The 56,342-nt window shown below is 40.8% G+C and carries 63 protein-coding genes, 1 tRNA gene and 1 pseudogene (1 of these 65 running past the window's edge); 24 read left to right on the plus strand and 41 right to left on the minus strand.

All coding sequences use genetic code 11. The features are described from left to right. Positions 1-178: 178 nt before the first annotated feature. Positions 179-1,150, minus strand: a complete 972-nt coding sequence (locus D5F11_RS19465; RefSeq protein ID WP_120117795.1) for a nucleotidyltransferase-like protein — start codon at positions 1,148-1,150, stop codon at positions 179-181. A gap of 47 nt (positions 1,151-1,197) precedes the next feature. Between D5F11_RS19465 and D5F11_RS19470 the strand changes: the two genes are divergently transcribed. Beyond that, on the plus strand, positions 1,198-1,548 hold the full coding sequence (locus D5F11_RS19470; RefSeq protein ID WP_120117794.1) for a YgzB family protein: 351 nt from the start codon (positions 1,198-1,200) through the stop codon (positions 1,546-1,548). 30 nt (positions 1,549-1,578) lie between these two features. Here D5F11_RS19470 and perR read toward each other — a convergent pair whose 3' ends face one another. The 4 genes from perR to D5F11_RS19490 form a co-directional block, all read right to left on the minus strand. Then, the gene (gene perR, locus D5F11_RS19475; protein WP_120117793.1) at positions 1,579-2,016 is read right to left on the minus strand and encodes a peroxide-responsive transcriptional repressor PerR; all 438 of its coding nucleotides are present in this window, start codon (positions 2,014-2,016) and stop codon (positions 1,579-1,581) included. A gap of 96 nt (positions 2,017-2,112) precedes the next feature. Next, on the minus strand, positions 2,113-2,661 hold the full coding sequence (locus D5F11_RS19480) for a cob(I)yrinic acid a,c-diamide adenosyltransferase (protein ID WP_120117792.1): 549 nt from the start codon (positions 2,659-2,661) through the stop codon (positions 2,113-2,115). A gap of 523 nt (positions 2,662-3,184) precedes the next feature. Beyond that, a complete protein-coding gene (gene bcp / locus D5F11_RS19485; protein WP_120117791.1) occupies positions 3,185-3,658 on the minus strand; it encodes a thioredoxin-dependent thiol peroxidase in 474 nt (157 codons plus the stop codon). 75 nt (positions 3,659-3,733) lie between these two features. Next, entirely contained in the window at positions 3,734-4,153 is a 420-nt protein-coding gene (locus D5F11_RS19490; protein WP_120117790.1) for an ion channel, read from the minus strand. Positions 4,154-4,310: 157 nt separating this feature from the next. Here D5F11_RS19490 and D5F11_RS19495 point away from each other — a divergent pair, with 157 nt between their 5' ends. Together D5F11_RS19495 and D5F11_RS19500 are read left to right on the plus strand one after the other, a co-directional pair. After that, on the plus strand, positions 4,311-5,600 hold the full coding sequence (locus D5F11_RS19495) for a glutamate-1-semialdehyde 2,1-aminomutase (protein WP_120117789.1): 1,290 nt from the start codon (positions 4,311-4,313) through the stop codon (positions 5,598-5,600). Between the two features lie 39 nt (positions 5,601-5,639). Continuing rightward, on the plus strand, positions 5,640-6,710 hold the full coding sequence (locus D5F11_RS19500) for an FUSC family protein (protein WP_120117788.1): 1,071 nt from the start codon (positions 5,640-5,642) through the stop codon (positions 6,708-6,710). An 853-nt stretch (positions 6,711-7,563) separates the two neighbouring features. On the opposite strand, the gene D5F11_RS19505 is transcribed toward D5F11_RS19500, so the two are convergent. From D5F11_RS19505 to mutY, 5 genes are all read right to left on the minus strand, one after another. Then, a complete protein-coding gene (locus D5F11_RS19505) occupies positions 7,564-9,309 on the minus strand; it encodes an ABC transporter ATP-binding protein (protein WP_120117787.1) in 1,746 nt (581 codons plus the stop codon). Positions 9,310-9,370: 61 nt separating this feature from the next. Further along, positions 9,371-9,901, minus strand: coding sequence for a nucleoside tri-diphosphate phosphatase (gene ntdP / locus D5F11_RS19510; protein WP_120117786.1), 531 nt, complete (start codon positions 9,899-9,901; stop codon positions 9,371-9,373). 257 nt (positions 9,902-10,158) lie between these two features. Continuing rightward, a complete protein-coding gene (locus D5F11_RS19515) occupies positions 10,159-10,365 on the minus strand; it encodes a gamma-type small acid-soluble spore protein (protein WP_120117785.1) in 207 nt (68 codons plus the stop codon). A gap of 172 nt (positions 10,366-10,537) precedes the next feature. Beyond that, the gene (gene fabL, locus D5F11_RS19520; RefSeq protein WP_120117784.1) at positions 10,538-11,287 is read right to left on the minus strand and encodes an enoyl-[acyl-carrier-protein] reductase FabL; all 750 of its coding nucleotides are present in this window, start codon (positions 11,285-11,287) and stop codon (positions 10,538-10,540) included. Between the two features lie 61 nt (positions 11,288-11,348). Next, complete coding sequence (mutY, locus tag D5F11_RS19525) at positions 11,349-12,467, minus strand: A/G-specific adenine glycosylase (protein WP_120117783.1); 1,119 nt, start codon at positions 12,465-12,467, stop codon at positions 11,349-11,351. Positions 12,468-12,602: 135 nt separating this feature from the next. Here mutY and D5F11_RS19530 point away from each other — a divergent pair, with 135 nt between their 5' ends. Beyond that, complete coding sequence (locus D5F11_RS19530; RefSeq protein ID WP_120117782.1) at positions 12,603-13,583, plus strand: metal-dependent hydrolase; 981 nt, start codon at positions 12,603-12,605, stop codon at positions 13,581-13,583. A 302-nt stretch (positions 13,584-13,885) separates the two neighbouring features. On the opposite strand, the gene D5F11_RS19535 is transcribed toward D5F11_RS19530, so the two are convergent. Beyond that, the gene (locus D5F11_RS19535; RefSeq protein WP_120117781.1) at positions 13,886-14,155 is read right to left on the minus strand and encodes a YfhJ family protein; all 270 of its coding nucleotides are present in this window, start codon (positions 14,153-14,155) and stop codon (positions 13,886-13,888) included. 92 nt (positions 14,156-14,247) lie between these two features. Between D5F11_RS19535 and D5F11_RS19540 the strand changes: the two genes are divergently transcribed. Continuing rightward, entirely contained in the window at positions 14,248-14,418 is a 171-nt protein-coding gene (locus D5F11_RS19540; protein WP_120117780.1) for a small, acid-soluble spore protein K, read from the plus strand. Between the two features lie 40 nt (positions 14,419-14,458). After that, on the plus strand, positions 14,459-14,596 hold the full coding sequence (locus D5F11_RS19545; protein ID WP_120117799.1) for a YpzG family protein: 138 nt from the start codon (positions 14,459-14,461) through the stop codon (positions 14,594-14,596). A 60-nt stretch (positions 14,597-14,656) separates the two neighbouring features. Here the strand turns inward: D5F11_RS19545 and D5F11_RS19550 are convergent, their stop codons facing one another. Together D5F11_RS19550 and recX are read right to left on the minus strand one after the other, a co-directional pair. Beyond that, positions 14,657-14,971 (minus strand): YfhH family protein, encoded by a 315-nt coding sequence (locus D5F11_RS19550; protein ID WP_120117779.1) that lies wholly within the window; start codon positions 14,969-14,971, stop codon positions 14,657-14,659. Between the two features lie 15 nt (positions 14,972-14,986). Then, positions 14,987-15,790 carry a recombination regulator RecX gene (gene recX, locus D5F11_RS19555; RefSeq protein ID WP_120117778.1) on the minus strand — a complete coding sequence of 268 codons (804 nt, stop codon included), beginning with the start codon at positions 15,788-15,790 and terminating at the stop codon, positions 14,987-14,989. 118 nt (positions 15,791-15,908) lie between these two features. Here recX and D5F11_RS19560 point away from each other — a divergent pair, with 118 nt between their 5' ends. Together D5F11_RS19560 and D5F11_RS19565 are read left to right on the plus strand one after the other, a co-directional pair. Further along, positions 15,909-16,031, plus strand: a complete 123-nt coding sequence (locus D5F11_RS19560; protein WP_120117777.1) for a YfhE family protein — start codon at positions 15,909-15,911, stop codon at positions 16,029-16,031. An 85-nt stretch (positions 16,032-16,116) separates the two neighbouring features. Next, positions 16,117-16,296, plus strand: coding sequence for a YfhD family protein (locus D5F11_RS19565; RefSeq protein WP_120117776.1), 180 nt, complete (start codon positions 16,117-16,119; stop codon positions 16,294-16,296). 292 nt (positions 16,297-16,588) lie between these two features. Here the strand turns inward: D5F11_RS19565 and D5F11_RS19570 are convergent, their stop codons facing one another. From D5F11_RS19570 to D5F11_RS26750, 8 genes are all read right to left on the minus strand, one after another. Next, positions 16,589-17,452 carry a DNA-3-methyladenine glycosylase family protein gene (locus tag D5F11_RS19570; protein ID WP_120117775.1) on the minus strand — a complete coding sequence of 288 codons (864 nt, stop codon included), beginning with the start codon at positions 17,450-17,452 and terminating at the stop codon, positions 16,589-16,591. Between the two features lie 479 nt (positions 17,453-17,931). Next, positions 17,932-18,729 carry a delta-lactam-biosynthetic de-N-acetylase gene (gene pdaA / locus D5F11_RS19575; protein ID WP_120117774.1) on the minus strand — a complete coding sequence of 266 codons (798 nt, stop codon included), beginning with the start codon at positions 18,727-18,729 and terminating at the stop codon, positions 17,932-17,934. Positions 18,730-18,890: 161 nt separating this feature from the next. Continuing rightward, positions 18,891-19,694 carry a YfkD famly protein gene (locus D5F11_RS19580; RefSeq protein WP_120117773.1) on the minus strand — a complete coding sequence of 268 codons (804 nt, stop codon included), beginning with the start codon at positions 19,692-19,694 and terminating at the stop codon, positions 18,891-18,893. 81 nt (positions 19,695-19,775) lie between these two features. Then, positions 19,776-20,849: a calcium/proton exchanger gene (gene cax / locus D5F11_RS19585; protein WP_120117772.1), complete on the minus strand. Its 1,074-nt coding sequence runs from the start codon at positions 20,847-20,849 to the stop codon at positions 19,776-19,778. 28 nt (positions 20,850-20,877) lie between these two features. Next, entirely contained in the window at positions 20,878-21,264 is a 387-nt protein-coding gene (locus D5F11_RS19590) for an OsmC family protein (RefSeq protein WP_120117771.1), read from the minus strand. 127 nt (positions 21,265-21,391) lie between these two features. Then, positions 21,392-21,556, minus strand: coding sequence for a hypothetical protein (locus tag D5F11_RS26745; RefSeq protein WP_185830798.1), 165 nt, complete (start codon positions 21,554-21,556; stop codon positions 21,392-21,394). Further along, the gene (locus tag D5F11_RS19595) at positions 21,546-22,400 is read right to left on the minus strand and encodes a YihY/virulence factor BrkB family protein (protein ID WP_120117798.1); all 855 of its coding nucleotides are present in this window, start codon (positions 22,398-22,400) and stop codon (positions 21,546-21,548) included. Before D5F11_RS19595 ends, D5F11_RS26745 begins: the two co-directional genes overlap by 11 nt. Positions 22,401-22,443: 43 nt before the next feature. Beyond that, positions 22,444-22,596: a hypothetical protein gene (locus D5F11_RS26750; RefSeq protein WP_185830799.1), complete on the minus strand. Its 153-nt coding sequence runs from the start codon at positions 22,594-22,596 to the stop codon at positions 22,444-22,446. A gap of 176 nt (positions 22,597-22,772) precedes the next feature. Between D5F11_RS26750 and D5F11_RS19600 the strand changes: the two genes are divergently transcribed. The 3 genes from D5F11_RS19600 (at position 22,773) to D5F11_RS19610 (ending at position 25,772) form a co-directional block, all read left to right on the plus strand. Further along, a complete protein-coding gene (locus D5F11_RS19600; protein ID WP_120117770.1) occupies positions 22,773-24,134 on the plus strand; it encodes an alanine/glycine:cation symporter family protein in 1,362 nt (453 codons plus the stop codon). Positions 24,135-24,229: 95 nt separating this feature from the next. Further along, positions 24,230-24,463: a DUF1128 domain-containing protein gene (locus D5F11_RS19605; protein WP_425470867.1), complete on the plus strand. Its 234-nt coding sequence runs from the start codon at positions 24,230-24,232 to the stop codon at positions 24,461-24,463. A 136-nt stretch (positions 24,464-24,599) separates the two neighbouring features. Beyond that, the gene (locus D5F11_RS19610) at positions 24,600-25,772 is read left to right on the plus strand and encodes a pyridoxal phosphate-dependent aminotransferase (RefSeq protein ID WP_120117797.1); all 1,173 of its coding nucleotides are present in this window, start codon (positions 24,600-24,602) and stop codon (positions 25,770-25,772) included. 304 nt (positions 25,773-26,076) lie between these two features. Here D5F11_RS19610 and motB read toward each other — a convergent pair whose 3' ends face one another. The 5 genes from motB to D5F11_RS19635 form a co-directional block, all read right to left on the minus strand. Then, positions 26,077-26,844 carry a flagellar motor protein MotB gene (gene motB, locus D5F11_RS19615; RefSeq protein WP_120117767.1) on the minus strand — a complete coding sequence of 256 codons (768 nt, stop codon included), beginning with the start codon at positions 26,842-26,844 and terminating at the stop codon, positions 26,077-26,079. Continuing rightward, positions 26,831-27,631 (minus strand): flagellar motor stator protein MotA, encoded by an 801-nt coding sequence (gene motA, locus D5F11_RS19620; protein ID WP_120117766.1) that lies wholly within the window; start codon positions 27,629-27,631, stop codon positions 26,831-26,833. Before motA ends, motB begins: the two co-directional genes overlap by 14 nt. 133 nt (positions 27,632-27,764) lie before the next feature. Then, positions 27,765-28,142 (minus strand): DnaJ family domain-containing protein, encoded by a 378-nt coding sequence (locus D5F11_RS19625; RefSeq protein ID WP_120117765.1) that lies wholly within the window; start codon positions 28,140-28,142, stop codon positions 27,765-27,767. A 36-nt stretch (positions 28,143-28,178) separates the two neighbouring features. Then, entirely contained in the window at positions 28,179-28,388 is a 210-nt protein-coding gene (locus D5F11_RS19630; protein WP_126646635.1) for a hypothetical protein, read from the minus strand. A 446-nt stretch (positions 28,389-28,834) separates the two neighbouring features. Next, entirely contained in the window at positions 28,835-29,479 is a 645-nt protein-coding gene (locus tag D5F11_RS19635; protein ID WP_120117764.1) for a YczE/YyaS/YitT family protein, read from the minus strand. Positions 29,480-29,591: 112 nt separating this feature from the next. Here D5F11_RS19635 and D5F11_RS19640 point away from each other — a divergent pair, with 112 nt between their 5' ends. Genes D5F11_RS19640 through D5F11_RS19650 form a run of 3 tightly spaced genes read left to right on the plus strand, consistent with a single transcriptional unit; the run spans position 29,592 to position 31,228 of the window. Further along, complete coding sequence (locus tag D5F11_RS19640) at positions 29,592-30,044, plus strand: MarR family winged helix-turn-helix transcriptional regulator (RefSeq protein ID WP_120117763.1); 453 nt, start codon at positions 29,592-29,594, stop codon at positions 30,042-30,044. 25 nt (positions 30,045-30,069) lie between these two features. After that, positions 30,070-30,588, plus strand: a complete 519-nt coding sequence (paiA, locus tag D5F11_RS19645; RefSeq protein WP_120117762.1) for a spermidine/spermine N(1)-acetyltransferase — start codon at positions 30,070-30,072, stop codon at positions 30,586-30,588. A 22-nt stretch (positions 30,589-30,610) separates the two neighbouring features. Beyond that, complete coding sequence (locus tag D5F11_RS19650; RefSeq protein ID WP_120117761.1) at positions 30,611-31,228, plus strand: FMN-binding negative transcriptional regulator; 618 nt, start codon at positions 30,611-30,613, stop codon at positions 31,226-31,228. A gap of 836 nt (positions 31,229-32,064) precedes the next feature. On the opposite strand, the pseudogene D5F11_RS28210 reads toward D5F11_RS19650, so the two are convergent. Then, a pseudogene (locus D5F11_RS28210) lies at positions 32,065-32,346 on the minus strand (N-acetylmuramoyl-L-alanine amidase); the annotation flags it as partial. A gap of 314 nt (positions 32,347-32,660) precedes the next feature. Between D5F11_RS28210 and D5F11_RS19660 the strand changes: the two are divergent. Next, the gene (locus D5F11_RS19660; protein ID WP_120117759.1) at positions 32,661-33,614 is read left to right on the plus strand and encodes a metal ABC transporter solute-binding protein, Zn/Mn family; all 954 of its coding nucleotides are present in this window, start codon (positions 32,661-32,663) and stop codon (positions 33,612-33,614) included. A gap of 81 nt (positions 33,615-33,695) precedes the next feature. Here the strand turns inward: D5F11_RS19660 and hmpA are convergent, their stop codons facing one another. Next, positions 33,696-34,916, minus strand: a complete 1,221-nt coding sequence (gene hmpA / locus D5F11_RS19665; RefSeq protein WP_120117758.1) for an NO-inducible flavohemoprotein — start codon at positions 34,914-34,916, stop codon at positions 33,696-33,698. 232 nt (positions 34,917-35,148) lie between these two features. Here hmpA and D5F11_RS19670 point away from each other — a divergent pair, with 232 nt between their 5' ends. Continuing rightward, a complete protein-coding gene (locus D5F11_RS19670) occupies positions 35,149-35,589 on the plus strand; it encodes an Rrf2 family transcriptional regulator (RefSeq protein WP_120117757.1) in 441 nt (146 codons plus the stop codon). Between the two features lie 69 nt (positions 35,590-35,658). Continuing rightward, a complete protein-coding gene (locus D5F11_RS19675; RefSeq protein ID WP_120117756.1) occupies positions 35,659-36,891 on the plus strand; it encodes an aminopeptidase in 1,233 nt (410 codons plus the stop codon). Between the two features lie 57 nt (positions 36,892-36,948). Here D5F11_RS19675 and D5F11_RS19680 read toward each other — a convergent pair whose 3' ends face one another. Then, a complete protein-coding gene (locus tag D5F11_RS19680) occupies positions 36,949-37,194 on the minus strand; it encodes a hypothetical protein (protein ID WP_120117755.1) in 246 nt (81 codons plus the stop codon). 182 nt (positions 37,195-37,376) lie between these two features. Between D5F11_RS19680 and D5F11_RS19685 the strand changes: the two genes are divergently transcribed. After that, positions 37,377-37,892 carry an acyl-CoA thioesterase gene (locus tag D5F11_RS19685; protein WP_120117754.1) on the plus strand — a complete coding sequence of 172 codons (516 nt, stop codon included), beginning with the start codon at positions 37,377-37,379 and terminating at the stop codon, positions 37,890-37,892. Between the two features lie 233 nt (positions 37,893-38,125). After that, entirely contained in the window at positions 38,126-39,133 is a 1,008-nt protein-coding gene (gene mreBH, locus D5F11_RS19690) for a rod-share determining protein MreBH (RefSeq protein ID WP_120117753.1), read from the plus strand. A 713-nt stretch (positions 39,134-39,846) separates the two neighbouring features. On the opposite strand, the gene D5F11_RS19695 is transcribed toward mreBH, so the two are convergent. The 3 genes from D5F11_RS19695 to queF form a co-directional block, all read right to left on the minus strand. Then, the gene (locus tag D5F11_RS19695) at positions 39,847-41,397 is read right to left on the minus strand and encodes a flotillin lipid rafts scaffold protein FloT (protein WP_120117752.1); all 1,551 of its coding nucleotides are present in this window, start codon (positions 41,395-41,397) and stop codon (positions 39,847-39,849) included. Between the two features lie 17 nt (positions 41,398-41,414). Next, positions 41,415-41,945: an NfeD family protein gene (locus tag D5F11_RS19700; protein WP_120117751.1), complete on the minus strand. Its 531-nt coding sequence runs from the start codon at positions 41,943-41,945 to the stop codon at positions 41,415-41,417. Between the two features lie 458 nt (positions 41,946-42,403). Beyond that, positions 42,404-42,901, minus strand: a complete 498-nt coding sequence (gene queF, locus D5F11_RS19705; RefSeq protein ID WP_120117750.1) for a preQ(1) synthase — start codon at positions 42,899-42,901, stop codon at positions 42,404-42,406. 647 nt (positions 42,902-43,548) lie between these two features. On the opposite strand from queF, the gene D5F11_RS19710 reads away from it, so the two are divergent. Further along, entirely contained in the window at positions 43,549-44,124 is a 576-nt protein-coding gene (locus tag D5F11_RS19710) for a beta-class carbonic anhydrase (RefSeq protein ID WP_120117749.1), read from the plus strand. A 341-nt stretch (positions 44,125-44,465) separates the two neighbouring features. Here D5F11_RS19710 and D5F11_RS19715 read toward each other — a convergent pair whose 3' ends face one another. The 3 genes from D5F11_RS19715 to D5F11_RS19720 are packed head-to-tail and all read right to left on the minus strand — an operon-like array spanning position 44,466 to position 46,856. Beyond that, on the minus strand, positions 44,466-45,662 hold the full coding sequence (locus D5F11_RS19715) for an iron-containing alcohol dehydrogenase (RefSeq protein WP_120117748.1): 1,197 nt from the start codon (positions 45,660-45,662) through the stop codon (positions 44,466-44,468). 58 nt (positions 45,663-45,720) lie between these two features. Beyond that, positions 45,721-46,086, minus strand: coding sequence for a helix-turn-helix domain-containing protein (locus tag D5F11_RS27550; protein ID WP_484385944.1), 366 nt, complete (start codon positions 46,084-46,086; stop codon positions 45,721-45,723). 23 nt (positions 46,087-46,109) lie between these two features. Continuing rightward, positions 46,110-46,856: a CBS domain-containing protein gene (locus tag D5F11_RS19720; RefSeq protein ID WP_245998263.1), complete on the minus strand. Its 747-nt coding sequence runs from the start codon at positions 46,854-46,856 to the stop codon at positions 46,110-46,112. Positions 46,857-47,073: 217 nt separating this feature from the next. Here D5F11_RS19720 and D5F11_RS19725 point away from each other — a divergent pair, with 217 nt between their 5' ends. The 3 genes from D5F11_RS19725 (at position 47,074) to map (ending at position 50,139) form a co-directional block, all read left to right on the plus strand. Further along, positions 47,074-48,243 carry an iron-containing alcohol dehydrogenase gene (locus tag D5F11_RS19725; protein WP_120117747.1) on the plus strand — a complete coding sequence of 390 codons (1,170 nt, stop codon included), beginning with the start codon at positions 47,074-47,076 and terminating at the stop codon, positions 48,241-48,243. A 922-nt stretch (positions 48,244-49,165) separates the two neighbouring features. Continuing rightward, positions 49,166-49,238 (plus strand) — tRNA-Arg (locus D5F11_RS19730). A 160-nt stretch (positions 49,239-49,398) separates the two neighbouring features. After that, on the plus strand, positions 49,399-50,139 hold the full coding sequence (gene map / locus D5F11_RS19735) for a type I methionyl aminopeptidase (RefSeq protein WP_120117746.1): 741 nt from the start codon (positions 49,399-49,401) through the stop codon (positions 50,137-50,139). A gap of 649 nt (positions 50,140-50,788) precedes the next feature. On the opposite strand, the gene D5F11_RS26755 is transcribed toward map, so the two are convergent. The 3 genes from D5F11_RS26755 to D5F11_RS19745 all read right to left on the minus strand — a co-directional run bounded on the left by D5F11_RS26755 (position 50,789) and on the right by D5F11_RS19745 (position 51,889). Beyond that, positions 50,789-50,956, minus strand: coding sequence for a hypothetical protein (locus D5F11_RS26755; RefSeq protein WP_185830800.1), 168 nt, complete (start codon positions 50,954-50,956; stop codon positions 50,789-50,791). Between the two features lie 264 nt (positions 50,957-51,220). Continuing rightward, entirely contained in the window at positions 51,221-51,547 is a 327-nt protein-coding gene (locus tag D5F11_RS19740) for a hypothetical protein (RefSeq protein ID WP_120117745.1), read from the minus strand. A gap of 141 nt (positions 51,548-51,688) precedes the next feature. Further along, a complete protein-coding gene (locus D5F11_RS19745) occupies positions 51,689-51,889 on the minus strand; it encodes a hypothetical protein (protein ID WP_120117744.1) in 201 nt (66 codons plus the stop codon). A 374-nt stretch (positions 51,890-52,263) separates the two neighbouring features. Here D5F11_RS19745 and D5F11_RS19750 point away from each other — a divergent pair, with 374 nt between their 5' ends. Further along, positions 52,264-52,746: a polysaccharide deacetylase family protein gene (locus D5F11_RS19750; protein WP_245998265.1), complete on the plus strand. Its 483-nt coding sequence runs from the start codon at positions 52,264-52,266 to the stop codon at positions 52,744-52,746. Between the two features lie 560 nt (positions 52,747-53,306). Here D5F11_RS19750 and dsdA read toward each other — a convergent pair. The 3 genes from dsdA to D5F11_RS19765 form a co-directional block, all read right to left on the minus strand. After that, positions 53,307-54,644, minus strand: a complete 1,338-nt coding sequence (gene dsdA, locus D5F11_RS19755; protein ID WP_120117743.1) for a D-serine ammonia-lyase — start codon at positions 54,642-54,644, stop codon at positions 53,307-53,309. 398 nt (positions 54,645-55,042) lie between these two features. Beyond that, positions 55,043-55,909 (minus strand): Cof-type HAD-IIB family hydrolase, encoded by an 867-nt coding sequence (locus tag D5F11_RS19760; RefSeq protein WP_120117742.1) that lies wholly within the window; start codon positions 55,907-55,909, stop codon positions 55,043-55,045. A gap of 36 nt (positions 55,910-55,945) precedes the next feature. Beyond that, on the minus strand, positions 55,946-56,342 hold the 3' portion of the coding sequence (locus D5F11_RS19765; RefSeq protein WP_120117741.1) for a DeoR/GlpR family DNA-binding transcription regulator. Its footprint extends 386 nt past the window's final position; only the last 397 of its 783 coding nucleotides appear in the window; the start codon falls outside the window, past its right edge — the gene reads right to left on this strand; it ends in the stop codon at positions 55,946-55,948.

Raw genomic sequence — 56,342 nt, forward strand, 5'->3', positions numbered from 1 at the left:
CGTTTCGTTCAGTTTTCAAAGATCAAACTTGCTTTTGTTTTTCGTTGCTCTCTTGAGCGACTTTTTAATATTAACACAAGTTATTCCCTTATGTCAACATGTTTTTTATTTTTTATTCATCGCTTAAAAGCTAACTTCTTGGCGACGACTACTAATATAGCAAACAATATAAATCATGTCAACATGTTTTTTTCACTTGATAATAACGTTCATAAATTCCATTGAATGCTGACTCCACTTGAATAGGAATAATCAATTCTTTTTCTATTAGATATTCTAACAGCGTTCCCAAACTGGAGCCATACAATTTAATTTGAGGATGATGCGAAATCATTTCATAGTTCCAGATTTCATGTTCGTTCATAAGTTCTAAGATGTGCTCAGAGCCTTTTAATGTTTTCGAGTAAATAAAAAAACTGCTCGCCAAAAATAAAAGTTCCAGTCTCTTCTCAATAGGCTCTTCGCTTTTTATGAGCTCCTCGAAAAGCTTCAAAATTTCCGGTTCGTTTTTTTTGATCTGTTTCCAGAGTGCTGTCTCCGCCTCAATTCCTTTTTCCATGAGCGCAAATCTTGCAAGGTCGTGCAATGAATTCACGAGCAGATCGTAAGCATCTAAATAATGTCCATCCTCGAATAGATTCTTTCCAAGACTAAATGATTGAATCAATTCAGCAAACTTCATGCCCATTCTCATTTTATGATCGCACGCGACTGTCTCTTTTTTTATACTTTCCATATAATGATCCCGTTCAAACAATACTTCACTTCCAGTTAGCAGTTGGAATGCATTTGCCTCCGAAAGCATTCTTTTTCGGAACAGACTTTCATCAACCATAAAAAGACCGATTCGCATTCCCTGTACATAAAAATGTCTGGACTGTTCAGAACTTTCCTGATCAGTTACCACTGCATAAATTATTACATCAAACAAATCTTTACCCGTCAACAGTTCTTTTGTTCGGTCAATCAACAAAACAGCTACCGTATTTGGCCGAGAAGCACAGTGATTCACTAATGGCCGAATAAAATCTTCCATTTCCATTCCTCCAAAAGAAGTGAAATGAGTTTGCTGCTGTCTATCATTTATTATTTCTATTTCGACAGTATCAATTGTTTTTCCTTCTTCTATAAATTGTTGGTTTCCCGACATGCTTTCTTCTGGGTTTGTGGTATAGTTTATTTTTGGGAGGGCTTTGAATGGCAAAAAAATATTCAAATAAGATCAATAAGATTCGTACGTTTGCGTTAAGTCTCGTATTCGTCGGATTCATCATTATGTATGTAGGTATTTTCTTTCAAAAACAACCAATCCTCATGACATTGTTTATGATATTGGGGCTGCTGTCAATCGTTGGAAGCACTGTTGTTTATTTTTGGATTGGCATGCTTTCTACAAAGGCATTGCAGGTCGTGTGCCCGAATTGCGGAAAGCCTACAAAAATACTTGGACGCGTGGACATGTGCATGCACTGTAATGAACCTCTGACTGTGGATCCGGAGCTCGAGGGAAAAGAATTCGATGAAAGTTATAATAAGAAGAAAAAATAAAAAAATCGCCTAAAAATAAAGGCGATTTTTTTAATGTGTTTTTTTCTGACTGCACTCAGGACAGACACCGTAGATTTCCATACGATGATGTCCAACGGAAAATCCCGTCATGTGAGCTGCCAATTGCTCAACTTCGTCGAGTCCCGGATAGTGAAAGTCAACGATTTTCCCGCACTCTTCGCAAATAATATGGTAATGATCGGACGTCACAAAATCAAAACGACTCGAAGCATCTCCATATGTTAGTTCCTTTACCAGCCCGACTTCACGGAAAACGCGCAAATTGTTGTAAACTGTTGCGACACTCATATTCGGGAATTTGCTTTCTAGAGATTTATAAATATCATCAGCAGTCGGGTGTGACATTGACTGGATTAAATATTCTAAAATCGCATGACGCTGAGGTGTAATCCGGACTCCAGTTTTTTTCAACGTATCAATCGCTTCTTTTAATTGTTCATCTAACATCGCCATGCACCTCTTTTCTTATAAAAAATTCATTCTCACTTTATAATCCTTATAAATAGTGTACTAGTAGCAGAGGCTTTTTGTCAATGGCTTCCCCTAGTTTTCATGCAAAGTATGTTCCAGAACCCCAAGTTTTGTATTAACGTAGCGGGCCGCGACGAAAAGGAGATCCGATAGTCGATTCAAGTATGAGAGAACCAGCGGATTTACATTGCCGACGGCCACAGCACATCTTTCTGCTCTTCTAACGATCGTCCTCGCAGTGTGAAAAGCAGCCCCCGCTGGATGTCCGCCTGGTAAAATAAAATTTTTTAACGGCGGAAGGTCCTGATCCCAGGTGTCGATGATTTTTTCAAGATCTTTTATATCCTCTTCTGACAGCTTCCACTTCACTTCTTTTCCTTCGGGAGTCGCCAATTCAGCTCCGACATGAAACAGTACAGTCTGAATACGATGAAATGCTTTCTTCACCTCTATTATTTCCATTTCCTGCTCGTTTAATAAAAAACTCAATGCTTGCCCGATAGCTGAATTAGCTTCATCGCATGTCCCATAAGCCTCCACACGCAAATCGTTTTTGGGAATCCGGGTTCCATATACCAAAGAAGTCATTCCTTTGTCACCCGTTTTCGTATAAATTTTCATTCAAATCCCTCCATCCAATTTCAATCCATCAAGCGGGGGTCTGACCCCTTCTCTGTATTAATCATATTTTAACAGCTTTATTCAAATTTATGGTTAAAAATAAAAAAGGACCGCTTTCGCGATCCAATATGTCTATATTAACTGAGGAGGTATGCCCTGTACTATAAGCTATGTATTTCTTAAAATTTGGAATGGACAAAAGCCGGAAACAAACAAAAAATAGGCTTTTTTCTTCACAAGGCGCGGCTGCTTGTCTATTTGACGTACTGACTGAGAGATACCGAAACGCCTTTGTAGGTGCAGACAAATAGGCCAATCGCCGAGTCGGAGCTAATCCTGAAGCACTCCTGCAAGATTACAGAAAAGAAAGTTCTGGTGCTAATTCTTGACGAGCATCGAGGGAGTCGTCTTTTCCTTGTGTCACCTAACTCAGACCTATACATTGAAACGGAAGCAACATTAATGCATCATTATTATTTTTCCAACAAAAAAACGATCCGACAGGGATCGTTTCTGAAAAATATTAGGAAAGATTTTCTTTTATGTACTGCAATGCTTCCTCAGCATGGCCTTTTGCCGTTACTTTTCTCCACTCTTTGACCATAGTTCCTTCCTTGTCAATGATAAAAGTGGAACGCTCGATGCCCATATATTCTTTACCGAAGTTTTTCTTCAATTTCCAAACCTCATAAAGCTCGGCCACTTCATGGTCTGTGTCTGCCAATAGCAAAAACGGTAAGCCATGCTTCTTGATAAATTTATCGTGGCTTTCGAGTGGATCCGGGCTAACTCCTAAAACTACAGCATCCAAGTCGGAAAAATCCTCATGCATGTCCCTGAAATCACATGCCTGTACTGTGCAGCCTGGAGTCATATCCTTAGGATAGAAATAAAGAAGGACATTCTTTTTACCTCGATAGTCGGATAATGCGACTTCTTCTCCATTGCTTGCTGGCAGCTTGAAATCTGGTGCCATTTCTTTTTCTTTTACTGTCATGAAATCCGCCTCCTTTAAATATGATCTTGTATTAGCGTACATAAATTCAGGCGGAAATTCAAATTTTGACATAGTCTACTTTCTTGGGGAGGGATCTATGTCGATAAAGGTTCGCACAACAAAAGCTGCGGGAATCGTATAACCGAGCAAAGCCTCGATAATAGCTAGAAATCGTCCGATGCCGACAGGGGCAACGTCGCCAAACCCGACAGAAAATAGAGTGACGGCACTCAGATAAACAGAAGTTCCGAATTTGGCAAAGAAACCGACGCCTGCACTCTCTCTCATCTCGACATCATTAAACACATACAAACCTTTCATATCTAGCATCAAATAAAGTATACCGAATCCGATCATAATCACTGCATATGTAATGCCGAGAAAAACAAAATTTTCAAAGGAAACTTCTTTATATTTGAAACGGGCGGGAAAAAATAAGAGCCTTAAAGCCATAAAAATGCATATCAACACTCCAAAAAACAAAAAATACCACACTCGCCGCCACCGCCCTTTTCTCTTGTCCCTGATTCAATATACGTGGATTTTAATACTTCTATGCGAGCAATCTCAGCCCCGGACCTGTGAATTGCACTATAATAATCGGCATAATACAATAAAAGTTAGTATTTTACATCAAATGGAGGAAGAACTAATGATTTTTACAAAATCAGAAGCCATACATAAGGAAGCACTAACCCATATCGTAGGTGGTGTAAACAGCCCATCCCGCTCTTACAAAGCGGTCGGCGGCGGAGCACCCGTAGCCATTAAAAGGGCGGAAGGCGCCTACATGTATGATGTTGATGGGAATCCCTACATTGATTACTTAGCTGCTTATGGACCGATCATCACAGGACATGCCCATCCACATGTTACTGAAGCAATTAAAGTCGCTGCAGAAACAGGGGTATTGTACGGAACTGCAACACCACATGAAGTGAAATTTGCAAAAATGCTCAAAGATGCGATTCCGTCGATGGATAAAGTCCGTTTTGTCAATTCCGGCACGGAAGCGGTCATGTCCACCATCAGGGTTGCGCGTGCGTATACTGGCCGGGATAAAATATTAAAATTTGCCGGCTGCTACCATGGTCATTTCGACCTTGTCCTTGTGGCAGCAGGCTCCGGCCCTTCTCAGCTTGGAATGCCTGATTCTGCAGGAGTAACAAAAAGCACTGCTCAAGAGGTTATTACGGTTCCTTTCAATCATATAGAAGACTTTGAAAAAGCGATGGATCAATGGGGAGGTGAAATTGCTGCTGTACTCGTCGAACCAATTGTAGGAAATTTTGGCATGGTAGAACCTCAACCCGGATTTCTTGAAAAAGTGAACGAAGTGGCTCATAATTACGGGGCGCTTGTCATTTATGACGAGGTTATCACTGGATTCCGCTTTATGTATGGAGGCGCACAAAATTTACTGGGCGTTACACCTGATTTGACAGCTCTTGGTAAAATCATCGGTGGAGGCTTACCAATCGGTGCATACGGCGGAAAACAGGAAATTATGGAAGGCGTTGCTCCTCTCGGCCCAGCATATCAAGCGGGGACAATGGCCGGAAATCCTGCTTCTATGCTTGCGGGAATTGCCTGCCTCGAAGTTTTACAGAAAGACGGAATTTATGAAGAATTAGACCGTCTTGGGGCAATACTTGAACAAGGAATTTCACAAGCAGCAGAAAAATACAACATTCCTATTACAATCAACCGTATTAAAGGTGCCTTGTCCATTTATTTCACGAAAGAAAAAGTAACCCATTATGAACAAGCAGAAGCAACAGATGGGGAATTGTTCGCCAAATTCTTCAAACTGCTTCTTCATGAAGGAATCAACATTGCCCCTTCTAAGTATGAAGCCTGGTTTCTGACTACTGCCCATACAGAGGAAGACGTGAATAAAACGATTTCCGCTGTGGAGAAAGCTTTTAAAAACATGAAATAAGGGAAATTCGTTCCCAAAGTATAGAAAGGAATTATTTATATGAAGCTTGGTGCCCGAATGCTAAAAACGGGAATTGCTATCACGTTGGCACTTTATATTACACAGCTTCTGAATCTGCCTTCGCCGATTTTTTCAGCCATTGCTGCCATCTTTGCCATCCAACCGACGATATACCGTTCCTATTTGTCCGTCGTTGAGCATGTGCAAGGAAACATCATCGGTGCTCTATTAGCCATTACATTTCACCTGCTATTCGGCAGCCACATACTGATTGTCGGATTAACGGCAATCATAGCGATTGTCATCATGGTGAAGCTGAAGCTCGAAAGTTCCATCAGGCTGGCGCTTGTTACCATTATAGTGATCATGGAAGCACCTGCCGAACAGTTTTTATACTTTGCCTCGCTGCGCACATTTGGCATATTTATCGGAATCCTTTCGGCCTTTGCGGTGAACTTAATCTTTCTACCACCTAAATATGAAACTAAACTGTTCCAAAGTATTTCGGATGTCACCGAGGATATTATAAAGTGGATCCGGTTGACAACAAGATTTGCCTCTGAGGATCAGTTATTACAGAAAGATATCGGCAGCATAAAAAAAAGGATCACCCAGGTCAATCAGCTCTATTCCATGTATGAAGAAGAGCGGCGTTATTTTAAAAAGTCAGACCTTGCAAAGCTTCGGAAGTTAGTCATTTACAGGCAAATGATTCAGGTAACCCAAAAAAGCTTTGATATTTTGAAGCTTCAGCGAAAGTATGAAAACATTTTGCATAAACTTCCGGAACACCTGCAGACAGAAACACGGGAGAGGCTCGATTCCCTTTTGAGTTATCATGAACAACTGCTATTAAAGTATTTAGGGAAAGTCCGGCAGGAGGCTGAACTCGATGATACTCTTTATGGGGAGACCGATAGAGACCGCCTGCGTGATTTATTTCTAAACGAAATTCGCAAAAGCGACCCGGAGGATGTGTTCCAACCCTATCATTTAATGCGAATTCTGTCCGCCATTATTGAATACGAAGAGCAGTTGGAGCAGCTTGACAAATTAATCGGAGCCTTTCAAACATACCACGAGAATGAAAGCCAAGTGGATATCGGATAAGAGCACAAGCATAAGTGTCTGTTTATCGTACGTACAGACTGAGTTGAAATTCGAAAAATGCCTGGCTTAGCCCCAACAAGTATAAGACAATTCAGAGGTGTTCTTCAGCCATCCTAGGAAAGTGGCTCATGACTTTGAAGGGTTAGTCATTGTAAAACGAGATAAAAAAATGCAAGAGCACCTGTTTATCGGCGTAAAGCTAGGCGAGTGCTGAAGAAGGCGTCGTTTGCTTCAGCAGTGATTTGGCATAATCCTTGGGCCGATGGTATTCGGCAGGCTCAGAGCGGCGACTTCCTGTCGCTTCGCTTGCACTAGCACATCCCTGTGCGTCGCAGGCTCAGAGCGGCGACTTCCTGTCGCTTCGCGCGCACTTGGACGACCTGTCCGTCGGCTGGCTCAAAACGCGACTTTCTGTCTCTCGCTTGCACTAACACATCCCTGTGCGTCGCAGGCTCAGAACGCGACGTCCTGCCGCTTCGCTTGCACTAACACATCCCTGTGCGTCGCAGGCTCAGAACGCGACGTCCTGCCGCTTCGCTTGCACTAACACATCCCTGTGCGTCGCAGGCTCAGAACGCGACGTCCTGTCGCTTCGCTTGCACTAGCACATCCCTGTGCGTCGCAGGCTCAGAACGCGACGTCCTGTCGCTTCGCTTGCACTAGCACATCCCTGTGCGTCGGAGTTGGACATAGCATTTAGTAAAAATATGTACAGCTTAGGTATTTTATCATTTCCCATATATAACAAGAAACAGCCTCGGAAAAAGATCCGCGGCTGTTTTTTACTTCGGTAGTATTTTTTTATCTTCTTTTGTTCCAAGAGTATCTCCCTACGTAAGGCTTTTACTTTTTCCTAATCTAATTGCTGCACTTGGAAAAGGTTATAATAATGCCCTTTTTTCTCCATTAATTCCTGATGTGTCCCGACTTCCAGAATTTCTCCATGTTCAATGAGTACAATTCTGTTAGCATGTGTAATCGTTGAGAGCCTGTGAGCGATAATAAATGTTGTCCGATTTTTCGCCAGTTCGTCCAGCGCTTCCTGTATAAGGTGTTCACTCTCCAAATCAAGAGCAGACGTAGCCTCATCCAAAATCAAGATGGGCGGATTTTTCAAAAAGACCCTCGCAATGGCAACACGCTGTTTTTGACCTCCGGACAACTTGACGCCTCTTTCTCCGACAGTGGTTTCATATCCTTTCGGCAATCCCATAATGAAATCATGGGCGTTTGCCGCTTTGGCAGCACGAATCACTTCTTCTTCTGAGCCGTTCGGCTTTCCAAGTAAAATATTCTCCTTAACAGAATCACTGAATAAAATATTATCCTGCAGCACCATACCTATTTTATCCCGAAGACTTCTGACCTTGAATTTCCGGATATCCGTGCCATCAAGCAGAACTGCTCCTTCTGATACGTCATAAAACCTGGGAATCAAGCTTACAAGGGATGACTTTCCTCCACCGCTCATTCCGACAAGAGCAATTGTCTCTCCTTCTTTTACATCGAGGTTGATGTTTTTCAAAACTGGCTTTTCGTCTTTATCATAAGCGAATGTCACGTGATCGAATCGAATATTCCCATTCACTTCTTTTACTTCAATGGCATCCGGTGCATCATCAATATCGTACTTTTCATCCGCCAACTCAAACACCCTGTCCATTGAAGCGATTGATTGTGTAAGAGTTGTGGATGAGTTGACAAGTCGGCGAAGCGGGTTATAAAGACGCTCGACATACCCCATGAACGCGACCATCGTCCCGATGGTCAAATTCCCATGGATAACCTGGTAAGCCGCATAGGTAATGACGATAAGCGGCGCAATATCTGTGATCGTGTTAACAACAGCGAAAGCCTTCGCTGTCCAGCTTGTATGTTTAATCGCCTTTTGCAAAAACCTTGAGTTGTTCTTGTCAAATTGTGCTTGCTCATGGTCTTCAATCGCAAAGCTTTTGATTACCGGCATTCCCTGAACACGCTCGTGCAGATAACTTTGGACTCCCGCGAGCGCCTGTGACCTCTCCCGCGTAAGTCTTCGTAAATTCCCGAAAAAATATTTGACTGAAATCATATATAAGGGAAAGACTGCCAATGATACAAAAGTAAGCGGAACGTCCAATGTTAACATGATTCCAATAGCAATGACGACTGTAGCAGCATCAAGCCATAAATTCATCAATCCCGTGATAACAAAATCTTTCGTTGACTCGACATCGTTGATGACCCTTGATATAACTTCCCCTGCACGTGTATTGGAATAAAACTTGAAGCTCAGCTTTTGAATATGCGTAAAAAGCCGGTCACGGATATCGTATAAAACTTTACTTGCCGTCCATTGGGCAAAATATTGCCTGTAATATTCAATCGGCGGACGAATAACCGCAAAAATAATAAGCATGATGATCATGGTAATGATTAATTTATGAGTTTTTTCATCAGCGCTCATATCACTGACGGAAATAATATCATCAATCACATATTTCATTAAAAAAGGAATAAGCAGCGGAATGGCGAACTTGATAATGCCGATCAACAATGTTCCAATAATTCTCCAACGATATGGCTTTACAAACGCCATATATCTTTTAATAACCCCCATGCGGCTCCTCCCTTATTGTGCAAAAAATAAAACCTGTTGAAAATACGCCAACAGGAATATCTTAGTTTAGATATGTGAGGTAACGGTCGTACCAAATATCGATGAATTCTGCAGAAAAAGGACCTTTGCGCTGTCTGATCCAGCGAACCAGTTTGTCAACATTTTTCTTTAAAATATGATCGATAACGTCCGGATATCCCATAAGTTTACGGTTCTGTTCATATTCATCTTCATCCAGAAGCGTAAATGTCATGTCCGGGAAGACTTTGACATCAAGGTCATAATCTATATACTTCAATGCCCCCTTGTCATAAACATAGGGAGAACCCAGATTACAATAATAATAAATGCCGTTATCTCTAATCATTGCGATAATATTGAACCAGAGATCCGCATGAAAATAACAAATGGCAGGTTCTCTCGTTATCCATGTTCTTCCGTCCGATTCTGTTACTGGTGTCCGGTCATTTCCCCCAATAATTAAGTGATTTGTAGCTTTCAGAACTTTTGTTTCTGCCCATATCCGGTGGATATTTCCATTATGTTTATAACTCTGTATTTGGATATTGGTTCCTTCCGTGGGTATGTCCATCGTCTCCCCTACTTTCTAAGAAAAGCAGAAGCGCCCCGATTTCAACTTGACTGATACCTGCTTTTAAAAAATGGCTGCAGTCCTTTTTAAAAGCCGGGCTGACTGCTATATTTCAAATGGTTTGTATATATAAAGAATTGATAATGTTTATTATAACGGTTCCGACACTTTTTTAAAACCGAAGCCCATCGCGAACGTGTTAAAAACAGGAGGCCGCTCTTTAAAGAAGAGCGGCCTCCTGTTTTTTATATGTTCCGTTACTGATTACCGGATTGTCCGGCGTTTTGCCCTTTGCGAGCTTCGGCTTGCTGGTTTTTCTGTCTTACATGCTGTGCGTCTGTTTCACTAGCAAATTCGGTACCGAATTGGCCTTGTGCTCCTGCTGATTGGCCTTGAGCTGATTGAGCATTTTGCTGCCTTACTTTTTGTATGTTTGTTTCAGATTGGTTCTGCTTTTTAGCCACAGTTCTCACCTCCACATAACTTAGAGTATCCAGAGATGAAACTAGTTATCCAATCTTTTTTGAAATTATTTTTACTTACTTGTACTTGAAGTTGCGAGATGCTTTTAAACACATGAGCAGCACAGAAACAAGCAAAAGAAGAGGTTTAATTGGTGACTTTTGGAACTTCCCCTTACACTAAAATGGAGCGACCTCCATCGACGATGATTGTTTGTCCTCTGATCATGGAAGCATCTTCCGACACTAAAAACATAACGGTTTTGACAATGTCATCAATTTCAACCATACGGCCTGCCGGGGTGTTTTTGCGTGCGTCTTCCAACAGTTCTTCACGGTTCGGAAAATGCTTTAATGCATCAGTATCAATGGCGCCACCGGAAACAGCGTTGACCACAATATTTTTTGAAGACAATTCCACTGCCAAATACCTTGTCAATGCCTCAACTGCCGCTTTGGATACACCAACCGTTGTATAGTTTTCCAAATAGCGGATTGAACCTAGTGAGCTTAAACTGACAATTTTTCCCCCACCATTTTTCTCCATCAATTTTGCCGCCTCCTGTGCGCAGAAGAGCAGTGCTTTGCTGTTGATGTTCATTGTCCAATCCCAATGAGATTCTTCAAGCTCCATCGCAGGACGCAATACACCGGATGCAGCATTATTGATCAAAACATCAAGTCTTCCGAATTCTTCATCTATTTGCTGGAACATCAATTTGATTTTTTCAACATTGCCGACGTTTGCTCTTACAAGAAAAGCTTTTCTCCCAAGTTTCTCGATTTCTTCCACCGTCTCGAGGGCTGCTTTTTTGCTCCTTGCATAATTGACGACGATATCATATCCTTTTTCTGCCAGAGCCAACGCGGCTGCTTTTCCAACCCCGCGACTGCTGCCTGTTACGAGTGCTACTTTGTTGCTCATATGTATCCACCTTTCGATTTATCTCTAACTTATTTTACATTGGAATCTGTCCCATGCAAAGTTACTGGGTCTGTTCCTTATAAGCCTGCCATATTTTTTGATGGGAAACCGGAAACGCAAACTCCTCCAGTTCTTCTTCCGTCACAAATCGCAGGCTTTCATGTTCGTCGATATTCCCACTTTTAAGCCTGGCTCTATGGGCATCAATTTTCCAAGTCAAATGCGTAAAGACATGCTGAACCTCTGTAAAAGCTTCATGTTCAATGACAGCATCGATGGAATATTCTGTGGATAAAAAGTCCTGCAAAATTTCCCAGCTATCAAGAAGTGGAACGACCTTCAAGTTTGGAAATTCCCATAAATTGGCCAAAAGTCCTTTTTCAGACCGTTTGTTGATCAAAATTTTTCCTTCTTCATTTTTCAAGACAACAGAAAGAAGATCTTCATGCCTTGTACTTTTCTTACGTGTTTTTACAGGCAATTCATCCTGAACACCTTTCGCAAAAGCCTCGCAATGCTCCCTGACAGGACACAACAAGCAAGCGGGAGATGTTGGGGTGCAAATTAAAGCTCCCAGTTCCATTAAAGCTTGATTAAAGTAAGACGGGTTATCGTGATACATTAATCCTTCCCCGGCCATTTCAAAAGTTTTTCTGGATGCCGGCTTGGCAATATCATCTGTGATCAACAATATCCTTGACAAGACCCTCATCACATTTCCATCAACAGCAGGAATAGGCTTTCCATAAGCGATACTGAGTACTGCGCCTGCTGTATATGGTCCCACTCCTTTAAGCTTTGAAATCTCCTCTTTGGAATCAGGAACTTTTCCGCCATAATCTACCACGACTTCTTTGACCGCTGTATGCAAGTTACGGACTCGTGAGTAGTAGCCAAGCCCCTCCCAAATTTTTAAAATTTCCTCTTCGTCGGCATTCGCAAATGCTTCGATGGTTGGAAACTTTTCCAAAAAGCGGTTATAATATGGGATAACAGTATCAACTCTAGTTTGTTGCAACATGACTTCGGAAACCCACACTCTATATGGATCATTGTTTTTTCTCCACGGAAGGTCGCGCTGCTCCTCTTGAAACCAATGGACCAGGTCGATTTGAAATGCTTCTATATTTATTCGATCGATCTTATCTTGAATCTTTTGTTTCGTGCTGCTATTTTTCACAGGTTACTCATCCTTTTTAGCGGAAATAATTAGTAATAAGATTAATTCATATTTCATCTATCTATTGCAATTCATGCATAGGTAAAATATGATCAAAAGAGAAGGCAAGAATCCCTTCACAGAGGAGGATCCAGATTGGACACAGCTACTCACGTAGTGATGGGATTTGCAATTGGCGGGCTGGCCACACTTGACCCAGTTGTGGCAGAAACTACTGTTAATACTCAGAGTGTGCTCGTTGCTGCAATCATCGGCTCGCAAATTCCTGATATCGACACATTTTTAAAACTCAAAAATAACGCCGTGTATATACGGAATCATAGGGGAATCACCCATTCCCTTCCAGCGGTATTACTTTGGTCAATTCTTGTTGCGTTTTTTGTTAATTTGATTTTTCCGGGATCAAGCTTGACCCATCTGTGGATTTGGTCGCTTGTTGCCGTTTCATTACATGTTTTCGTAGATATTTTCAACGCGTACGGAACCCAAGCACTTCGCCCGCTCTCTTCAAAATGGGTAGCTTTTGGAATGATCAACACATTCGACCCATATATATTCGGCATCCATATAATAGGGATTGTCATTTGGTTGTTTGGAGGCAACCCTGGAGTTACTTTTCTTGTTATGTATGTGATCATTGCACTTTATTATGTCCTTCGTTATATCATGCAGCAAATGGTGAAGTCAGCAGTACTAAAAACAGTTCCTGATGCAGACAAAATCATCATCGCTTCCACTATGTACTTCAATCAGTGGCGGATTGCCGTAACAACAAAGGACCATTTCTATGTAGGAAGGGCCTATAGAAGATCTGTAACCATCTTCGACAAGTTCAAGCGGATTCCGGTTCCCGATACGGATTTGATTCAGGCTGCCAAGAAAGATAAAAATATTTCCGCCTTTCTTTCCTTCTCACCAGTTTATCGTTGGGAGGTCAAGAAATATGATGACTACACCGAAGTTCGGTTTATTGATCTCAGATACCGCAGCAACGGACATTACCCATTTGTCGCCATCGTCAAGCTAACGGATGATTTGGAGGTCATCACTTCATATACAGGCTGGGTATACAGTGAGGAAAAGTTAAGAAAAAAACTACGTGTTGCTACGGATTGATTTATAAAGACAATGGCTCCTGTTCTTTGACCTCAGACCGAAAACGAGTTGGTCAGACGAGGCTCCTTGCTAGGTTAGGACCTAGCAAGGGTGCCTCAAGAGGGTAAGGACAAGGAGTCTCATGCAAAGGTAACAAACACAGAAGAAGGTGTAGCCAGCTTTCAAAAATGACTCGCTAATCCTTAACGTCTTGCTTCGTTTGCATTTGCATATCCTGTCCATCAAAACTAACTTATCAATATTTATATAAAATGGAATGTTCTTTTTTACAGTGTTGAAAAATTTTTTTCAACACTGTTTTTTTAATGGAGTATGTCTTCCTCGTCATTTAGCATATGAGCATATTTGGGGTTCAGCGCGGCAAAGTCATGCAATTTGTCCCCATATTGAGCCACCCATGTTCTAACAACTTTTTCAGCGACTGCTTTTCCTTGATACTCTCTCCCCGCCTTGGCATATGTCGTTTCGAAATCCTCCCATAACAATTCCACCCATGTCCTTGCTCTCCCATAGGATAATTTGGAATTCTTTTCCATCAACAGACTGGTTAATCTTTCATAGTAATCATTCATGAAACTCGCTCCTTTTTCCAGTCGTATTTTTCAAATCTCAAGTCAAAATAACAGTATGCGGCATTTTTCCGCATATATTGGAGGCGATGATATTGCGCAACAAAGCAAAAGATTTCCCATATGGCAACAATCACAGGTTTGAGGGCGAGCCCCGTGCAAAACCCGAATTTGGATCAAAACGGGCCAACGGAACAATAAATACAGATCCACAAGGAAGAATGAGAGCGTCCGGCGCTAGGAAAGATGAGCGACAACCATTATGACGAGGGAGGCTGGACTTTGCAAAAAGATCAAAATTCTCATATGAACCGTAACCTTACACCATTTAACAAGGGCTGGTACCGTCCAAAACACGACGGATCCCAGGTAAACGGACAGACACAGCAGACTCAGGAGCAAATGATATTAGAGAAAGATGCCGTCAAACGATACAAACGGTGACCTTTCAAAAATCTCCATAAAAACAATCAGCACAGCGGCAATTGGATCGCTGTGCTCATTTTATTTGAGTAATGAAATCGGCAGAGCTTCTTCTTTTCCCGAACCTCCCAAACGATAGCCCCAAGCAAAAACACCATTCATGTAATCAATTTTAAAATAAGCGCCAGGGTCGCCTTCAATTGCGTATATTTCTCCAGACTTAAATGCCTCTGGATTTAATAGATAGGCCTTGGCCATAACAGCTTTTCGTTCACAAACAGCAAACTCATTTACCATGCCCATTTGCTCAGCTTTACGGGCCTTTTCTGTCATAAGTGAAATTTCTTTTTTTAGTTCTTCTTCAGTCATTTGACTATATCTTTTTTCATTTTCCATTCTCCCACCCCATCCTTATTCATCTTCTGCTGCGTCATCATCTATAAATCGGTTGATCATGTCCATAGAGTATCCTTTACGGAACAGGGCCTGCTGCATCCGCCGCCTGTAATCGTAACCTGCATATTTATTGTATCGACGTTTCATTTTTTCTGCTTCTTTCTTAAGAGTTTCCCATTCAAGCTCTTCGTCTATTTCATAATCGATTCCGCCCATCGCCGCCTGGATGATTTCAGGCGGGAAGCCTTTAGTTGACAATGTATATTCCAACTTTTGCTTAAGCATTCGTTCAGAAAGCTTTTTGTTTTGAACTGCAAACTTATTGCCCAAATGGATTGCATCCACAATTTGCTTTTCTTTATTATATTCAGCCAATGCTTCATTTATCTTTCCTTCGGCAACCCCTTTACCTGCGAGCTCACGTTTAAGCACAAGCGGTCCTTTTTTTCCAGAGTTGGCATATGTCCGTACATAAGCTTTGGCAAACTCCAAGTCATCAATGTATTTTTGAGCGGCTAATTCATGTAAAACAACATCAATAATGGAATCAGAATATTCTTTCCTTTGCAGGTGAGTCCTAATTTCAAGTGCCGACCGCATGCGATAAGACAGAAATTGTATGGCTAAATGATAGGCCTTTCGGATTTCATCTTCATGCTGGACCTTGATTAAATCCTGCTCCACCAGTTCCTTACCCTTTGTAAGATGATATTTGATTAGAATATCTTCATCTACAGCAAAAGCATAAACATGATCAAGAAAAATATTGTAACGGCTTTGATTTTTCTTCTGTACAGATATTTTTGTGATAACGGGCATATTATTCACCCTCGTCCATATATTCATTTTTATTTTATCATAAACGGACCGATACGTGGCTGTATTAGATTGGCACCTAAAGGCAAAGATGTTATTAATTCCTTAGGAGGTGTCCAGATTGAAGAAAAAGCAGGATTACAAATCAAGAACCAAGCTTTCGGCAACTCAGGAGGTGCTTTACCAACGGGAGTTCAAGCGTGCGGACCAGGCGGGCGGCTATACACAAAAAGGCCGAAGATAACTTTTTTTCATGAGTGAAAAAAATTGTGCAGCAAATAATATAAAGGCAGGCAAAGCTGCAAATGCTCAGAAAAAGGAGTTTGAATATGGGACGCTCACAAAATCAAAAAACCCGTGATAAAAACAAACAAAAGCTACCGCAAGTGCCAAAGCAATTAAAAAGTGACGGACGTGATATCGAATTTTCCAGGGAACTTGCGGACCAGGAGGATCTAAAGGCATTGGCAAGATCTGAAGCTGCGGATAAAAGAGCTAAACAAAAGTAGGATGGCTGCACGCCGTCCTACTTTTACTATTGTTCAACCCGAAGCCAAGTACCGCTCCTCCGATAAGGCCACATTGCTTCACTTTGTTCCGCTTATTCCCTATTGACAGCGCTTTTGAAATCAAGATACGCCTTCACTGGATTGACCGCTTACAGATTGCCCAAGTGCCGCTGACGTTAGGTAAGTCGCGTTCCGGGTCTGATGGTGCTACATCAGCGCTTATCACACCTAATTGGCCATATTCCGCTTTTCGGATGAGTTCGCACGTTCTATGAATGACTCGTTCGCTTTTTTACTCAATGCTCCTCCATAAATAGAATGACGCATAACTTAAATAGGGATGCCAATCTTTGCTGTATTTTTCCATTTCCTCATATGTAGGCTTTCTATCCAACTGATAAAGGTTTTTAATCGCATTTTGCAAGCCGATATCGGCCATGGGGAACAGATTCCTTCTCCCCAGCCCAAACAATAAGTAGCTCTGCGCAGTCCATGGGCCTATCCCTCTGATTTTCACCAGTTCCTTTATTACTTCTTCATCCGGCTTTTTCGCCAACTCTTCAAGGTTCAACTCTCCGCTGACAATCATCTTCGAAAGATCAATTATATATTCTGCCTTCCGCTGGCTAAATCGCAGATTTCTCAAATCGGCGGTGCTTAATGCCGCAACTATTTCAGGCGTTGGAAAAAAAGCCACTCCCTCTTTTTCAAATCCAAATGTTTTCACAAATTGTTCTGTTAAAGAAACTGCAAAGGACATATTCACTTGCTGATGAATGATAGGTCTTATTAAAGCCGGATATAGTGAAAATTCCCGCACAATCGGCGTTCCAAAATGTTTTTCAAAGATATCATTCAATGCTGTTTTTGAAAAATGCTGGTGAACTTCAACAAGCGGAAGATCCCATTGAAAAACAGTAGAAATTTTGTCCATCACCTGCTGTCTTGTCTGAAGCTCGCTTCCTCTAACAATAAAAGCAGGCTGGTCCACTGTACCAACAGCTTGAATCTCGGCCACTTCCGGTTCCTCCTTATAAATCGGCACTCGGATAAGTCGTTTGGCCCTGTCGACTTTATTTAATGGATCTCTAGCCATCCTCTCCAAAGCAAGGTCAAAATGATATGGCCCCTCTATAACAGCTTCTTCCTCCCACATACAACCATCACCCTTTATTTATGGTAAAAAACGGCTCCAATTGGAACTTTCCTCATTTTACACTTTACCCTCTCATTTGCAAAAAACTTTAAAAATACTGTATTAAAAAAAGCGGTACTATCCGAAAAAAGAAAACTATCCAGTTTGATCAGAATACTGGCCGAAAAAATGAAATACTATCCAGTTTGATCGGAATACTGGCCGAAAAAATGAAATACTATCCAGTTTGATCGGAATACTGGCCGAAAAAATGAAATACTATCCAGTTTGACCGGAATACTGTCCGAAAAAATGAAATACTATTCAAGATAAGAAAATACTGTCTAAAACTTTGAAGTTGGTCCGCTATTAGTGACCGTTTTAATTGGAAACCACATAAGTTGAGCATCTATCCTCATTAATCATGCAAGTTTTATTGGAAACAACAAAGGACAGGCACTTAGCCCGTCCTAACATCCACTCACCTTTTCTAGGCAGTCCTAGTGTGGAATAATTGGGTTTTTGATTTTCTCTCTCAAAATGTAATCATCCAAACTTTTGAACGTATATCCATCTTTTTTTAAATCCTTGATCACTTTTTCCAATGCATCTGCATTGTCTTTTGATACGGAGTGAAGCAGTATGACTGCCCCGGGATGAACTTGGGCCATGATATTGTCATAAGCATGTCTCCAGCCTTTTTGCTGATCTGTTTGCCAATCTTTGTAGGCAAGAGACCAAAGAACATGAATGTATCCCTGTTCCCTTGTAACCTTTAAGGTTCTTTCACTCAAAATGCCACGGGGCGGACGTAAATACTGCATTTCGGTCTGCCCCGTAAGGCCAGCAGTTTTTTCCTTTACCCTTTCCAATTCTTCCTGGATCTTTTCATCACTGATATTGGTCATGTCAGGGTGGCTCCATGAATGGTTCCCAATGATGTGGCCTTCTTTTACAATCCGCTTTGCCAGGTCCGGAGCACTGTCCAAATAGTGACCAGTCACAAAAAAAGCAGCTGGGACCTTTTCAGCTTTCAACACGTCCAACACTTTTTCCGTATAACCATTTTCATAACCGTTATCAAAGGTTAAATACAAAACCTTGTCCGTCGCATTACCTTTATAAAAAGCATCATACTTTCCCAGCAAATCATCATACGCTTCTCCGGCCTCCGCTTGCTTACCCTCGCTTCCTTTCTTAAATCCCCAATGAATCGCGTTATTTGATATGGACTTTGCAGCGTTCGCATGGAAAAAAAACAGGAAAAACAGAGATGATAATAACAGCCATCGTTTCATAAATGCTCATCCTCCTTTCACTCTTTTCCCTTAGATTTTTCCATTGCGGGATGATTCATCCGTGGTGGACTTTTCCAGTGGAAAACAAAGGATGGACGCATATTTCTAGTAAAATGAGCATGTGTTGAACATAACAAAAAGGCCAGGCATTAGCCTGAGCCTTATTGTCTGGTTTCAAAAGAGAAGCTTAAATGATCTTGGATTGGTATCCAAGCACCTATCTCCTGTGATGTAACATTTTTAACAATAATCCTGTGCTTTGAACCTTTTAAGACTAAGTAGACCTCTCCAAACGTAAGGCTGCCTTTTTCGTGCACTGCTGGTGCGTAAGCATACAAATATCCAGTTTGTGCCAGGGGTATATTGTAAACCTGATGATGCTTCGTTCCTACACCAACTGCCGTTTCAAAGGAAAGTGGCAACTGCACCTTATCAAACGCTTTTTGCTGCATCATTTTTTGTACATCTTCCATTTGGCCAACCTTGGCTGTGAGACCACCTTTGATGATTTTTTGGGCCTCTTGAACATAATGTATTTGATAATTTCCAGTTCCGCCACGGTTATCATAGAAATTTGTATTCACCTTTTGATATTGCCAATTTGGAGTTGTTTCTTGAGACTTATAGTTCAAAGGCCATTCACCTAAATAAATGGTTGCTCTAGTACCGAGTGAAAGTGGCGATTTGTTTGCTGCCGATTCATTCAGCATCCGGATTAATTTCGGATTTTCTATTTTTATCTTGGATGATTCCAACAGGTCCTTGGCAAAACGGCTTGGCTGCAGGTGTGGCAGATCAGGCGCAGGGTTTGAAAAAGTGTTTTCTTTGCTTATGTTTATAACCGAGGAAGGAACCTCTATTCCTTTTTCTTTACTGTCCTCTTTTTTAGATGCCATTCCTGCTGTTGGTACCGATAATAAACTCAATAGGATGAACACTTTAAGGACGACTTGATGCCGTTTCATGTTGCATTTGCTCCTTTCGTGCAAGCGGCATTAAAAATAATTTTACAGTTATTTTTTCAAAAAGTTGAAGGATTATCCCTGTTAAAGCAAATAAAATCCGATCCCCATGATAAAGTAAGCCGCTAGCATCGTAAGTCCCTCAAACCAGTTGGACTCACCGTCATTGATGATAACAATGGAAAGCAAAACTGCCGTTGCCATCGAAACAAGCTCAGGCACCGTAAATACAAGAGGCATTTTTTTTGGAAAAAGCAAGGAGGCAAGCACAAGGATCGGGGCTACGAACATAGCAATCTGAAGTGTGGAACCAATTGCAATTTCCACTGCAATTTCCAGCTTATTTTTATATGCCATGATGATGGCGGAAGCATGCTCGGCCGCATTTCCGACAATGGCGACGATAATGACCCCGATAAATAGCTCAGACCAGCCAAATTGTTCCCCGACTGCCGTAAAGGTATGTACTAGCTTTTCCGATACATAGGCGACTGCCAGCGTAGCGAGGGCAAGAATAATAATCGCTTTCCATTTGGACCATTCAGGAATTTCCTCCTCTTCTACGCTAGCATCTTCACCCCCTTGATGCGAAGTTGCAGGATATACCCCCCGATGTGTAACCAACTTAAAAAATAGTGCAGCCATATAGAGGATGATCATGATAATGGAAATGCCGATGCTTAACGCCATCGTTTTTTGATCGTTCATATTGATTGTGAACAATTCAGGAATCATAAAGGCGACAATCACCGCAAACATCAATAATCCTACATTATGCCGCGCATCATAGATACTGAATACCTGCCGCTTGTATTTTAAGCCGCCAATAAAAAAGGACAGCCCCCCTACCAGCAACAGATTCCCTATCACGGATCCAGTCAAAGAGGCGAGGACTACGCCTATCAGCCCCGCCTTTAAGGCAAATATGGAAATGATTAGCTCAACCGCATTGCCGAAAGTGGCATTCAGTAATCCGCCAATTCTTGGACCAGCAACGATAGACAAGCTCTCAGTTGCTCTCCCCATTACACCTGCAAGTGCTATGATTGTTAGACAATAGATACCAAACATGGCTGCACTTGGCCAATGCAACATGGATCCGATAACCGACAATGGCAATCCCACTGCAATCAAAATTAAAAATATCTTATTAACCATCCTCTTTAGCCCCTCCTAACTAAGTTGCTTACACCTCGACGATCTCGAAGGTTTCTTCCACCTCTATCGAGCCCTCAACAGATTGAACCATGGCGCAATTCTTCCGTGTAAGCGCCATAACTCTCTCAAGCTTTTCTTTCTTAAGCCCTTTTCCCGTTATTTTGAAATGCAAAGTGACCTTTTCAACTCTATTGGCCTTTTCTCTGTTCCTCTCCGTCTCTGCAGTAATTTGAATGTCTTGCACATCTAACCGCATTTTCTCCAAAATATTGCGCAGTATACCTCCGCTGCAAATTGCTAAAGAAGAAACCAATAATTGATAAGGTCTGAACCCATAGTTTTCATCTCCTGATATATCAAGCCTTCCATATGGGAGCTCTGCAACAAAGCCACCATCTTTCATTTTGAATTCCATATTCAATTCCTCCTTTACGGCCTGGTCGGCCAATTGTTTCGCTACGATTTTTACCAATCTTTTCTTACAATGGTTTATCCCCAAATCAAATGCGCCTTGGCGTATTTGCGCCCAGATTTTATCGAGCTTAAGCTCGATAAATTTCCTCTGAAAATCTGTGGCATCCGCCGGAGGCTTTAACTTTTTTCAGCCGGGGTTTGAACCCCCACTGAATGGAATACCAATATGCTTTCTTCTCACCACATACAGAAGTGGGAGACTTCTGCTGAATAAAGTTAAACTTATCCATCATATTTTCCCTGCTTATTCGTAAAGTAAGAATTTATCTCACCTCCGACCATAATAATAATGGCCGAGAAATAAAACCACAGCATCATGATGATAATCGTTCCAATACTGCCGTACATTGCGGTATAATTGCCAAAGTTTGATACGTAAAAGGAGAATCCGAGTGAAACGATAATCCATCCAACACTGGCAAAAATAGCGCCCGGCACTGCGGTTGCATACCGTACCTTTATGCTGGGTGCTAAATAATAAACAGTGAGAAAAACCAAGAATAAAATAAACGGTGTCAGCACCCATCTAACAACGTTCCAATTTTTCAAAAATTGATCCGAAAGACCCAGATAAGAGAAAATAAACATTCCAAGCTGCTTTCCAAATACTGGCAATAGCAAGGCAAGGATAAAAACGAACATCATCGCTACTGTCAATACAATGGATAAGCCTCTGCTTACTATGAAAGATCGCTTTTCCTCCACATTATAGGCTCTGTTCAAGGATTTCATCAGAGCATTCATTCCTTTTGAAGCTGACCAAAGAGTAGCTATGAAGCCAACAGATAACAGACCGCTACTGCGATTATCCATGACCTCAGAAACGGTCTTTTCGATCATCGTATAGGTTTCTTGCGGCGCAAAATCTCTAATCAGGTGAAATATATCCTGCTGGGTTAGTGGAGTATAGGGCAGAAGTGTGAACAAGAAAATCAGCATCGGAAAAAGCGACAAAAGAAAAAAATAAGATAATTGTGCGGCAAAGCCCGTCACATCATTATCACTGATTCTTCTAGCCATCTCTTTTCCAAAATCTATTATATTATTTCTTTTTTTTCGATCATCTGGCTTCCTCATTCCCAATAGAAACACCCCTCGTCTCTTCATACTTTATCTGTTATTATTCAGATGCGCCTTGGCGTATTTGCGCCCAAATTTTATCGAGCTCCGCTCGATAAATTTCCTCTAAAAATCTGTGGCATCCGCCGGAGGCTTTAACTTTATTCAGCCGGGGTTTGAACCCCCACTGAATGGAATACCAATAGACATTCATCTCACCACTTACAGAAGGTGGGAGACTTCTGCAGAATGAAGTTAAATAATTACCTTCCCTTATCTTAGCAAAACATCATTCAAAATGAATAATTCAGCTTGACAATCTTACTATTTTTTCAGAAGATTGATATATAGAAATTATCCTACTATAAAAAATAAATAGGAGGGGAGAAAATGTCTGATAAGATTTTGAAATTTCTCGAAAATGTAAGCGGTTTAATATGGGGGTTGCCACTCATCATCCTTCTCATTGGAACAGGGATTTATTTAACAATAAGAGTTGGCTTCCTCCAAATGAGGCTGTTGCCCTATTCTCTGAAATTGGCATTCAGCTTTAAACAGGACAAAAATTCCGAAGGGGACATCTCGCACTTCCAGGCTCTTATGACTGCGCTCGCAGCAACTGTCGGTACTGGTAATATTGTCGGCGTTGCTACGGCTGTTGTTTTAGGGGGACCTGGAGCCGTGTTCTGGATGTGGATATCCGCATTCTTTGGAATGGCTACAAAATATGCCGAAGCTGTACTTGCGGTCAAGTATAGGATTGTGGATGAAAACGGGCAAATGTCCGGAGGCCCCATGTATTATCTGGAACGCGGACTCAAGCAGAAGTGGCTTGGCATCTTGTTTGCGATTTTTGGAGCCTTAGCAGCATTCGGTATCGGGAATCTCGTCCAATCGAATGCAGTTTCCACTGTTGTAAAAACCACCTTCAATATTAACGAATGGGTTACTGGTCTAGCCTTGGTCATCTTTGCCGGTCTTTCAATCATCGGTGGAATTAAGAGTATCGGAAGAGTTACTGCATTTTTTGTTCCTTTTATGGCTGTATTTTATATCATCGGTGGACTAATTGTTTTAATCATGAATATTAATCTGATTCCAGGAGCAGTAGCACTCATTTTTACAGATGCTTTTACAGGTAAGGCCGTTGCTGGTGGCGCCATCGGTGCTGTCATTCGTTACGGAGTTGCAAGGGGAATCTTCTCGAACGAAGCAGGTCTGGGGTCTGCTCCAATCGCCGCAGCAGCTGCAAAAACAGATTTGCCTGGCAGACAGGCTCTCGTTTCTATGACGCAAGTATTCATTGATACTTTGGTTATCTGTTCCATTACTGGTATCACAATCGTCATGGGAGGGCTTTATAATGAAGGGATAGCTGCTGGTGATTTAACCTCTGCATCTTTCGCCCAATTTTTGGGGAATACAGGCTCAATCATTGTTGCTCTTGGTCTATTATTCTTTGCTTCTTCTACGATTTTGGGATGGTCCTATTATGGAGAAAAATGTTTCGCCTATCTATTCAGCGTAAAAAGCGTCATATTTTACCGCATTGTTTTCGTTGCTATGGTATTTGTCGGTGCGGTTACAAGTTTGGACATTGTTTGGGCCTTTGCGGATATCGCAAATGGTCTCATGGCCATTCCGAACTTGATCGGATTATTGGGGCTATCCGGTGTGGTTGTTTATGAAACGAAAAGAACGCTGGATAAAATTAAAGAGGAAAAAGTTGAAGCAAGAAAAGAAACGGCATAAAGTTTCCCGCCTTCCCGATATCGGGAAGGCTTTTTCATATTGACAACCAATCCCATGCATGAAATCATTATATTCATAAATATAGCCCCGAGAGGATGAACCTGGTGGATTTATCAAAAAACACACCCGCAAATATTGAGTATTTAATTGGTCAAATAACAGAGAAATTGCGTATGGTTAATACTGCTGCAATGAAACCGGAAAGCATCAACAATGAAAGGTATGAGGAATTAGTTGAAATCTACGAAATGGTGATGAAAAAAAAACATTTCAGCCCGGGTGAGATGCAAGCCTTAGTGGAAGAAATAGGCAGGCTGAGAAAGGTTTGAGTGAGTAGGGTCACAGTGGAGAGCCTAAAAGGGGCTCTCTTTTTCTACCTGTGCTTTACATGTGTTGTCTGAAAGGATAACATTTTGATTAATAGATTGTTGCCTATGAAAATATTCTTAAAGAAGGGTGATATTGTTGAAATCGTTCGAACAGTCCCGGCTGCTGAAAAGTCTGCCAAAACAATTTTTCGCTTCACTTGTTCAAAAAGTGAACAGCGTGAGGGCCGAGGGCCATGATGTAATTAACCTAGGTCAGGGAAACCCCGACCACCCCACACCACAACATATTGTGGAAAGCCTCAAGCTTGCCGCCGATCACCCTGAAAATCATAAATATCCTCCGTTTCAAGGAAAAATAGAGTTAAAACGAGCGGCTGCTAACTTTTACCTAAGAGAATACGGAGTCCATCTCGATCCTGAGAATGAGATTGCCATTCTATTTGGTGGAAAAGCGGGCCTTGTAGAGCTACCGCAATGCCTTTTGAATCCCGGCGATACAATGCTGGTTCCCGATCCAGGGTATCCGGATTATTGGTCAGGTGCAGCTTTGGCAAAAGTGCATATGGAAATGATGCCGCTGACAGAAGAAAATGATTTCCTTCCTTCTTTTGACAACATTCCAAAAGAAACGGCAAATAAAGCCAAAATGATGATCCTGAATTATCCAAACAATCCAACAGGGGCTGTCGCTACCGAAGAATTTTTCCAACAAACAGTCAAGTATGCTTCAGCCCATGATATTTGTGTCGTTCATGACTTTGCTTATGGTGGAATCGGATTTGATGGAAAAAAGCCTGTTAGCTTCCTGCAAGTAAAAGGTGCTAAAGAAACAGGGGTTGAAATTTACACATTCTCCAAAACATATAATATGGCCGGATGGCGGGTTGCGTTTGCCGCAGGAAATGCGTCAGTGATTGAAGCGATCAATTTGATGCAGGACCATATGTATGTCAGTCTGTTCGGTGCCGTCCAAGACGCTGCTGCTGAAGCTCTGTTGGGTTCTCAAAAGGCTGCTGAAACAATCAATGCCATGTATGAAAAAAGAAGAGATGTATTTATTTCAAGCCTCCGAGAAATTGGCTGGGATGTAAGGTCACCACAGGGTTCTTTTTTTGCCTGGCTGAAGGTTCCCAAAGGATATACTTCTGAAGAATTCACTGACTTACTGTTGGAAAAAGCTTATGTTGCCGTTGCTCCCGGAATCGGATTTGGCGAGTATGGAGAGGGCTATGTAAGAGTCGGATTACTGACATCGGAAGAGCGCCTTAGAGAAGCCGCTTTGAGAATAAAGGAATTAGATATCTTTTAAGTTTATCAAATGCGCCTTGGCGTATTTACGCCCAGATTTTATCGAGCTCCGCTCGATAAAATCTGTGGCAGCCGTCGGAGGCTTTAACTTTATTCAGCCGGGGTTTGAACCCCGCTGAATTGAATACCAACATGCATCCATCTTACCACTTACAGAAGTAGGAGACTTCTGCTGAATGAAGTTAAACGATGGTCTTCCGTTCGCGGACGGCCATTGTTTATTTTTAAGCTTTTTATTTCCCAAGAAATAGTTCTCAACTCCATCCATCAAAAAAAAGCACACAGCTTGTATATAGCTGCATGCTTCATTTCTCTTCATCGGGTATATAAGGCTCAATCAGCACTTCCACCCGCCTGTTAGCTTCTCGACCTTTAGCTGTTTTATTATCTGCGATAGGCTGAAATTCGCCAAAACCTTTTGCACTAAATAAACGCGGATCCAATTTTTCGTCTTCAAGGAGCACTTTCATAAAATTGACTGCCCTCATGACACTCAATTCCCAGTTAGACTGGAATTCCGAATTTTTGATTGGGACATTATCAGTATGCCCGCTGATAATCACACTTCTCGGTAGCTCCATTTCTAACAATGCTGCAAGTTCCTTCGCAGTTTTTTTGTCGTTTTTTCTTACCTCGGCGCTCCCGGATTGAAACAGCACGCTGTCGTTGATTGTGATCAGCAATCCTTCGGAGGTCAATGAGGTAGAAAACTTGTCTTCATACTTTTTTTCCTGGATGTAATTATCAACCTTTTTCTTAAGCGCTTCAAGAATTTTCAAATCTGCTAATTCATCTGTGAACTGCTCCTTCGGATCATTTTGAGAATCATCCTCTGTTTCATCTATTTGCTCTTCAATTTCCAACGGTTTTTCGAACTCAACCGGTCCATCTCCCCCGACAAAAATCCCACTAAACACTTTGGAAATTTGTTGGAATTTCTGCGCATCCACAGAACTTGCCGCGAACAGTACGATGAAAAGTGCAAGAAGCAATGTCATCAAATCCGCATATGGAAGAAGCCAGGATTCTCCCAGCTCCTCCTCATGCCGTTTTTTCCGTTTACGCTTGGGCATTTGTCGCCACTTCTCTTTCATCTTGCAATTCTTTACGTTGTTCTTTCGGAAGATAAGAAGCTAACTTCTGCTCTATCATTCTCGGAGCCTCTCCTTCAAGGATAGATAAAATTCCTTCCACCATCAATTCTTTCAATCTTACTTCCTCATGAGATTTTCGTTTTAATTTATTAGCAAATGGATGCCATAACACATAGCCTGAAAAGATTCCAAAAAGCGTCGCAACAAAAGCAGCAGAAATAGCTAATCCAAGCTCATCTGTATTATCCATGTTCCCCAAAGCAGCAATCAGTCCGATTACAGCTCCAAGAACTCCCAATGTAGGTGCGTATGTACCTGCTTGTGTAAAAATCTGCGCTCCAACAGCATGCCGTTCTTCCATTGCATCAATTTCGTCGTTAAGAACCTCGCGTATGTAGTCAGCACTTTGCCCGTCAACCGCCATCAAAAGGCCCTGCTTTAAAAACGGTTCGTCGATTTTTTCCATTTCCGCTTCAAGGGCAAGCAAACCTTCCCTTCTTGCCAACTGCGCCATTTCTGAAAAAAGGATAATTAATTCCTTTGGTGTAGGCATCTTCTTCTCTTTGAAAATGATGCCAAAAAGTTTGGGAACCTTCTTAATTTCGGAGGATGGGAATGCGATAGTCACACTAGCTGCCGTTCCCACAAAAATCACCAACATCGCCGCTGGGTTCAGCAATGCTGTTATATCTACTCCTTTTAAAACCATACCTACCCCCACGGCAATGACACCGAGAACTACCCCAATCAATGATGTTTTATCCATTTGCTTCACCCTATACTAATAGTAGTCTTATCTCTAATATCGGCAGAAGCAATTAAGTTTTAAGTATCTTCATGTTGTTTTCTTTTTTTAAGAAGCGTGGAAAAATATACTGCCCTTTATCTCTCATAAATTGCTATTCCAAAAACTTCCTCTCTATTTTATGTTCATATCGTTTAAAAATAGATGAATTCGTTCTGATCTTTTTTTTCGCCAGCATACTGTTATACTTCAATAATTTTTCGCTTAATTGTTTTCTTAATTCCTCAGTTTCAAGTTCATCCTCAGAATGTCGAATTAAATCCTCTATTGTCATCAATTCCTTTTTGACATCCATTTCCTCCGGCGAAAAACCGGCATTCTGAAGAAGTCGATAGCCCATTTTTAAATCATCAGGAATCCCCTCCAACTTGTCAGGTGGAAGTGGCTTCCCTTTTCCGGGAAGGTTGTCAAATTCGCCGAGTTCGTAGGCTTTACGAATTTTATCCTCTGAAATGTGAAAAAACTTATTCATTATAATCCCTCCCCGATTTTCATCCAATCTGTGTCCTTATATTTTATCATGCTTAAATTTTTTATACGTAAAAACCGTTATAATATCTAAAAAAACGTTGATATAATCAAATGCTCCTTGGCGTATTTGCGCCCAGATTTTATCGAGCGGAGCTCGATAAATTTCCTCTGAAAATCTGTGGCATCCGCCGGAGGCTTTAACTTTATTCGGCCGGGGTTTGCCCCCCCCCGCTGAATTGAATACCAACTTGCATTCATCTCACCCCTTACAGAAGTAGGGGAATTCTGCTGAATGAAGTTAACGCTTACAATCTTTTTTGCGATATCAAATATAAAAAAGCACGTACTTGGGGCTACTTTTGGGGGGCACCACAAAACCCGGCTTTTTTTATTTCCTAATAGCTCCTAATTTTGCGAAAGGCTATTCTCCAAACTTAATACTGGAGTTGGAATCGAAATCTATTCTATGCGCTTGGAGACTATAATCCATTAAATGGACCAACTTATTCGTTTGATTTACATAATGAGCAGCACCTTTAATCTCTTAAAGAAATCCATCAATCCAAATGGTAAAAATTAATAATTGGTTAAACTCCATTGCAATATGTTTAGTCTCATTGATCTGCTCCCATTCCTGTTCGTTTCATATTGTGGAGGAAGCAGATTTAGGTTCCAAGAAAAATAATAAGCAATCTATATTAAATGGTTTTTATCTTTATCATAATTTGGTGATGTATTAGAGGGTGTTAATATTCGGTCCAATACTTTTTCAGTACATGGCATAATTAAATTAAGAATTATCCCCCCTAAACAAACGGTTAATAAAGTTCCAACTCCAATTGGTCCATTTAAAAGTATGGCCATAATCAAGAATATGAGGTAAATACATGTTCTCGAAAAAAATATGCTTGTTCTAGCTAATTCTTTTAGAATTAATGTTAATCGGTCAACTGGGATCGGAGCAAAATTTGTATGTAAATATATTGCAGTTCCTAATCCTATAACAGTTAAGCCAATTCCAAAACAAGCAGCTTTGCTATACCATAGTTCAGGTGTGATCCAATTGTGTAATAAAAAAAGCCACATATCAATGCCAATTCCCGTTATAAATGCTGTTAGCAAACCCAAAAATTCTGGTCTTTTTCTTTCTAAAAATGAATTACAACAAATCAATATCAAAGCTATTATTATCTCCCAACTTCCCACAGTAAGCCCCACATTTATGGAGAGTCCTACCAAAAGTGCATCAAAAGGTGAAGTTCCAAGATCAGATTGTATAGTACAAAAAATTCCAAAGGTTAATAAAAAAATTCCTAATACATAAAAAACATGTTTCACTCTACTCGACCTCTTTTTAATTTTTTGTTGCAAATACAACAAATTCAAGATAAATTTAATATATGCTACTTTTTGTTGCATTTGCAACAAAAATATAACTAAGGAGTTTATTATGAAAGAAATTCTTCGTGAAATTGGAATGATTGCAAGGGCGTTGGATTCTATAAGCAATATAGAATTCAAAGAATATGACCTTACAAAAGGGCAATATTTGTACATTGTCCGAATATGTGAAAACCCTGGAATCATTCAGGAAAAGTTGGCTGAGATGATAAAAGTAGATCGGACAACGGCAGCCCGAGCCATAAAAAAACTTGAAATGAATGGCTTTATTGAAAAGAAAGACGATGAACATAACAAAAAGATTAAAAAGCTCTTTCCCACAGAGAAAGGGAAAAATGTTTATCCATTTATAAAAAGAGAAAATGATTATTCCAATATGGTTGCATTAGAGGGGTTTTCCGAAAGAGAAGCAGAAACCATTTCCAATCTTCTTCAAAGAGTAAGAAAAAATATAGATAAAGACTGGGAATTTGTAAAAAAGGGAAACAAGAGAAATTATTGATTATACTAAGGAGCGACATATTTACATGACTATAAATATAAACAAGTGTACTCTTGAAGATTCACGCAAACTTCAAAAAATTGGTTATGAAACATTTAAAGAGACTTTTGAGCATCAGAATTCACCCGAAAATATGAATGCCTATTTGGATAGGGCATTTAACTTAAAACAACTAGAGAAAGAATTATCCAATATATCTTCGCAATTCTTCTTAGTATATTTCAATGATGAAGCCGCCGGTTATTTAAAGGTCAATACCAATGAGGCACAATCTGAAGAAATGGGTGACGAAACACTTGAAATCGAGAGGATTTATATAAAGAAAAAATTTCAAAAACATGGGATTGGTAAATATCTGTTAAATAAAGCCATGGAAATTGCATTGGAAAATAACAAAAAGAAAATCTGGCTAGGCGTATGGGAAAAAAATGAAAACGCTATTGCTTTTTATAAAAAAATGGGGTTTGTCCATTCTGGAGTTCACTCTTTTTATATGGGGGGTGAAAAACAAATGGATTTTATCATGATCAAAACACTCATATAAGTTTTCTGAAAGGTGGATTATTATGTATATACCTAAACATTTTAAAATTGACGACGAAGAAATCATTTTTGATTTTATCGAAAAATATGGCTTTGCAACTTTATTTTCTCAGCATAAAGGAGAACCTTATGCTACTCATCTTCCACTGACATTAAATAAATATGAAAATGCCTTATATGGACATTTTGCACGACAGAACGAACAATGGAAGGATGCTGAAAACCAACAAGTCCTCGCGATTTTCCAAGGTCCCCACTGTTATATTTCACCTACTTGGTACGAAACAACTAAAGCAGTACCTACTTGGAATTATGTGTCTATACATTTATATGGAACGATGGAGGTTGTCGAAGATAGAAAAGTAATATTCAATTCTTTAAATGACTTAGTACATAAATATGAAAGCCCTGATAGTCCATACAATTTAAATGATATTGAACCTAGTTTTATCGAAGGAATGAGTAAAGGAATTGTACCGTTCAGAATAAAAATCACAAAAATTGAAGCAAAAGCTAAATTAAGCCAAAATCACCCTGTGGAACGACAAGAATTAATTATTAAGCATCTAGAAAACACTTCTCAACAAGATAATATACAGGTAGCATCTCTTATAAAGAAAAATCTACAAAAATGCAAATAAAAGTAATTCCTAATTGAACGAACGGGGGCTTTACTTTAATAACGATCTTCAACGATCAAGCGCGATTGTGGTTAAATACTTTTTCGTCACTTTACGAAATCCATGAGGGAATATTTTTTACAGATGATTCCCAAGCAGTCATGAGTAAGATCTCTGATATATGTATGCCAAGAAAAACAAAGCCCAAAAAAGGTGCCCGTCCGTAATTGGATAGGTCTCTCTCTTAGGCAATCGATGCCAGAATACGTTAATATTTTATTTAATCACCAAGTCAGTCCCCAGCCCAACATAAATATTCTTTTACTACTACATCAAATGTGCCTTGGCGTATTTGCGCCCAGATTTTATTGAGCTCCGCTCGATAAATTTCCTCTGAAAATCTGTGGCATCCGCCGGAGGCTTTAGCTTTTTTAAGCTTAAGCTCATTTAGAACCGGACCCTAAAAGAGAAATCCCTCCGACTTTCACCTCGAGGGATTTCTCATCAGTCAGCTACCAATCAAAATCTTCATGCTCGTGTCTACGTCTGCGCTCTCTGCATCTACACTCGAACTCACGCTTACGTTCTCTTTCACGCTCACGTCTTTCTTCACGGCATTCACAAATGAATCTCCTTCTCCGTCTTTCTCTTTCATGTTCAAAGCACATACTTCCCACCTCCTTTACATCTAATAAAGCCGGCTTCAATATTAATATATTGAAAAATGTCGAATTTGATTGGACAGACAGTCTGATAGAAATGAGGATTTTTTTCATAGAAATAAAAAAACCCCTCCTACAATGAGAAGGGCTCTTGAAAAATAGGGGGACAAATTCCTTATTATCATATGTATTTTATTATCCTCGCAACTCTTTAAGCAACTTCATTTTTTGTGTAGCGGTACCGGTTTAATTTTTGATACCATGTGTGGCCGCCAACTTTTTCCGATTAGCAAATGAATGATTTGAGATAATCGACTACTGATTTTGTCTTTTGATTGCCTTTTTGGTTGCGGGCTGTTCAGCTGTAACAGACTTGCCGGCTCTCAATTTATTCAGCAAATCAAGGTTCTGCTTTGCTGTTCCTTTGTAATTATGAATCCCATATTGTGCTGCCAATTTTGCCCGATTGGAAAAACTATAAACAGCGCCAATACAGTTGGGGCTAAAGTTAGGACTAAATAATTTAAAGTAGCCAAACCCTTGATACACCGAGGGACTTTTCATCCGATCTGTGTTCTTATATTTATCAGGCATAATGTATTTCCGCATAGATCATCATCATTATTTACAAAATGAGCTGGCAGACTTGTTCATATACAAGAGTAGCTGATTTCATAGTTTCCCTTTAAATTCCCCTTGCTCTCCACATTTTTTTATATTATAATTCAAATCGTAATGATTACGATTTATAAAAAATTTCATATGAAAACTGCATAGAAAGGATTGAAGGGATGAGGACCAAACATTATTTTATCGCCTTATTTTTGATTACCGCCTTAATTTTGACCGGGTGCGGCAAAAAATCAGGTCAAGTTAACAAAAAGAATAAAAGTACATTATCCGTCTACACCACCATCTACCCTATTGAAGATTTCACAAAAAAAATCGGGGGAAGCCATGTAGAGGTAAAGAGTGTCTATCCCGCTGGAGCAGATGCTCACACTTATGAACCCACAATGAAGACTATGATGGACATTGCCGATTCGGACTTGTTGATCTATAACGGGGCAGGTCTTGAAGCTTTTATCGGAAAAATGGAGAATTCGCTCAAAAACGAAAAAGTGGTGAAGGTTGAAGCTTCCAAAGGCGTCAAACTGTTGAGCAATGCAGAAGAACATGAGCATAGTGAAGATGATCACAAAGATGATGGGCACCATCATGATAAAGATCCCCATATTTGGATCGATCCGGAAAACGCCATGATGATGGCAGAAAATATCAAGGTTGCATTGAGTGAGAAAATGCCCTCTGCCAAAGATGAGTTTGAAATAAATTATCAAGAACTAAAAGAGAAGCTGGAACAGCTTGACGCGGATTTAAGTACAGTAATTGAATCAGCGGATCGGAAAGAACTGTTGGTTTCCCACGCAGCCTATGGTTATTGGGAACACCGTTACGGCTTGAAACAGATCAGCATCACCGGAATCAGCTCTGAAAACGAGCCTTCTCAAAAGCAGCTGCAAGACATTATAGAAACAGCAAAAAAGCATCATATCAAATATATTATCTATAATCAAAACCCAGCTACAAAAGTGGTGGATACTATTCAAAAAGAAACAGGGACAAAAACGCTCACTCTGCACAACCTTGAATATATTGTCGAAAAAGATAAAGAAAACAAAGAAGACTATTTCAGTATCATGGATAAGAATATTGAAACACTGAAAAAAGCATTATCAAAATAATAGAAAGCTGGGCAGCACTCCATTCTGAAGAGCCGCCCAGCTTTTTCGTTTGATTCATACTGAAACTATCGAATCCATTTATTAGATAGCTGTTTCCACCTTTTCCAAAGCGATTGCAGGTCCAAAAAATTCATAGCGTATATTCTCTTCGGGTACTCCCAAATCAGACAACATCCTTATAACATTTTTCAAGAATGACACCGGACCGCATACGTAGCAGATTGTATCTTTGGAAATCTTATCTGCCAAAAACTCTTTCGTAATATAGCCTGAGAAATCATGCTCGCCATCTTTGTTGACTGGATCTTGGTAGCCGTAATGACAGCTTCCATGCTGAAGCTTTCCAGCCAGTTCGCACGCTTCTTTATTGAACGCATGTACTCCCTCATGTCTTGCAGAGTGAATAAATGTTACCTTGCGATCAGAGTCATTTTTAACCAAAGCTTCAAGCATACTCATCAACGGTGTAAGTCCCACTCCACCGCTGATAAAAGCTACTGGTGCAGTTTCATCCATATTCAATGTGAAGTCACCAGCTGGAGCACTCACTTCGATTGTATCCCCCACATTTAAATGATCATGTAGATAATTAGAAACTTTTCCATTAGGCTGGAAATCCGTTTCCCTTTTCACGGAGATCCTATAATATTTATTGCCTGGTGCACAAGAAAGGCTGTATTGGCGATTCAGGGCGTACTTTTCACCGGGAATATTAACTTTTACTGTAATATATTGGCCAGGTTCATAAACTGGTAACGGCTGACCATCCTTCGCTTTGAAGTAGAAGGAAGTGATAACATCACTCTCTTTTACTTTATCAACGACTTCCAATTCTTTAAACTCTTCCCAGCCTCCGACCTGATCTTTTGCTAAATTATACATGTTCGCTTCAATGTCAATGAATACTTGTGCAATTACACCATATGCTTCTGCCCATGCGTTGATAATTTCGTCTGTGGCTGCATCCCCAAGAACTTCTTTAATGGCTTCCAGCAGATGCTTCCCTACAATCGGATAGTGTTCCGCTTTGACTCCAAGACCGCGGTGTTTATGGGCTACTTGTATGACAGCAGGAAGAACACTCTCCAACTGGTCAATATTTTTTGCTGCTGCCAATACCATATTGGCAAGCGCTGTTTGCTGGCGTCCTTGTGATTGATTCGCATGGTTGAAAATGTTCAGCAGTTCAGGATGAGTGTCAAACATATTTTTGTAAAAAGTAGAAGTAATCGTTACACCATGAACTTCCAATACTGGGACGGTGGACTTAATAACATTGATCGTTTCTTGTGAAAGAGCCATTTTCATTCTCCTTTAAAGATGTATTTTAAATATATCTTTAATTTCACTATAAAGGATTCGAATGAGGGTCACAATCCCCTTTGAACACGTGTAAAAAAGCTGTCAAAAACTCGACGTAGTTTGTTCACAAAAGATGCATTTCAAATCCATGTTTTAAAAACATACCCCTTTATAGAGCGCTGTACTGCCCTTTGTGACCTTAAAATGATATGATAATTGGTGGTGATGGAAAATGAGATTGACAAACTACACTGATTATTCATTGCGTGTTTTAATATACCTTGCCTTAAAAAGGCCTGGAGAATTGGCAAATATTACAGAAATTGCCGAGGCTTACAGTATTTCAAGAAACCATCTGACAAAAGTTATTCACGAACTTGGAAAAATGGGCGTCCTCCATACGGTCCGCGGGCGCGGTGGCGGAATCAAGCTAGCCCTTTCTCCTGATGAAATCAATATCGGAGAAATTGTGCGAAAAACAGAGGATGATTTCAATATAGTGGAATGCTTCAGCGAAGGTTCCGCACATTGCGCCATCTCCCCCGTATGTGGCTTAAAGCATGTCCTTAACCGCGCTCTATTCGCGTATCTGGCAGTCTTGGATGAATATACACTTGCAGACATCATCAAATCTCCATTTGACTATCGCTCTCTGCTTGGAATGGAGGAATAAGAAACGTTGGATTTACCTTCCTATGCTGTTAAAATAAAGCAAACTACTTTTTTGCAAAGGAGAATGTATATGGATGATTTTCTGGAAACACTTGAAAAGTATGCAGAGCTCGCTGTAAAGGTTGGCGTCAATGTTCAAAAAGAACAGACTCTAGTGGTGAATGCAACTATTGACAATGCGGAATTTATTCGACTTGTAGTGAGAAAAGCATATGAAGAAGGAGCACAAAACGTGATTGTCAATTGGAATGACGATATCGTGACACGCTTGAAATATGATATGGCACCTGACGAAGCTTTTCATGAATATCCACAGTGGCGCGCCAATGAAATGGAGGAGCTGGCGGAAAAAGGTGCAGCTTTCATGTCTGTCGTCTCTTCTGGCCCTGATTTATTGAAGGGAGTCGATCCAAATAGGATTGCCAACTTCCAGAAAGCAGCAGGAAAAGCGATGAATAAATATCGCCAGTACATTCAATCGGATAAAATCAGTTGGACTGTCATTGCAGCCCCTTCCGAAGATTGGGCGAAGAAGGTCTTTCCAGATGCTCCTTCTGAAGAACGGGTCAACAAGCTATGGGAGGCCATCTTTAAAGCGACAAGAGCTGACCTCGACAACCCGATTCAGGCTTGGAAAGACCATGACCGCAATTTACATGAAAAAGTTGATTACTTAAATGAACGGCGTTATAAAAAACTTCATTATAAAGCGCCTGGCACTGACTTGACAATCGAACTTCCGAAAGGCCATCTTTGGGTCGGGGCTGGTAGTGTCAACGAAAAAGGCGATGAATTCATGGCCAACATGCCAACCGAAGAAGTTTTTACAGTGCCGTATAAATACGGAGTGGACGGTACAGTTTCAAATACAAAGCCGCTTAGCTACGGCGGCAACATTATCGACGGATTTACGCTGACTTTCGAAAAAGGCAGGATTGTGGACATAAAGGCCGAAGAAGGCGAAGAGATTCTAAAGGGCTTGGTCGATACTGACGAGGGCTCGCACTACTTGGGGGAAATAGCGCTCGTTCCTTTCAACTCTCCTATCTCTCAGTCAAACATATTATTTTATAACACCCTGTTTGACGAAAATGCATCCAACCATATTGCAATTGGAAGCGCCTATGCCTTCTGTCTCGAAGGTGGCAAAAACATGAGTCAGGATGAATTGGAAAAGAACGGATTGAATACAAGCATCACCCACGTTGACTTCATGATCGGTTCAGAACAGATGGATATTGACGGAATTCTGGAGTCCGGAGAAAGTGAGCCAGTTTTCCGAAATGGGGATTGGGCGTTTTAATTCCTTAAATCATATAAAAAAATTAGAGGTTTGGCATTTGTGCCAAACCTCTTTTGTTTAATAATAGTCAAGTTCTGTTACCCAATTGCTTCCCGATTCTTCTAAATAATGGTCTTCATATACTTCAGGCTCGTCCATTAATGGAATATCGTTGGGACTGCTTTGAATACTATTCATCCCAACTACGTTTTTTAGTCCAATGGCTGATTCCTGCTTCCTTTTGACGATCACCGAATCGTCCCACTGCTTCATCACAAAAGAACCGTTCGGATTGTACAACACCCTTTTTGGCAGCTTATCCATTGCGACATCTCCCCTTTTTTTAAAATATTCCAATACACAGGCGGCCAGAGACGCCAAAGACAAAATGAATGGAGAAGCACATTTACCTATACCCTTAAATAGAGTTAGTAAACACGAAACTTAAGTTATTTTTTTCTATTGGGTATAATGGGTAACAGTTTAACATCTATGAGGTGAAAGAAATGGAACAACGACAAAGCAAGAAAATGAAAGATTCACTGACTATAAAAACGAGCCATGTCTCCCCTCCAGATACGAATCATCATGGCAATTTATTTGGCGGGAAGCTAATGTCCGATGTTGATGATGTAGCATCGATAGCCGCTGCTAGATTCGCACGAAAGCCTGTTGTCACGGTATCTACGGATTCCGTAGACTTTTTCAAACCGATCCGGATTGGCGATGCCGTTACAATGGAGGCAATCGTAACATGGAGCGGAACGACATCAATGGAAGTATTTGTAAAAGTCTTGTCTGAGCACTTGATTACTGGCGAGAAATCCATTGCCGCCTTTTCATTCCTTACATTTGTTGCTTTGGATGAAAACGGACGGCCAAGTCCTGTGCCAAAAGCTATACCCGAATCGGAGGAGGAGCACTGGCTAAATAAAACAGCCAAATCTAGGGCGGCTCATCGTCAAAAAAGAAAAAAAGAGAGCAGGGATTTAGCTGATTTTTTTTCAAATCTAAGTCTCTGAACCAGGAATATATTGGATGATTACAATTCTGCGATAATTTTACAGGAAGTTTAAGTTTGTATAACAGCCACTATCATGAGACAAATAAAATTGGAGATGTATCAAGGCTTATGGCAGTTTTTGCTCTCTTTTAACTGTAACAATTTCTTCCACTTGCCAAATACATAAGAAATATCCCTATAAATTTATTATACTTACTATAGGATATTACAAGTAAAGGCAAGGTGGACCATATGTTTTCAAGTACTGAAATTGGGATTGATCTAGGAACAGCTAATGTTCTAGTTTATACAAAAAATAAAGGGATTATTTTGAATGAACCATCCGTTGTAGCGGTTAATACAGATACAAAACAAGTGATCGCGTTCGGAGCGGAAGCTAAAGAGATGATTGGCAAAACACCTGCGAATATTACAGCCGTTCGCCCGCTCCAAGACGGAGTTATTGCTGATTTTGACATCACCAGCCAAATGCTGAAACACGTCATGAGAAAAGCAGGAAAAACGCTGGGGCTTGCCATTCGTAAACCGGACGTAGTTGTCTGCACTCCTTCTGGCGCCACCTCAGTTGAAAGGCGTGCCATCCATGATGCAGTCAAATCTTGTGGCGCAAAGAATGTCCACTTGATAGAAGAACCTGTTGCTGCGGCAATCGGAGCTGATCTTCCGGTTGAAGAGCCTGTTGCAAATGTGGTTGTGGATATTGGTGGAGGAACAACAGAAGTAGCCATCATTTCTTATGGCGGTGTTGTCAATTGTAATACCGTCCGTATCGGCGGTGACTTGCTCAATGAAAATATCATTCAACATGTCAGAAAAGGCTATAATCTATTAATCGGTGAACGGACAGCCGAGAATATTAAGATTGAAATCGGTTATGCGCTGGTTGAGCACCATGAGAAAAAAATGGATGTTCGTGGACGGGACCTTGTAACGGGACTTCCAAAAACGATCACGTTAAGTTCCTATGAAATTCAGGAATCATTGAAGGAATCTTTGCTTCACATTTTGGAAGCAATCCGAGCCACATTAGAGAACTGTCCGGCTGAATTGAGTGGAGATATCGTTGACCATGGGGTTGTTTTATCAGGGGGCGGTGCCCTGTTGAATGGTATGCAGGAATGGCTAAGTGATGAAATCATCGTTCCTGTCCATATTGCACCAAACCCATTGGAATCTGTGGCTATAGGAACAGGACGAGCTCTCAAATTCATCAATAAGCTTCAGACGGTTGGCAAATAATCTAGGAGCACGGTTCTTTTACTTGTAGTTGGAGCGGTTACCGTTTTTTGGGGATTATCGTAAAAACGGGAAGCTTGCGTGAGTATTAGTTACCGCTTTTCGTGATTTATCGCAAATTCGGGATTCTTTCACTACCATTAGTTCCGAGTTTCGAGTTGTTCCGTAATACGGGAAACTTGCTCAACCATTAGTGACCACTTTTCGTGATTCACCGCAAATACGGTCACTGATAAAGCTGCTGCTTCGGTAACTTATGTTTAAAGTCACTGCTATCAATATAAAAAGCTGCCCAGAAAATCTCTTTACTGATGACTTTCTGGACAGCATTCTTTTTTAAGAGTAAAGAAAGTATAAAATTTTTATCGTTTTCATTTCAAAAATCAGATTTCCATGTCTAGCTCCGATGTACAGGACGTACAAGTGCAAGCTAAGCGGCAGGACGTCGCGATTTCAGCCTGCATTCTTCGCCGTGTTGTCTGGCTGTGAGTGCCATCGGCTCGAGGTCATAAGCCAATCGCTGAAGAAGGCAAACTACGCCTTCTTCAGCACTCGTCTTATGCTTGGTCGCCGATAAGCGGGCACTCTCGCACTTCGTTTTCCTTTATCTCAATTGAAGGATCGTCGACCAAAATCGCCACTTCCTGTGGCAACGTCGACGCACCAACATCCTGTTGGCGCAGTTTGTACGTTGCTAAACGGGCCTTCCGCTTTTCTTATTTCAATGTGGTCTCGTCTTCTACTACATCATCTTCTTGCCCTTTGGAAGCCCGAACTTCCTCGGTCAATGCATCGATGCTTCCACGCACATTTCCTTTTCCGGATAGATTCTCTAAAAGCTCTTTTACATCAATTCCCGAAGAAGCTTTCAAAGATTCCTGCATGGTTGCCATCAAGTTCGTCGCATAGCCGGTTACCTTATTGGCTCCACCTTCTCCATGACCCCCAGTGTCAACAACGGTAATTTTATCGATGTTTCCAAGAGGTGCGGCCACTTGCTTCGCGTATTCAGGAAGCATCTTCAAAACCATATCCAACACAGCTGCCTGGCCGAATTGCTCGAACGCTTCCGCCACTTTGCGTTTGGCTTCGGCCTCGGCAACCCCTTTTAGGCGAATAACTTCCGCTTCGGTCTCCCCTTGTGCACGTTCTGCATCGGCTTTCGCCACACCATCCAGGCGAATTCGTTCTGCTTCCGCTTTCGCAGTCGCTTCCACACGGTACTGATGTGCATCCGCTTCGGCCATCTGTTTCGCTTTTTCCGCACTTGCCGCTTGCTCAACAGAATAGCGGTCTGCATCGGCTTTCTTTTTCACTTCTGAATCATACTGACGCTCACGACGGAGAATCTCTTTTTCTTCCAATTCAATCTGCTTTTGACGCTCAATAATTTTAATTTGCATCTCGTGCTCGGTTACTTCCTGTTTCGCACGAGCGGTTTCAAGGTCATAAGCTTGGTCCGCGTTCGCCCGCGCAATATCTTGCTCGCGTCGGTATTCCGCCATCTTCAATTGATTCACTTTCTCTGCCTCAGCAATTTCCGTTGCCCGTTCAAGCTCCGCCTTTTTCGCTTCTTTGGCAGCTTCCGCCCGTTTTATACGGGTTTCTTTTTCAGCATCTGCCGTCGCAATATCCGCATCGCGCTTAACCTGTGCGATTCGCGGCTTACCAAGTGAATCCAAATAACCGTTTTTATCGCGGACTTCCTTGATAGTAAATGAAACAATAATAAGTCCCATTTTAGCTAAGTCCTGTGAAGCAACACGCTGTACCTCTTGAGAAAACTTATCCCGGTTTTTATAAATTTCTTCGACCGTCATGGAACCAAGAATGGAACGAAGATGTCCTTCCAACACTTCCTTCGCTTCGTTTTCTCTTTCATCTTTTGTTTTGCCCAAAAACTGTTCCGCAGCCGTAGCAATTTCCCCGATGGAGCCGCCAATTTTAATAATGGCTGTTCCGTCCGCCATCACTGGAACACCTTGTTCCGTATATACTTCAGGTGTAGTTACTTCAAGCTTGCTCGACAGTAAACTGAGAGGCTGTGCCTGCTGAAAAACCGGAAGTACGAAGGCACCCCCGCCCCGGATGATTTTAATTTTATTGCCGGACTCATCTACATGGACGTTTTTTCCGCCGAGGTAACTCCCCGTCACGATCAACGCTTCGTCAGGCCCAGCCGTACGGTATTTAGTAATAAATACAGCGATTAAAGCAATGAGAATAAAAGCAACAACTATTAAAACAATGGCTACACCAATAGGCATCAACCGATTCCTCCTCGTCAAGTAAAATTCTTTTTGTATGGCATTACATGCAGTACCCCATCTTTCACTTCGATCACCAGCACTTCAGATCCTTCTGGAATCTCCATATCTTCAAAACTGGCTGCCGGCTTGGAAATCATTCCACTGTAGCTTTCAATCACCACTTCCCCGAAACCTTTTTCGGGAATGGAGATGATGACCTTTCCAATTCTTCCTTCGAGAGATTTCTCCGTATAGCTCAATGACTGCTCCGCTGAAGACATGGGAACAAGTACAAAGACATTGAGAATGATATCCAGCAGGAACGCCGTAATTGCGGCAATTCCCATGATGAGAAAACTATTCAGGGAAGTGAGCAGTTCAAGAATATATCCGCCCGCAGAGAAAAAAGTAATAAAGGCCAATATAAGAATCGGACTTAGAAACGCGGTCGCTTCCCCCAGTCCCTCAAGGACATCCCCAAAGAACAGGTATAGAATCGTTAAACTGCCAGAGACGATCAACAAGATCAAATAAATGGTTTCAATTGGCATACCAAACAGAGTCATGGCCATCCACCCTTTTTCATAATAATTAAGTAATCACTATCAGCTATCCCGCCTTTTCTCTTTTTATATCGCGATGGTAATTATACGTTTGAATATGCATTAAGTTTCATATTTTTGTAAAAAATTATGCTGAAACATCTTCTGAAATTGACTGTTTGATCACTTTTCTTCTCCCTATTTTTACAAGAAGAAAAACGAGAGGCGTGTCCAAAATAGCTACGATGAACTTAAAGGAATACTGAGATCAAATGCGCCTCGGCGTATTTGTGCCCAGATTTTATCGAACTTCGCTCAATAAATTTCCTCTGAAAATCTGTGGCATCCACCGGAGTTTTTAACTTAATTCAGCCAGGGTTTGAACCCCCACTGAATGGAATGCCAATATTCATTCATCTCACCACTTACACATGGGAGACTTCTGCTGAATGAAGTTAAATATAGAAGCATACGTAACTCCCCTACCGGTTATCCACTTTTTCCGGATAGAGATCGTGATTCATCATACGATATTCCGCCATCTGTTCATATTTCGTTCCCGGCTTACCGTAATTGGAGTATGGATCAATGGACAAACCACCTCTTGGTGTAAATTTGCCCCAAACCTCGATATACCTGGGATAAAGAAGCTTAATCAAATCATTCATAATCTTATTGACACAGTCTTCGTGAAAATCGCCGTGGTTGCGAAAGCTGAACAGGTAGAGCTTAAGCGACTTGCTTTCAACGATTTTTTTGTCAGGAATATAGCTGATGTAGATCGTCGCAAAGTCCGGTTGTTTTGTCTGTGGACAAAGGGACGTAAATTCTGGACAGTTGAATTTGATAAAATAATCCCTGTCCGAATGCAAATTATCGATAGATTCCAAAACTCCGGGCGAATATTCGAATAAATATTCCGTATTCTGGTTCCCTAACAGCGATAAATCCTTCAGTGTATCTTCATTTCTTCCAGTCATTAAAAAAACCTCCCAAATTTCACCTGGTTGTGGGGAGGTTCAAAACGCCTGGCATAAAAAAAGCCATATCGCGCGGATATGGCAGTCTCATATAAGCCATAGTTTTTTATAGAGGGTTAAACGCTATGAACCTCTCCCCTTCCGGGTATTTATAATTATTTCCACCAACAATCATACTTGAGGACAGGAACATGCGTCAACTATTGCTTTCGAAGGCTATAAGAAAGACATTATTCACCGGATGAGTATGTATTACACACCATCAGATTTTTCAATAAAATACCCCTTCATGTGTGCTTTAATTACTGCGATTATTTTCATTGTTTATCTATAGATAACTTGGTTGCAGTCGCTGGGAAAGAGGGCACGAACAAATTGATGTGCGTCTAGCTGTTTTTTCTACACGATCTTCGATAAAATAAAAAAGTGCAAGGTGATTTTTTATGAGGCAGCTGACTTTAATCACATCATGTAGCTTTGCACCGAAGGAAACGTACGCTCCTTGAATAGGCAGGGGCATAATCATCTTGGTCATTAAATTTTACGCTTTTTGTCCCTTAAAAAAAGTTGCTGTGGAGGAATTCGTTGGCTAAAATACACCTATGCTATATTTCCCGACAGGCAGATGAAAAAGGAGGAATCTGACAATGTCCTTGTTAAAAGAAATCCTTGATTATAATAAAACGTTCATTGACGAAAAAATGTATGAAGCTTATGCAACAACAAAATTTCCCGACAAGAAGCTTGTCATTCTCACTTGCATGGATACCCGTTTGGTTGAGCTTCTACATAAAGCAATGAATATGAAAAACGGCGATGTCAAAGTGGTTAAAAATGCCGGAGCCATTCTTACACATCCGTTCGGAAGTATCATGCGCAGTCTGCTGATTGCCGTATATGAATTGAAGGCTGATGAAGTGTATGTTATCGGACATCACGATTGCGGGATGAGTGCAATCGAAAGCGGACAAGTCCTTGAAAAAATGCAGGAACGCGGAATCACCAAAGAAACCTTGGATATCATTAAAAATTCTGGAATTGATTTGGATGAATGGCTGACCGGCTTCGACAGCGTCGAAGAAAGTGTCGAGCACAGCGTCAACATGATCCGTAACCATCCGCTTATGGCAGATCAGGTTCCAGTTCATGGCCTGGTTATCGATCCGAGAACTGGAAAACTTGACCTTGTCGTAAATGGCTATGAAACGCAACCTGCGAAGTAAAAATTGATAATCGTTTTTGTGGAACGTTTATACGTGAGTTGGAACGTTTATACGTGAGTTGGAACGTTTATACGTGAGTTGGAACGTTTATACGTGAGTTGGAACGTTTATACGTGAGTTGGAACGTTTATACGTGAGTTGGAACGTTTATACGTGAGTTGGAACGTTTATACGTGAGTTGGAACGTTTATACGTGAGTTGGAACGTTTATACGTGAGTTGGAACGTTTATACGTGAGTTGGAACGTTTATACGTGAGTTGGAACGTTTATACGTGAGTTGGAACGTTTATACGTGAGTTGGAACGATCCCGGACAGCTTTGCTGTCCGGGATCGTTCCTTTTATTTTGTAGTCGCCCGCCTTCTGGAAAAATGATAATCATAGCAGGTCAAATAAAGGTCTTTGAGTTCCCGCAGAGTCGGTACTTTTGGATTATTGGCGGGGCTGCCGCTTTCAATAGCATCCCTTGCCATTTTTTCCACTGACAAGGTGAATTCTTTTTCATCAAGCCCCCAACCTTTCAGATTAGGAATCTCTAAGTCAGTGCAAAGCTCCTTTACGGAGTCTACCGCAATGTTCGCGGCCTCCTCGTTTGTTACATTCCGATCAGGCATAAAAATTCTTCCCAAATCTGCCAGCCTTTCTACACATGAATCCTTGCTAAATTCCAGTATTGCCGGTAGAAGCATAGCATTGGAAAACCCATGCGGAACATGGAACAACGCTCCGATTGGCCTTGACATCCCATGAACAAGACAAACAGAAGCATTGGAAAAAGCCATACCAGCTTGTAAAGATCCCAGTGCCATTTTCTCTCTTGCCTCCATGTTGCTCCCGTCTTTATAAGCATCCCGGATATGATTGGCAATCAGTTTCATGGCGGAGAGGGCAAGCATGTCTGTCATCGGGTGAGATTTTTTTGATAAAAATGCCTCAATCGCATGGCTTAATGCGTCTATCCCAGTCGCCGCCGTCACATGCTTCGGTGAAGATTTACTCAGTTCGGGATCAACGATAGCGGCATTCGGCATAAAGGCTTTCTGCTTTATCATCATTTTAACTTGGCTGGAGGTATTTGTTATCACCGTTACATCAGTTGCTTCGGAACCTGTTCCGGCTGTTGTCGGGATGGCGATATGCGGAAGCGGGGGCTGTTTAGCCTCTCTTTTCCCCCCCACAAATTCGTCAATATTTCCTCCATTCGATGCAAGAACGGAAACAGCTTTTGCCGTGTCGATACAGCTTCCTCCACCCAAAGAAATAATCAAGTCACAGCCGTTTTCTGTAACCATTTTTAAAGCTTCTAACACGTACTGATCAGTCGGCTCCGTTTCAACTCCAAGGTAAACAGCGCTTTTCACCTGGCAATCATCCAAAAAGCCCATGCACTGATTCACATTCCCCAATTTCTCCATCACTTTGTCAGAGATGATCAAGGCATTCTTTCCCCTTTGAGCGGCTTTGTCTCCAACCTTTTTAAAAGAATCAGGTCCATATGTAATCGACGGCGGTGTTCTTAACTCTGCAAATTTGTTCATTATTTTTCCTCTCCTTTTTAACCATATAAATTGCAAGAACTATACCAACACCTTACCCTCAATAAATGTCATACTTTTTTATTTTTTGATAGAGAGTCGTACGATGAATCCCCAACATTTCAGCTGCTTTTGTTTTATTGCCTCCTGTATGAGTAAGCGCTTTTATGATTGATTCTTTTTCCATCTGTTCTCCCATACTTTTTGCCTTTTCGAGCAAGGACACATTTTTTACATCGGTCACTTCTTCCGCTTGCTCCCATTGCATTTCTTTGATTGAGTGCAGCAAGTGAACCAGATGAATCTCCTGGCTGTCGACTAGCGTTACTATTTGTTCTATCGTATTAATCAGTTCCCTTATATTCCCTTTCCATGGATAACTCATTAGGGCCGATACTGCGTCAGGATTGAACGACTTCATCGGCATATGATACTTATTACACACTTCTTTTAAATAGTAGGATAATAGTATAGGTATATCCTGCCTTCCCCTTCCCAAATTGGAATTCGATGGACGACCATATCTTGTCCTTGTATATTTTGTATCACACCGCGTTCTGGAATAGCCGTTTTGACAGTAACGTGAAGGTTCGTATTATCAATTACTTCAGTTACATGGCGGCCAATTGCCTCTTCTCGCGAAATACCCGTGAATCTGCTGTATGCCTCATTGAATTCAATAAGGATTCCAAATTCATCCACAACAGCGATCCCCTCATAAGCGCTTTCGAGTACACTACTTAAAATTTCAATGGCATTTCTCTTTTTTTGAACAATGGACATGGACTTTGTATAGAAATTCATCATTTCTTTCGGCGTTATGATCCCCAAAATTTTATTAGACTGATCAACTACTGGTAAACATTCCGCCTGCATTTTCACAATATCTGTCATCTGATCTGTTGGCCTGACAGAGTCATAAAGATAAACTGGTATATCTTCTATAAGGGATGAACCTGTTGAATCCTTTAAAAGATTTGACAATATCGTACGGAAACTCAACAATCCAACAAGCTGATCGTTTTCATCCACAACCGGCATAACATCCAGCTCTGTTTGCTCCATGATTTTTGCGGCTTCCCATACGGTCTGAGTCGAACAGATACATAATGGTGCAGTGTTCATCCATCTCTCCACTTGAAAAAAATCGTTAGATGATATTTTTTCCTTTCGAATTGTCATTTCACTGTAGACCATTTCTACCCCCACAATGTTCATTTGTTGTATATATATCACTACAATTTTTCTACATATCTGAAGTGTAGCGACTACAAGTCGGATTTCCAAGAGACTTTAAGCTTAATTTGAAAACATGCACAAATTAGATTTTTCTTTCTCTTATAACAGACTCATTTGTTTGGCTCGGTTCTTGCAATATAAATGATTAATCATTCCCATTAAAGGAGGAAATAGCATGTTTGATTATTTTGTCCCGACTGTCAATTTTTTTGGAAGAGGATCTGTAAATGTAACAGGAGAACGCTGCGAAATTTTAGGTGGAAAAAAAGTTTTAATCGTAACTGATTCCTTTCTGAGAAACCTTCCTGATGGTCCGGTTGAAAAAGTAGTCAATTCTTTAAAAGAAAAAGGAATTGAAACCGTCTTTTATGACGGCGTTGAACCAAATCCAAAGGATACCAATGTTTACGACGGACTAAAAATTTTTCAAGTTAAAAATTGCGATATGATCGTTACGGTTGGGGGCGGAAGCGCCCATGACTGCGGCAAAGGAATAGGCATTGCTGCAACACATAGCGGAGATTTATATGAAGACTATGCTGGGATAGAAAGGTTGTCCAATCCTCTCCCTCCACTTGTTTGCGTTAACACGACCGCGGGAACAGCAAGTGAAGTCACACGGCATTGTGTCATCACCAACACAGACAAGAAAATCAAATATGTCATTGTCAGCTGGCGTAACACACCGCTTGTATCAATTAATGATCCCGAGCTTATGGTTGGAAAGCCTCCAGCATTAACTGCTGCAACCGGGATGGATGCTTTGACACATGCCGTTGAGTCTTACCTCTCACTAGGAGCCAACCCTGTAACTGACGCAGCGGCAATCCAAGCCATTAAGCTGATTTCAGAAAACCTGCGGCAAGCAGTCGCATATGGACATAATATCGAAGCAAGAGAAAATATGGCCTACGCATCTTTACTGGCCGGCATGGCTTTTAATAACGCAGGTCTCGGTTATGTACATGCCATGGCCCACCAGCTCGGAGGACTGTATGACATGCCTCACGGAGTAGCAAATGCCATTTTGCTTCCGCATGTAGAAAGATTTAACATCATCTCTAATCCGCAGAAATTTGCAGATATAGCGAAGTTTATGGGTGAAAATATAGAAGGTTTATCGATTCGGGATGCTGCCGATAAAGCCATAGCTGCCATTGAAAAACTGTCACGTGACGTCAAAATCCCAACAAACTTGAAAGAGCTAGGCGTTAAAGAAGAGGACTTCGAATATATGGCAGAAATGGCACTTCAGGATGGGAATGCCATCAGCAACCCTATCCAAGGTAAAAAAGAGGACATCATTGAAATTTTCCAAGCAGCTTTTGATTCCTCCTCAAACTAATAAGTGCCTGCTTATCGACGTACAGACTGTAGTGCTTCGAAAACAAAGTGCGGAGAGTGCCTGCTTATCGGGCGCAAAGCTAGACGAGTGCTGTTTGCCTTCAACAGCGCTTGGCTTAATCCTCACGCCGACGGACTCGGCCGCTTCAAGCCGCCACGTCCTGTTGCTTCGCCGGCACTAGCACTTCCTGTGCGTCGGCTGGCTCAAACAGCGACGTCCTGTCGCTTCGCCGGCACTAGCACTTCCTGTGCGTCGGCTGGCTCAAACAGCGACGTCCTGTCGCTTCGCCGGCACTAGCACTTCCTGTGCGTCGGAGCCGATGTTGACTTACCGGAGGTAAGCAACTTACTGGATTACTCGTGAGAAGCTTCTTTGAGTAAGCTTCGTGCAGCTTTGCGACGAGGTGAGGTTAACATCTTCGAATACGCTGCGCCGCAGGAGCACATTGTCGCGAAGTCCGCTAGTCGATAGGAGCTTTTGAGCTGGACAACGAAAAATGTTAAACATAAAAAAACTTACACTTTCTTATCTTATAGGGAAAAATGCAGAGGTTCTTCTATGACTTCTGCGTTTCCCTGTATCATAGCCGTACTTCTTGACGTACGTCAGCTACTTCCCTGCAAAAACAGACCAACCTGGAACGTCTTTCGCTTGCCCTTTCCCCATCGTTCTTACCCTCCACCAACAAAATCTACTTCAAAATACATAACATCATTCACCCCTTGAACTTTATTAAAGATCGGCCGACCCCTGTCAATAACAGATTGAAAAAAGGATTGGACAATCATTCTGTTTAAAAAGACGATTTTATAAAACACATGAAGAGAGAAAATTCTATAAATAACCCAAACCAATTTTTATACTTTTAAAGAATAAGGATTTATATTATAATAAAATATGTGCTTTTTGCGATAAGTAATGTGGCTCCGTAGCTCAGAGGATAGAGCGTCGGTTTCCTAAACCGTGCGTCACAGGTTCGATTCCTGTCGGGGCCGTTCCTACAAAGTCAGTGACAGCAAGGGTTTCAGCGTATTCGCTCCCTTGCTGTTTTTGTTTAAAATAGCAAAGTGGTCACGGATTTGGCACCTTAGGTGTCCTAAAGTGTAAACTAATATAAAAGAATAGGAACGTAAATTAACATTAAGGAGGGTTCTTATGGTTGCTTCATCACAAAAAGATCAGCAAGGACTAATAGATGCAGGTAAAGTTATTTCTGAAATACGCGATGAAATGATTTCCAGTACAAAGCCGGGAGTCACAACAAAGGAACTTGATGAAATTGCAGAACGGATGTTTAAGAAATACGGAGCGGAGTCAGCACCATTAAAAACATTTAATTTTCCAGGCTATACCTGTATCTCTGTAAACGAAGAAGTGGCTCATGGGATCCCTGGCAAACGAGAAATCAAGGATGGCGACATTGTCAATATAGATGTATCTGGTTCCTATAAAGGCTACTATGTAGATACTGGACGTTCCTTTCTTGTTGGTGAGGGGAGTTCCGAAATTTCGAAACTCTTAGATGTGACAGAACATGTATTTAATGAAGGATTAAAGCAGTTTAAGGCTGGAGCAAAAATGAATATGGTTGGTCGTTCGGTATATCGCACGGCAAAGCAGTTTGGATATAAAGTAATAAAAAACTTAACAGGTCATGGGGTAGGATCCTCACTTCGTGACGCTCCAGACCACATATTTAGCTATTATTTACCATGGGATAATGAATTATTTAAAAATGGAATGGTTATCGCTTACGAGCCTTTTGTATCTACAATAGATGAAGAAGTTTATGAAAAGGAAGATGGATGGACTTTAGTAACTAAAAAAGGTGGTTATGTTGCTCAAATAGAACATACCCTTATTATTACAAAAGATAGTCCTATCATCGTAACGTAATACTTTCTTTAGCCATGTATCTCAGCGGATGATTTTCATTCAACAAATGGCCTTTTGAGATGAATTGAGTTTAACTACCTTTACGATCAATTTTGCGGAGTAGTTCTCCTACAAGCCATTTGAGTGTTATCAGCATCACCTCAAACCTGAAATGTAACGACCTGTTAAAGCAATGCCTGCTCAAATGATTCCAACAGAAATTTGCATTCTTCTCCTCATACAAAACATTCTACACCCTGTCTTGAAGATCATGAATGCGTTTGGCGGTTACAGATTGCAAACAACACTTGATAGGGCTGCTATACATATAAGCTTATCTATAAGAGAATTCCCTCCGATCTACCTAGGGTATTTCTCTTTCAATCATCTACCTACCATTCAAAGTCTTCACGTATACGCCTTTTTCGAATTCACGCTCACATTCTCTTTCGCGCTCACGTCTTTCTTCGCAACATTTACAAATGAATCTCCTTCTTCGTCTTTCTCTTTCTCCACCGACAAAAATCATCTTCAAATAAAAACATGCTATTAGCGTCCCTCTACCTCTATTAAGGCAGGCCTTGATATTAACATATTGAAAAAGTCGAATTTATTACAAAGACAGTCTGAGAAAATCAAACATTTCCAGTAACACTTTTTAGAAGCTGCCCTAGCAGCAAACTTGTTCATCAAATGCGCCTTGGCGTATTTGCGCCCAGATTTTATCGAGCTCCGCTCGATAAATTTCCTTTGAAAATCTTTGGCATCCGCCGGAGGCTTTAACTTTATTCAAGCGGGGTTTGCCCCCCCACTGAATGGAATACCAATATGCATTCATCTCACCACTTACAGATGTGGGAGACTTCTGCTGAATGATGTTAAAATTTTAATACATAAATATGATGGATGCTCAACGTGAAAACCCCCTTGGATCAAAAGAGATCCAAGGGGTTTCCTATACCTTGCGGCAAATAGAAGGCTTTATCATTATTGACCTTGAAAGTTTATTTAATCTTTTTCCTAATTTGTAACATCCCTTCCTTTCCATCGAACTATTCGACAAAAAGAAGATTTTTCAGTCATTATTGAAACAGCCCCCCACTCAAGGTGATTTCAGCCGAATTTTTAATTGACTAATATGTACGTTTCTAATCATTATGAACTCCAAAAGCCTTTCATATCTATCAACCAACTCCGCTAAAGCCATGTAATTAACAGTTAGCGTTTCATTTCCATAGAACTCTATTCCTTCATCTTCAATAGTAAAATCTTCATTTCCTTCAATATCCCCATGATAATTCGACAATCTCTCATGTTCTTCTACAAGCTTGTTCAAGGCTTTATAATTAACCTTGACTACACCCCTATTATTCACTTCACTCATATCTTTTTTAATAACCTGAAGAAAATTCATCTTATTTGTTGGCAATTTTGCTCCCCTAACTATATTTTATACCAAAAAGGACTATTTACCCACTGCAATTTATCGCCTTTATTGAACAATAATTGACAGATTGGCAGAAATCATTTGAATTTTCTTAGTAGCTGAATTCCATTATGCAATAATCAGTTAGCCCTTTGTACAGCTTGGCCTATCAGCGAGATCACTCCCGTACAGGAAATCAAATGCGCCTTGGCGTATTTGCGCCCAGATTTTATCGAGCTCCGCTCGATAAATTTCCTCTGAAAATCTGTGGCATCTGCCGAAGGCTTTAACTTTATTCAGCCGGGGTTTGACCCCCCATTGAATGGAATACCAATATGCATTCATCTCACCACTTACAGAAGTGGGAGACTTCTGCTGAATGAAGTTAAATCTTCAAGAGTTTACACTCTAGATTTATGCTTTGTTACATGAAAGCTGACTGATTTTCCACCAAGACCAAGGGTCGCTATCTCTTACTTGGTGTCATCATTGTGCCGTCTCTTTCCATCAGGACGCGGGCTGTGATAAAACTCACTATCCGCTGCTATAACCAAAAAGGTCTAGGTCTATTCATATCTCTTTCACAATTGGAAGAGCCGTTCTCAACTGTTTCAGTAACTTCCTTTTCATAAATCAAAAACCTATTCGAAAAAAATGGCGGATTGGAATCATAATCTAGTCACATACTAAAAATTATCATCGGAGAAGGACTCCCTCTCATGAAAAAATATTTTTTTGTTATATTTCCACTTTTATTCAATTCCTTTTTTGGCTATCAAGACGTTCATGCAGCAACCAAAAGTCGCCATGAATATGAAAAAAACGGACATGTCATTTGGGAAGCAAAAACCAACGTAAAAGCGACCTTCTTTGTCATGGGAGCTCATGCCCAAAAATACCCACATCTTGTTCATAGACAATTCCTGGAAGGACATGAAATTGCAAACCACACATTCAATCACGTTTATGGCGGACAAAAGAATTTGAAAGAAGAATTAGATCGGACAGCAAATACTATTTTTCATATCACAGGAAATAAGCCTACCCTCTTTCGGCCGGTCGGGGGAAATTATAATGATTTTGTCATTGAAACAGCCATAGACAATGAATACCTCGTGGTCTTATGGTCTTGGCACCAAGATACATATGACTGGAAAAGACCAAGTGTCAATCGGATCGTAATAAAGTCACTTCAAACTTAAAACCGGGAGACATTATTTTACTTCATGATGCTGGCGGTAATCGAAGCCAGACAGTTGAAGCCCTTGACAAAATTTTAGATTATCTGCAAAAAAACGGGTATGAGACGGTTACTTTATCTGAGTTATTATATCGTTCCATTTCACTACTGCCCCATGACATACTTCCTATTCCTTGAACCTCTCCTGACTAAAGTCACGAGATTCTTGGGAAGAGAGCATACTTGTTGGCGTATAACCCCGTCCTGCTTTAGGACGGGGTTAAAATTAGTTATTTTTAATTTTTGATGTAAAAAATTTTGTCGCACTTAAAGATATAACAACAAAGTAGTTTAAATTTTAGCGTTATTCCATAATAGCGCCCTTTTCTTGAATAACGAACATATCTTATATAGCTGAAAGTCGTTTAGGCTCCGGCCAGTCACTAAAATCACTTGGTTCAAGGGGATATCAAGAACAGAGACGTATTCATAAAAAATGAAACTCGCCGATTCGCGAATTCTTATTAGATGTTTCATGAGGAACAGTTGAATTTCTGTATTCAGGGAGATAGGCTATTATTCTTATAGAATAATAGTTCCTTTTTTATAATATTCGTCCATTATTTCTTTCGGAACCATACTGCCACCGGTTGCCCACATGAGATGCACAGCATTTTTCATTGTATCTTTTAAGTCATGATTTTGTACATATTCTTTCCCTTGCTTTGTAGTCAATAACTTTACTGGACCTATTACCCCAGCCAATGCGGAAGGCTCAAGGCGAATATTTTCTGTATCGGCCAATGCGCTTAATAGTTTAAATAATTCTTGATCGCTGACCGTATAGCTTCCACTTAATAAAGGCTCAATGGTTTGACCAACGAATCCTGATGGCCTTCCAACGGCAAGGCCATCAGCTGTTGTGATGTTGTCAATTCCAAAATCATGGACCGAAACTTTATCATGAAGCCCTGTTACAAGTCCGAGCAACATACACGGAGAATGTGTAGGCTCTGCAAAGAAGCAATGTACTCGATCTTGATACATTAATTTTAAACCAAAAGCAACTCCCCCGGGTCCGCCTCCTACACCGCATGGAAGATAAACAAATAGCGGATGGCTTTCATCTACTGTTATATTTAATTCTTCTAACTGCTTTTTTAACCGAAAGGCTGCCACTGCATAGCCTAAAAACAAATCACAAGAGTTCTCGTCATCAATGAAGTAGCAATTCGGATCACCATCAGCCTGTTTGCGTCCCTCATCGACCGATTTGCTGTAATCTTCCTTATATTCAATCACCGTTACTCCTTTGTTTCTAAGGAGATCTTTCTTCCATTTCTTTGCATCCGCAGACATGTGGACCGTTACTTTAAAACCTAATTTGGCACTCGCAATGCCTATACTTAACCCTAAATTGCCTGTAGATCCGACGGCAATGGAGTGATCGGAAAAGAAGTTTCTGAATTTCTGACTATCAAGAATCGAATAGTCATCCTCTACTGATAATAAACCATGTTGAATCGCCAATGTCTCTGCATGTTTTAACACTTCGTAAATGCCGCCGCGCGCTTTAATGGAACCTGATATCGGAAGATGGCTGTCACACTTTAGCAAAAATCCCCCTTTTAATGGATGTTCATACATCTGTGATAATTTTTGACGCATCGCCGGAATAGAGACTATTGGAGATTCAATAATCCCGCTATGCTCCCTTGTTTCTGGAAAAACCTTTGCGATGTAAGGAGCAAAACGCTTCAGCCTTTTCTCAGCATCTTTTACATCATTCTCATTAAGCGGAAGTTTCTTTGCTCCTGTTTGAAATGGTTCCTTTTTCGGATTCGTCCAAAAAACTTCCTTTACAGATGCAAGATCGCTTATTATAGGATATTCTTTAATCCAATCTTGAATGGTTTTCATCTCTCTTCTCCTCCAATTGGGGTCTTAATGTCCTGAAGTTATTTTAATACCCACATCCCCTGCAATAATACACATAATCCATATCGTTGATCTTAAAACTTTTAGGTACATTAAAGAAGATCATGCCGGCAATAAGAAGAAACAACCATTCCATTAAATCAACTCCTAACCCTTTACCTATCATTCATTTCCTTTCATGTTTTAGGTTCCGCTGGGCTTATTTTTAGTCCAATGATCGCTGTGATCATTGGACTAAAAATACTTTCCATAGATTAATAGTTTCTCCCCCAAAAAAGCATCTCGGCTACGACTGTTCCCACCGTCCCTAATCCAGTAAAAATGGCGTAGCTAAGATAGATCAATGCCATATACTTGTTCTCTCCTTCCGACATGGACGCCTATTTTGCAGCAGCGAAGCTCTCCATATATCGATTGATTGCGTAAGCAACCCCATTCTCAACGTTCGTATGGGTTGTCATTATACAAGCCGCTTTGATCTTATCCTTCGCATTTCCCATCGCCACACTGTATTGGACTTTTTCGAACATGGATAAATCGTTGTTGCTGTCTCCGATGGCCATCGCCTGGTCTAAGGTGCCATTCAGCATGAATGCCAATTTTTCAAGGGCCATTCCTTTTGTCGCTCTTTTATTCGTAATTTCAATGTTATGATCGGCAGATGAAACAACCATTAACTCTTCATTTGTCTTAAATTGGTTCCATGCTTCCTCTAATTTCATTTTGTCAAAAGTACATGCCAAAATATTATTGAATTCTTCCGCTTGACTTAGAATATCATGGTAGCTATCAACCAATACATACCCAAACTGATCAAATTGCCTTTCCGCTTCTGTGGCTAATTGTGCCTTATCCAAACCAGCGCTTTTCAAACTTTGTATCTCATTATAGAATTGCTGCCTTCCTTTTTTTAGAGCATAAATTGCTTGATCCGTGAACACCTCGTAATAATAATTCCGTTCATCCAGCCATTGAAGAATCGATTTGGCACAATCTTTCGCTAGAGTAATAGAAGAAAGGCATTCCCCATTTTTCGCATGAATGGTTGCTCCATTCGTCCCGATGACAAACGGAGAAATCCCAGCTTTTTCACAAATTGTTTGAACATCAAAATATGCCCGACCTGTTGAAATGACTACTTCAAAACCTTTATCTTGAGCCGATTGAATCGCCTTTATGTTTTCTTCGCTAATTTCGTTGTGGTCGTTCAATAATGTTCCATCTAAATCTATTGCAATAAAACTCATAAAATATGACTCCTTTTCCTAAAGGGAGGACATGAATTATGCTTGAATCCAATTCATCTTCCCTAATTTTGGATGACCCTTCCAAATCTCTGGAAATGGCTGTTCGCAGACAACCACATCGATTTTTTCCAAAGGAGCAACTTTACAAAAAGTATCAACTCCAATTTTGGTGGAATCCGTTAGTAATATCACTTGCTTAGATACTTCAACCATTTTGCGTGAAACCAATGTTTCATGTAAATGATAATTACTAACTCCATTTTGAATAGAAAAACCGCCAGCTGAAATGAAAGCTTTTTTGATATTAAATTGATTCAGCATTTGTTCAGTAAGACTTCCGGAAATCGATTGGTGCTTTGGATCAATTTGCCCGCCAAGCAATAAAACTTGACCTGTGAACATATTTTGATTGAGTGATTCCGTCAACACGGAT

Source organism: Siminovitchia terrae (assembly GCF_003605405.2).
Taxonomy (GTDB): Bacteria; Bacillota; Bacilli; order Bacillales; family Bacillaceae_C; genus Siminovitchia; species Siminovitchia terrae.

What these genes read in the sequence shown, in the direction of transcription:
- D5F11_RS19465 (WP_120117795.1), bottom strand. Translation starts at nt 1,150, where the DNA reads ATGTCGGGAAACCAACAATTTATAGAAGAAGGAAAAACAATTGATACT.
- D5F11_RS19470 (WP_120117794.1), top strand. Translation starts at nt 1,198, where the DNA reads ATGGCAAAAAAATATTCAAATAAGATCAATAAGATTCGTACGTTTGCG.
- perR (WP_120117793.1), bottom strand. Translation starts at nt 2,016, where the DNA reads ATGTTAGATGAACAATTAAAAGAAGCGATTGATACGTTGAAAAAAACT.
- D5F11_RS19480 (WP_120117792.1), bottom strand. Translation starts at nt 2,661, where the DNA reads ATGAAAATTTATACGAAAACGGGTGACAAAGGAATGACTTCTTTGGTA.
- bcp (WP_120117791.1), bottom strand. Translation starts at nt 3,658, where the DNA reads ATGACAGTAAAAGAAAAAGAAATGGCACCAGATTTCAAGCTGCCAGCA.
- D5F11_RS19495 (WP_120117789.1), top strand. Translation starts at nt 4,311, where the DNA reads ATGATTTTTACAAAATCAGAAGCCATACATAAGGAAGCACTAACCCAT.
- D5F11_RS19500 (WP_120117788.1), top strand. Translation starts at nt 5,640, where the DNA reads ATGAAGCTTGGTGCCCGAATGCTAAAAACGGGAATTGCTATCACGTTG.
- D5F11_RS19505 (WP_120117787.1), bottom strand. Translation starts at nt 9,309, where the DNA reads ATGGGGGTTATTAAAAGATATATGGCGTTTGTAAAGCCATATCGTTGG.
- ntdP (WP_120117786.1), bottom strand. Translation starts at nt 9,901, where the DNA reads ATGGACATACCCACGGAAGGAACCAATATCCAAATACAGAGTTATAAA.
- fabL (WP_120117784.1), bottom strand. Translation starts at nt 11,287, where the DNA reads ATGAGCAACAAAGTAGCACTCGTAACAGGCAGCAGTCGCGGGGTTGGA.
- D5F11_RS19535 (WP_120117781.1), bottom strand. Translation starts at nt 14,155, where the DNA reads ATGAATGATTACTATGAAAGATTAACCAGTCTGTTGATGGAAAAGAAT.
- D5F11_RS19545 (WP_120117799.1), top strand. Translation starts at nt 14,459, where the DNA reads ATGAACCGTAACCTTACACCATTTAACAAGGGCTGGTACCGTCCAAAA.
- D5F11_RS19550 (WP_120117779.1), bottom strand. Translation starts at nt 14,971, where the DNA reads ATGGAAAATGAAAAAAGATATAGTCAAATGACTGAAGAAGAACTAAAA.
- recX (WP_120117778.1), bottom strand. Translation starts at nt 15,790, where the DNA reads ATGCCCGTTATCACAAAAATATCTGTACAGAAGAAAAATCAAAGCCGT.
- D5F11_RS19565 (WP_120117776.1), top strand. Translation starts at nt 16,117, where the DNA reads ATGGGACGCTCACAAAATCAAAAAACCCGTGATAAAAACAAACAAAAG.
- D5F11_RS19570 (WP_120117775.1), bottom strand. Translation starts at nt 17,452, where the DNA reads ATGTGGGAGGAAGAAGCTGTTATAGAGGGGCCATATCATTTTGACCTT.
- pdaA (WP_120117774.1), bottom strand. Translation starts at nt 18,729, where the DNA reads ATGAAACGATGGCTGTTATTATCATCTCTGTTTTTCCTGTTTTTTTTC.
- D5F11_RS19580 (WP_120117773.1), bottom strand. Translation starts at nt 19,694, where the DNA reads ATGAAACGGCATCAAGTCGTCCTTAAAGTGTTCATCCTATTGAGTTTA.
- cax (WP_120117772.1), bottom strand. Translation starts at nt 20,849, where the DNA reads ATGGTTAATAAGATATTTTTAATTTTGATTGCAGTGGGATTGCCATTG.
- D5F11_RS19590 (WP_120117771.1), bottom strand. Translation starts at nt 21,264, where the DNA reads ATGGAATTCAAAATGAAAGATGGTGGCTTTGTTGCAGAGCTCCCATAT.
- D5F11_RS26745 (WP_185830798.1), bottom strand. Translation starts at nt 21,556, where the DNA reads ATGATGGATAAGTTTAACTTTATTCAGCAGAAGTCTCCCACTTCTGTA.
- D5F11_RS19595 (WP_120117798.1), bottom strand. Translation starts at nt 22,400, where the DNA reads ATGAGGAAGCCAGATGATCGAAAAAAAAGAAATAATATAATAGATTTT.
- D5F11_RS26750 (WP_185830799.1), bottom strand. Translation starts at nt 22,596, where the DNA reads ATGAATGTCTATTGGTATTCCATTCAGTGGGGGTTCAAACCCCGGCTG.
- D5F11_RS19600 (WP_120117770.1), top strand. Translation starts at nt 22,773, where the DNA reads ATGTCTGATAAGATTTTGAAATTTCTCGAAAATGTAAGCGGTTTAATA.
- D5F11_RS19605 (WP_425470867.1), top strand. Translation starts at nt 24,230, where the DNA reads ATGAACCTGGTGGATTTATCAAAAAACACACCCGCAAATATTGAGTAT.
- motB (WP_120117767.1), bottom strand. Translation starts at nt 26,844, where the DNA reads ATGCCCAAGCGTAAACGGAAAAAACGGCATGAGGAGGAGCTGGGAGAA.
- motA (WP_120117766.1), bottom strand. Translation starts at nt 27,631, where the DNA reads ATGGATAAAACATCATTGATTGGGGTAGTTCTCGGTGTCATTGCCGTG.
- D5F11_RS19625 (WP_120117765.1), bottom strand. Translation starts at nt 28,142, where the DNA reads ATGAATAAGTTTTTTCACATTTCAGAGGATAAAATTCGTAAAGCCTAC.
- D5F11_RS19640 (WP_120117763.1), top strand. Translation starts at nt 29,592, where the DNA reads ATGAAAGAAATTCTTCGTGAAATTGGAATGATTGCAAGGGCGTTGGAT.
- paiA (WP_120117762.1), top strand. Translation starts at nt 30,070, where the DNA reads ATGACTATAAATATAAACAAGTGTACTCTTGAAGATTCACGCAAACTT.
- D5F11_RS19650 (WP_120117761.1), top strand. Translation starts at nt 30,611, where the DNA reads ATGTATATACCTAAACATTTTAAAATTGACGACGAAGAAATCATTTTT.
- D5F11_RS19660 (WP_120117759.1), top strand. Translation starts at nt 32,661, where the DNA reads ATGAGGACCAAACATTATTTTATCGCCTTATTTTTGATTACCGCCTTA.
- hmpA (WP_120117758.1), bottom strand. Translation starts at nt 34,916, where the DNA reads ATGGCTCTTTCACAAGAAACGATCAATGTTATTAAGTCCACCGTCCCA.
- D5F11_RS19670 (WP_120117757.1), top strand. Translation starts at nt 35,149, where the DNA reads ATGAGATTGACAAACTACACTGATTATTCATTGCGTGTTTTAATATAC.
- D5F11_RS19675 (WP_120117756.1), top strand. Translation starts at nt 35,659, where the DNA reads ATGGATGATTTTCTGGAAACACTTGAAAAGTATGCAGAGCTCGCTGTA.
- D5F11_RS19680 (WP_120117755.1), bottom strand. Translation starts at nt 37,194, where the DNA reads ATGGATAAGCTGCCAAAAAGGGTGTTGTACAATCCGAACGGTTCTTTT.
- D5F11_RS19685 (WP_120117754.1), top strand. Translation starts at nt 37,377, where the DNA reads ATGGAACAACGACAAAGCAAGAAAATGAAAGATTCACTGACTATAAAA.
- mreBH (WP_120117753.1), top strand. Translation starts at nt 38,126, where the DNA reads ATGTTTTCAAGTACTGAAATTGGGATTGATCTAGGAACAGCTAATGTT.
- D5F11_RS19695 (WP_120117752.1), bottom strand. Translation starts at nt 41,397, where the DNA reads ATGCCTATTGGTGTAGCCATTGTTTTAATAGTTGTTGCTTTTATTCTC.
- D5F11_RS19700 (WP_120117751.1), bottom strand. Translation starts at nt 41,945, where the DNA reads ATGACTCTGTTTGGTATGCCAATTGAAACCATTTATTTGATCTTGTTG.
- queF (WP_120117750.1), bottom strand. Translation starts at nt 42,901, where the DNA reads ATGACTGGAAGAAATGAAGATACACTGAAGGATTTATCGCTGTTAGGG.
- D5F11_RS19710 (WP_120117749.1), top strand. Translation starts at nt 43,549, where the DNA reads ATGTCCTTGTTAAAAGAAATCCTTGATTATAATAAAACGTTCATTGAC.
- D5F11_RS19715 (WP_120117748.1), bottom strand. Translation starts at nt 45,662, where the DNA reads ATGAACAAATTTGCAGAGTTAAGAACACCGCCGTCGATTACATATGGA.
- D5F11_RS27550 (WP_484385944.1), bottom strand. Translation starts at nt 46,086, where the DNA reads ATGCCGATGAAGTCGTTCAATCCTGACGCAGTATCGGCCCTAATGAGT.
- D5F11_RS19720 (WP_245998263.1), bottom strand. Translation starts at nt 46,856, where the DNA reads ATGGTCTACAGTGAAATGACAATTCGAAAGGAAAAAATATCATCTAAC.
- D5F11_RS19725 (WP_120117747.1), top strand. Translation starts at nt 47,074, where the DNA reads ATGTTTGATTATTTTGTCCCGACTGTCAATTTTTTTGGAAGAGGATCT.
- map (WP_120117746.1), top strand. Translation starts at nt 49,399, where the DNA reads ATGGTTGCTTCATCACAAAAAGATCAGCAAGGACTAATAGATGCAGGT.
- D5F11_RS26755 (WP_185830800.1), bottom strand. Translation starts at nt 50,956, where the DNA reads ATGAATGCATATTGGTATTCCATTCAGTGGGGGGGCAAACCCCGCTTG.
- D5F11_RS19745 (WP_120117744.1), bottom strand. Translation starts at nt 51,889, where the DNA reads ATGAATGCATATTGGTATTCCATTCAATGGGGGGTCAAACCCCGGCTG.
- D5F11_RS19750 (WP_245998265.1), top strand. Translation starts at nt 52,264, where the DNA reads ATGAAAAAATATTTTTTTGTTATATTTCCACTTTTATTCAATTCCTTT.
- dsdA (WP_120117743.1), bottom strand. Translation starts at nt 54,644, where the DNA reads ATGAAAACCATTCAAGATTGGATTAAAGAATATCCTATAATAAGCGAT.
- D5F11_RS19760 (WP_120117742.1), bottom strand. Translation starts at nt 55,909, where the DNA reads ATGAGTTTTATTGCAATAGATTTAGATGGAACATTATTGAACGACCAC.